Consider the following 53,464-nt stretch of genomic DNA (forward strand, 5'->3'; position numbering starts at 1 on the left):
CGGCCAGGAGGTTGGCCCAGGAATCGGCCGCCGTGTTGCCCACGGGGCTGACGCATCCCAGGCCGGTCACGACGACACGGCGACGGCTCATCGGTTTTTCAGGCCTTCTGGTTGGCCAACGCGTAGTCGATGGCTTTTTGAACCGTGGTGATCTTTTCGGCTTCTTCGTCGGGAATCTCGATACCGAATTCGTCTTCCAGCGCCATCACCAGCTCAACCGTGTCCAGCGAATCGGCGCCCAGGTCGGCCACGAAGGCCTTTTCGTTGGTGACCTGCCCCTCTTCCACACCGAGTTGTTCGGCAATGATTTTCTTCACACGTGCTTCGATATCGCTCATAGGTCCCTCTGAGGGTGGTTGAAATACAGGCCGCCATTTTAGCCGTGCCGGGGAGATGACCCCGGATGGCCCGCCGGGCGGCTGGCTCGACGCTAGGAATCCATGCAGTGCGCAGACTCAGGACATGAACATGCCGCCATTGACGTGCAATTCCTGCCCCGTGACATAGGCGGCCTGGGGGCTGGCGAGATAGGCCACCGCATGCGCGATGTCGGCCGGCTTGCCCAGGTGACCCAGTGGAATCTGTCCCAGCAGCGCTTTCTGCTGCTCTTCCGGCAAGGCAGCCGTCATGTCGGTTTCGATGAAGCCCGGAGCCACGCAGTTGACAGTGATGCTGCGACTGCCCAACTCGCGCGCCAGCGCGCGCGTCATGCCAGCCACTCCGGCCTTGGCGGCCGCGTAGTTGGCCTGCCCGGCGTTGCCCGAAGCACCCACCACACTGGTTATGCTGATGATGCGGCCATAGCGCTGCTTCATCATGGGGCGGATCACCGCCCGGCTCATGCGAAACACGGCTTTCAGGTTGGTGTCGAGCACCGCATCCCAGTCGTCGTCCTTCAGGCGCATGGCCAGCATGTCCCGCGTGATGCCGGCATTGTTCACCAGCACCTGCAGGCCGCCGTGGGTTTTCACGATCTCGTCGATCAGCGCCTCGGCCGCCAGCGCATCGTTCACATCGAGTTTCGCGCCCCGGCAACCGCTGCCAGCCCCTGGCGCCGTGGCGAGCGTCGCACCGATCCGGGCGGCCCCTTCGTCGCTGGTGGCGGTCCCGATCACGGTCAGACCACGGGTCGCCAGCTCCGAAGCGATGGCGGCGCCAATACCCCGCGAAGCGCCGGTGACCAAGGCCACCTGGCCAGCAAACTTGATTTCAGACATGGGGGCTTCTCCAAGCGTCAGGCCAGCAGGGCCCGGACTTCCGCGAGTGTGGCGGGGTCGAAAAGGGCCGCGCCGGTGAGGGATGGATCGACCCGCTTGACCATTGCGGTCAGTACCTTGCGCGGACCGCACTCAACCACGGTATCGATGCCGCGCACCTTGATCGCCCCCACGCACTCCACCCAGCGCACCGGCCCGAAGGCCTGACGGTACAGCGCGTCACGGATTCGATCGGGGTCGGACTCCACCGCGACATCGATGTTGTTGATCACCGGGATCAGCGGCAGCGCAAAGGGCGTCTCGGCGAGTCGTTCCTTGAGCTTCTCCGCAGCCGGCTTCATCAGACTCGAATGGAACGGCGCAGACACCGGCAACGGCAAAGTGCGTTTCGCGCCGCCTGCCTTGAGCACTTCGCAGGCCTTGTCGACGGCGGCCCTGCTGCCCGCGATCACCGTCTGCACCGGGTCATTGAAGTTCACGGCTTCCACCACTTCAGCGCTACCGGGTCCGAAGCTCGCCTGGGCTTCGCGGCAGCCGGCTTCCACGGCGTCGGCACCAAGACCCAGCACGGCAGCCATTGCGCCCGCACCCGAGGGCACTGCGTCCTGCATGGCCTGCGCCCGGAATCGCACCAACGGCACCGCTTGTGCCAGCGTCAGCGCACCGGCAGCCACCAGTGCGGAGTACTCACCCAGCGAATGCCCGGCCACCACCGAAGGCTGTGCGCCTCCTTCCGCGCACCAGACCCGCAATGCGGCGATGCCCGCGACCAGCATCACCGGCTGGGTATTGACGGTCATGGCCAGCACGTCGGCCGGGCCTTCATGGATCAGCCTGCCCAGGTCTTCGCCCATGGCATCCGAGGATTCCTTCAGCGTCTCCCGCACGGCCGGATGGTCGCCCCAGGCATCGAGCATGCCCACCGCCTGAGAACCCTGGCCCGGGAACACAAAAGCAAATTTCTTCATGAGATATTTCAATGCAGAGAGGAGAGCGAAACCGCTGTCCGTCAGAAATCAAGCAGCGCCGAACCCCAGGTGAATCCACCGCCCACGCCCTCCAGCATCAGCGTATCGCCCGGCTTCACCATGCCGCCCCGCACCGCGTGGTCCAGCGCCAGCGGGATCGAAGCGGCCGACGTGTTGCCATGCTGATCCACAGTGACCACCAGCTTGTCCAGTGGAAGTTTGAGCTTGCGCGCCGTGCTGTGCATGATGCGGATGTTGGCCTGGTGAGGGATCAGCCAGTCGATGTCCTCGGTGCTCCTGCCCGCCTTGGCCAGCACGGTGCGCGCCGTTTCCTCGAGCACGCCCACCGCCAGCTTGAACACCGCCTGACCATCCATCTTGAGCAAGGGGTCGCCCAGGATCCGGCCACCCGACACATGGCCCGGCACACACAGGATGCCCGTGTGCTTGCCATCGGCATGAATGTCCGTGGCCAGGATGCCGGGGACGTCCGAGGCTTCCAGCACCACCGCGCCAGCGCCATCGCCGAACAGCACACAGGTCGTGCGGTCGTTGAAGTCGAGCAGGCGGCTGAATATCTCGGTCCCCACCACCAGCGCCTTGCGCGCGCTGCCCGAACGGATGAGCGCGTCCGCCACGGTCAGCGCATAGATGAAGCCACTGCACACGGCCTGTACGTCGAACGCCGGGCATCCCGCGATCCCCAGCTTGTGCTGCAGGATGGACGCGGTGGAAGGAAACACCATGTCGGGCGTGGAGGTGGCGACGATGATCAGATCAATCTCACCTTTGGCGACACCGGCGGCGTCCATCGCCTGAAGACAGGCCTCGGCGGCCAGATCGCTGGCGTACACGCCATCAGCCACGAAGTGGCGCGCCCGGATACCGGTGCGCTCCACGATCCAGTCATCGCTGGTCTCCACACCACGAGGGGCCAGCATGGTCACCATGTCGGCGTTGGTCAGTCGCTGGGGAGGCAGGCTGCTGCCGGTGCCAGTGATGCGGGCGTAGCGTGTCATGCGGGACGACTCGGAATATTCAAATGGTCGGGATGCTCTTCAATTCGCTCGGCACGGACTCCGGCGAAATCAGTGGCCGGGCGTGGGCGATGCGTTCCCGCACGTTGTCCAGCAACTGATTGTGGGCCGCATCATAAGCCCGACCAAGTGCCTGCTCGAACGCAAAGGCGTCGGCCGATCCGTGGCTCTTGAACACCAGCCCCTGCAGGCCGAGCAGCGCAGCACCGTTGTAGCGCCGGTGATCAACCCGGTCTTTGAACGACTTTAGAACCGGATAAGCGACGATTGCACTCATTTTCCGCAAAAGGCTCCGGGAAAACTCCTCGCGGATGAAGCCGCTGATCATCGACGCCAGCCCCTCGCTGGCCTTGAGCGCCACATTGCCCACGAAACCGTCGCAGACCACGATATCGGTGGTTCCCCTGAAGATGTCGTTGCCCTCGATGTTGCCGATGAAGTTCAGATCGCCGGTGTTGGCGGCATTTCGGAGCAGAACGCCAGCCTGTTTGATGACTTCACTGCCCTTGATGACCTCTTCGCCCACGTTCAACAAGCCAACGCTGGGCTCCTTGCGCCCTGTGGAGGCCGCCACAAGCGCCGAACCCATGACGGCAAACTGCAGCAGGTGTTCGGCCGTGCAGTCGACGTTGGCGCCCAGGTCGAGCACGGTGGTGGCACCACCCCGAGCGTTGGGCAACTGGGTGGCGATGGCCGGGCGGTCGATGCCGTCCAGGGTCTTGAGGACGTAGCGGGCAATCGCCATCAGGGCACCTGTGTTGCCCGCCGACACCGCAGCCTGGGCCTCGCCCGCCTTGACCTGGTTGATGGCCACGCGCATCGAGGAATCCTTCTTGCGGCGCAACGCCACCTCCACCGGGTCGTCCATGGTGACGATCTCGCTGGCGGACACCACGCTGCAGCGCACGTTGTTGAGCACGTGGGGCCAAGCCTTGAGTTCCGCAGGCTTGCCCACAAGCAGCAAATGCGCCTGCGGGTGACTGGAGAGGAAGGCAGCACAAGCGGGCATGGTCACCGCCGGCCCGACATCGCCTCCCATGCAATCCACAGCGATGGTGATCATGGCAACAACATCCCGGATCGGGCGCTCAACGCACCCCAAGAATGAAAAAAGCCCGCATGCTGCATGCGGGCCAGTGTCTCAAAGGCCAACCGGGAACCCCGTTCGCGACACCGCGGCGAGGCCCGTGGCAACCCGCCATCAGGCTTCGGACTTGTTTTTCAGTACCTGGCGGCCCCGGTAAAAACCGTTCGGGCTGATGTGGTGGCGCAGGTGGGTCTCGCCGGTCGTCGGTTCGACGGCGATGCCGGGCACGTTCAGCGCGTTGTGCGAACGGTGCATTCCACGCTTGGAAGGGGATTTTTTGTTTTGCTGAACAGCCATGATGGGCTCCTGAAATCGGTAGGGTCAAACGGAATGGCACAAACGGAGCACTGTGGCCGCCCCGCTCAACCGGTCGTGCGCCTGACCAGAGCCGGTCAACAGACCGTGCAAATGGGTGCCAGCGCAAAGCCAAGCATTATAGCCCGAAGGCAGGCATCCCATGAAACGCGGCTTTTTCAGGATCCCCTGGCTTCACTTTTTCATCCGGGCCAGCTCGGCAAACGGGTTCTTCGGCGTCGAGATGGCATCGTCCGCCTCCTCACCGATGTCGCCCACCTGCATCCGGACCGGCATCGGGCAGACTTCGTGCATGGGCACAAGCGGCAGGGCCATCAGCAGTTCATCTTCCAGCACATCCAGCAGGTTGGGACGGGGCTCGAGGGCCAGCAGGTCTTCTTCACAGTCATCGTCCTGCGCCTCGGCAGCCGCCTCGTCGGTCACGAAGCGGAACCAGCGATCCACCACCAGGGGCAACTCCACAGGCCCAAGGCAACGCTGGCAGGTCAGGGACATGCGCACATCCGCCTGCAGGTGCAGCCAGACCGCCGACTCGTCGCCGCCAGCCCCCGGCCGCAACTCCCCCCGAGCGAGCCAGCGGACCGGCTCCGATGCGGCCGATGCGCCCGGCGCGCGCTCAGCATGCAGGCGCGCGAACGTCGAGAGCGGCTCCTCGGCTCGCAGACTCGCCCCGGCCTGGGCAAATGCTCGCATGTCCAGGCGCCGGGGATTCCAGGCGATCTTGGGGGCGTTTTTCATCCAGGGAGTGTAAAAGAATGCGGGGAGAATACCGGGATGACACCTGCCCCCGACACGTCTTCGCCCGCATCGTCGCGCGCCCTCATCCTTGGTTCCACATCGCGCTACCGACATGCACTGTTGTCGCGTCTAGGGGTGCCGTTCGAAGCCGTGGCGCCCAACGTGGATGAAACGCCGGGGCCGGGCGAAAAGCCGGCCGATCTTGCGCTGCGCCTGGCGCTCGCCAAAGCCCGTGACGTCGCGCGAGTCCACCCTCAAGCGGTGGTGATCGGCAGCGATCAGGTCGCCGACCTGCACGGAGAACCGCTGGGCAAGCCCGGCACCCACGAACGCGCCGTGGCCCAACTGCGGCGCATGCGGGGCCAGACCGTGGTGTTTCAAACCGCGCTCGCGGTGGTCTGCCTGGCCACCGGGTTCGAGCGCAGCGACATCGCCGCAGTGCGCGTGGTGTTTCGCGACCTGAGCGACGACGAAATCGAACACTATCTGCACGCCGAGCAACCGTATGACTGCGCCGGCAGCGCCAAGAGCGAGGGGCTGGGCATCGCTTTGCTGGAGCGCATCGACAACGACGACCCGACCGCGCTGGTGGGATTGCCTCTGATCCGCACCTGTCACATGATCCGCGCTGCGGGAGTGAAGATACTGTGAGCGCCCACTCCGAAAAGCACGGTGCCCTTTATGTGGTTCCCACACCGCTGGACTTCGGCATGGATCTGGAGACGCCGGCCTCGCCCGGGCAATGGCTGCCAGCCGAAACGCTTGCCACCGCCTGCCGCCTCACGCACTGGATCACGGAGAACGCCAAAAGCACGCGCGCCTTTCTCAAACGGGTGAATGGCATCGCACCACTGGCCGTGCCGCTTCAGGAGCAGCACATCACCGAGTTGCCGCGCGCGGCGCACAAGAAGGGCGACCACGCCCCCGAGACCGCCGGCGACGCCATCGCACGCGCACTGCTGGCACCCGCCCTGCTCGGCCACGACGTGGGCCTGGTGAGCGAGGCCGGCATGCCCGCCATCGCCGACCCGGGCAGCTCCATCGTGCGGGCCGCCCATGCCCTGGGCCTGCAGGTGATCCCCCTCACGGGCCCGGTCTCGCTGATGCTGGCGCTGTCCGCGAGCGGGCTCAATGGGCAGAACTTCGCCTTCGTCGGCTACGTGCCGCAGGAACCCGGCGAGCGGGCCCGTCGCCTGCGTGAACTGGAGGATCTGGCGCTCAAAACCGGGCAGACGCAGATGTTCATAGAAACCCCCTACCGCAACACCAGCTTGCTCCAGGCCCTGTTGCAGACGCTGCATCCCCACACCCGGCTGGCGGTGTGCGGCGCGCTCACGCTGCCGCAGCAGGCCAGCCGCAGCGCACTGGTGAGCGAATGGAAGCGGGATCAGCGCCTCAAGGAACGCCTGCCGCTGGACGCACCGTGCGTGTTCCTGCTCGGCAGGTGATCTCTGCCGGACGCATCAAAGCCCGAGGCGCTTGAGGTGGGCGCGCACCGAGCCACTGAGCTCGGCGTTGGCCAGGGCGAGGTCAATCGTGGCCTCCAGAAAACCTTCCTTGCTGCCGCAGTCGTAGCGTTGGCCCGCGTAGCGGTACGACTGCACCTTTTCCTTGCCGATGAGCGCGGCGATGCCATCGGTGAGCTGGATTTCTCCGCCGGCACCCCGCGGCTGGCGGCGGATGCTTTCGAACACGGCAGGCGTGAGCACATAGCGTCCCGCCACCGCGAGGGTGGACGGTGCCACGTCAGGCGCCGGCTTCTCCACCATGGCGAACACTTCGGCCAGCGCCTGCGACGCGCCATGCACGTCGACGACACCATAGCGGCGCGTTTCCGCGCGGGGCACATCCTGCACCGCGAGCACGGTACCAGGGCTCGATTCATAGGCCTGGACCATCTGCTGCAGCACGGTGGGACCCCCCTTCGCCTGGTTCTTGCCCATCATCAGGTCGTCGGCCAACAGCACTGCGAACGGCTCGTTTCCGACCAGACGCTCGGCGCAGAGCACCGCATGCCCCAGGCCCAGAGCCCGCGGCTGGCGCACGTAAACGCAATCCATGTCGTCGGGCTTGATGGAATGCACCAGCTCCAGCAGCGCGCTCTTGCCAGCGGCTTCGAGCTCCATCTCCAGTTCGTAGGCCGTGTCGAAGTGGTCTTCGATCGCGCGCTTGTGGCGGCCGGTTACAAAGATCATTTCGCGAATACCCGCCGCGTAGGCCTCCTCAACCGCGTACTGGATCAGCGGTTTGTCCACCACGGGCAGCATTTCCTTGGGAATGGCCTTGGTAGCGGGCAGAAAGCGGGTGCCCAGGCCACCCACAGGGAACACGGCTTTTCGAATCGTCGTCATGTGTGCACTATCTCCCGGACAGCGAAGGTGAAACAGCCCCCATGATAGCCATCACGCTGCCTGCACACCGAGCCGCTACACTGGTTCGCGTTACCCGCGCAGCCGGCGCGGCGAGCCTTCACCGTCACACTGCATATGAGCATCACCCCCGTCATTCTTTGCGGCGGCTCCGGCACCCGCCTGTGGCCACTGAGCCGTCAGAGTTTCCCGAAGCAGTTCGTTCCCCTGGTGGGCGACAAGAGCCTGCTGCAACTGACCCTGGCCCGACTGGCCTGGTGCGACAACCCGGTGATCTGCGTGGCGTCAGAGGACCACCGCTTTCTGGTGGCTGATGCCATCGAGGCGGAAAAGATCTCCGGCCAGGTGCTGCTGGAACCCGCCGCGCGCAATACCGCAGCGGCCATGGCGCTGGCAGCCTTGCTGGCCCGGTCGGCCGACGATGCCGACCCGCTGCTGCTGTTCTGCCCGTCCGACCACCACATCCCCGATGCCGCAGCGTTCGCCCGCACCGTGCAGCAGGGCGTGCCAGCCGCCGAGGCCGGCGCCATCGTCACTTTCGGCGTGGTGCCCAGCTTCCCCAGCAGCGCCTATGGCTACATCCAGCAAGGCGATGACCGCGCCGACGGCAGCCGCACGGTGGCCCGCTTCATCGAGAAACCCGCGCCCGACGCCGCGCAAGCCTTGCTGTTGCAGGGCAACGTGCTGTGGAACGCCGGCATCTTCCTCACCCGTGCCAGCACCTTGATCGCTGCGCTCGCCCGGCACGCCCCCGACATCCTGCAAGCCTGCGAGACGGCCATGGCCCAGCCCCGGCAAGACACCGTGGGGCAGATCCGTTTCGTACGCCCAGAAGCCGATCCCTTTCTCGCATGTCGTCCCCAAAGCATCGACTACGCCGTGATGGAGCCGCACGATGACGTGGCCGTGGTCCCATTCCAGGGCCAGTGGAGCGACGTGGGCAGCTGGAACGCGGTAGCCGAACTGAGCCCCGCCGACGGCGACGGCAACCGCGTCACCGGGCAGGGGCATGTGCTGAACGCGCGCAACACCTTCATCCACGCGCCCGGTCGCGCCGTGGTGGCGCTGGGCACGCAGGACCTGCTGATCATCGACACGCCCGACGCCTTGCTGGTAGCCCAGCGCGACCACGCCGAACAGGTCAAGGACGTAGTAGCTCTGCTATCGCAACGCAAGATCCCGCAGGCGGCCATGCACCGCCGCGTGGCCCGTCCCTGGGGCTGGTACGACAGCGTCGACGTGGGTGAACGTTTCCAGGTCAAGCGCATCGGCGTGAAGCCCGGCGCATCGCTCAGCCTGCAGAAGCACCACCACCGCGCCGAGCACTGGATCATCGTCAAAGGCACAGCCGAGATCACCCGCGGCAAGGAGGTCTACCTGCTGTCGGAGAACCAGTCGACCTACATTCCCATTGGCGAGGTGCATCGGCTGCACAACCCGGGCAAGATGGCGCTGGAGATGATCGAGGTGCAGTCGGGCAGCTACCTGGGCGAAGACGACATTGTGCGGCTGGAGGACGTCTACGGTCGTCACTCCGACGCCACCGACAAGAAGTGACGGTGACATCCATGAAGATCCTGCTCACCGGCGGCGCGGGCTACATCGGCAGCCACACGGCCATCGGTCTGATCGAGGCTGGCTTCGAGCCCGTGGTGCTGGACAACTTCGCCAACAGCCACCCGGTGGTGCTGGATCGCCTGGCACACATCACCGGCCACACTCTGCCGTTGGAGCGGGGCGACGTGCTGGATACACCCTGGCTGGAAGACGTATTGCGCCGCCACCGCCCGGTCGGGGTGGTGCATTTCGCTGGCGACAAGGCCGTCGGCGAAAGCGTGGCGCAGCCACTGAAGTACTTCCACAACAACATCGGCGGCGCGGTCAGCCTGCTGCGTGCGATGGAAACCGTGCATGCGGAAGACGCCTACGCCGCACCCACACTGGTGTTCTCGAGCAGCGCCACGGTGTACGGCGACCCGGCCTCCGTGCCGATCACCGAGGACTTTCCTCGCAGCCACACCAACCCCTACGGCCACAGCAAGCTGGTCATCGAGGACATGCTCAGCGCCTTGTGCCTGGCCCGCCCGGCCTGGCGCGTGGGCACGTTGCGCTACTTCAACCCGGTGGGCGCGCACCCGAGCGGCCTGATTGGTGAGGACCCGGCCGGCATTCCCAACAACCTCATGCCCTACGTGGCCCAGGTGGCGGTGGGCCAGCGCGAGCACCTCAACGTGTACGGCAACGACTACCCCACGCCCGACGGCACCGGCGTGCGCGACTACATTCATGTGCAGGATCTGGCCGCCGGCCATGTGGCTGCGCTCAAGGCGCTGCTGGGACGGGGCGAGCGATTCACGGTGAACCTGGGCACGGGCCGCGGCTACAGCGTGCTCGACGTGGTGCGCGCGTTCGAGAAGGCCAGTGGCCGCCCCGTGCCCTACAGGATCGCGCCGCGTCGTGCGGGCGACGTGGCCCAGTGCTGGGCCGACCCGGCGCGTGCCCGGCAATTGCTGGGCTGGCAGGCGCGGCACACGCTGGACGAAATGTGCGCTGACGCCTGGCGCTGGCAGAGCGGCAACCCGTCGGGCTACCGCAGCTGAACACCCGCGGCGCGTGCCGCGAGAAAGATGCCTTCACCCACGCTGGCGCCAAAGCGCTTGGCCAGGCGCAGACCGACGTTCTCGCGCTGCGTGTAGTCCACGATTTCTTCGGCCTTGACGATTTCACGCGCCACGTAGTCGAGGTTGCCCAGACCATCGGCCAGGCCCAGCTTGACCGCCTGCTGGCCGTTCCACACCAGGCCGCTGAAGGTGTCGCCGTTGTCCTTCAGGCGATCACCTCGGCCCTTTTTCACCACCTCGATGAACTGGGCATGGATCTCGCCCAGCATCTGCTGCATGTAAGCACGCTGACTCTCGTCCAGGGGGCTGAACGGGTCGAGCATGCCCTTGTTGGCCCCTGCGGTCATGAGGCGGCGCTCGATGCCGAGTTTGTCCATCAGGCCGGTGAAGCCGAACCCGTCCATGAGTACGCCGATGCTGCCCACCAGGCTGGCCTTGTCCACGTAGATGTCGTCGGCAGCCGCAGCGATGTAGTAAGCCGCCGAGGCACAGGTCTCCTCGACCACCGCATAGACCTTCTTGTTGTGCAGGCCCTTGAGCCGCGTGATCTCGTCGTTGATGATGCCGGCCTGCACCGGGCTGCCGCCGGGCGAGTTGATCAGCAACACCACCGCCTGCGCACCGTCGTCTTCAAACGCCGAGCGCAACGACGCCACCACGTATTCGGCACTGGCCTCGGCGCCACTCGCGATCTCGCCCTTGACGTCGACCACGGCCGTGTGCGGCGTGCTCACGGCCGTGGACGTGTTACTGGTATAGACAAACCAGATGATCGCGCCCAGGATCGCCAGCCACACCAGTCGGGTGAACATCTTCCAGCGGCGCGCGGCCTGCTGCTCACGGATCGTGGCGAACACGAGCTTTTCGAGCGTCGCTCGCTCCCAGGCCACCTCCTGGGTGCGGTCACTGGCAGTATGGGCGGAAGGGCCGGGAAAGTCGTCGTTCATGATCGGTCGCTCTCAGAATTCAGGGGGTTTGAGGTGGTATTGTGACCGCCAGTGCACCACCCCGTCGTGCTCGACCAGTTCGATCTTGACCAGCCCGCCACGGCATGGTCCGCCCTTGCAATCCCCGGTGTCCGGCTCATAGACAGCGCCATGCGTGGCACACAGCAACCAGCGGCCGCTGTCGTCGAAGAACTGGTCAGGCTGCCAGTCCATCTCCATCGCCACGTGGGCACAGCGGTTCAGGTAGGCGTGCGGTCGCCCCTCATAGCGGATGGCGAACGCACGGCAGGACTGGCCCGCATACACCACGTCGAACGACACCGCCCGCCCGCCATCGAGCAGGTCCCCGCTGTTGCACAGTGCGTAGACCGGATCGTCGGCGGGAGCGCTCATCGCATCCTCAGGCGTTCTGAATCAGCCAGTCGTGCAGTTCGCGCACCGAGTGCGCCACGTGCAGCGGACTTAGCACCGCGAACGTGGCTGGTTCATGGGCGCCATAGCTCACGCCCACGCTCGCGCAACCGGCGTTCACCGCCATCTGCAGGTCGTGCGTGGTGTCGCCGATCATGAGCACACGATCAGGTTCCACACCGAATTCGCGCATGAGCTCATGCAGCATGCGCGGATTCGGCTTGCCAGCTGTCTCGTCGGCCGTGCGCGAGCCGTCGAATACGCCGTGCAACTCCACCGTGCGCAACACCTCGTTCAATCCGGCGCGGCTCTTGCCGGTGGCCACAGTCAACCAGTGGTGGCGGCTCTTGAGCTCCGCCAGCAGCGGCAACACCCCCTCGAACAGACTCAGGTCGTGCTGCTGCACGAGGTAGTGATGCCGGTAGCGCTGGACCAGCAGGGGGTATTTCTCGGGGGGCACATCCGGCGCAGCATGCGCCAGGGCCTGCATCAGGCCCATGCCGATCACGTAGCTGGCGGCTTCCCGCGTGGGCGGCGTACCGCCCACGTCCACCACCGCGGCCTGGATGCAGCGCGCGATCAGGGCGGTGGAATCGAACAGGGTGCCGTCCCAGTCGAAGGCGATGAGGTCGAACCGGCGCGGGCGCATGGATCAGGCCGTGGTGAGCGCCTGTGCATGATGGCGCAGGTGGTCTTCGATGAAGGACGCGATGAAGTAGTAACCATGGTCGTACCCATCGTGCCGGCGCAGTGTGAGCGACCGACCCGCCTCGGCGCAAGCCGCCTCGAACAGATGCGGGTGCAGTTGCGTCGCCAGGAAGTTGTCGGCCAGGCCCTGGTCGATCAGCAGATGGGGCGCCTTGTGTCCGGCCTTCACGAGCTCGGTGGCGTCATGTGCGGCCCAGGCGGCGCGGTCCGCCCCCAGGTAGCCGGTGAATGCCTTCTCGCCCCAGGGGCACTGCATGGGCGCGGCAATCGGTGCAAACGCGGAAACGCTCTGGAACAGGTCCGGGTGGCGCAGCGCCAGTGTGAGTGCACCATGCCCGCCCATGGAATGGCCGAAGATGCCCACGCGATCGGCCCTCGCGGGAAACGCCACCAGCACCAGGTCGCGCAACTCCCGGGTGATCCAGCTCTCCATTCGGAAGTGTTTCGCCCAGGGTGCCTCGGTGGCGTCGAGGTAGAAACCCGCGCCGTGGCCGAAGTCCCAGGCCGCGCTGGCCTCTGCAATGCCGGTGTCGCGCGGGCTGGTGTCGGGCGTGACCAGCATGAGGCCGAGCTCGGCAGCGATGCGCTGCGCGCCGGCCTTGATCGCAAAGGTCTCTTCAGTGCAGGTCAGTCCGGCAAGATAGAACAACACCGGCACCGGCCCCCGCGCGGCCTGCGGCGGCACGAACACACCGAACTTCATCGGCAGGCCGATCGCCTGCGAGGCATGCCGGTAAAAGCCCTGCACACCACCGAAGCAGCGGTGCTCGCTCAATGTCTCGATGGCAGCCGCCATCAGAACTCCACGACGCTGCGGATCGACTCGCCGCGCTTCATCAGCGCAAAGCCTTCGTTGATGTCGGCCAGCTTGAGCTTGTGGGTGATGAGGTCGTCGATGTTGATCTTGCCTTCCATGTACCAGTCCACGATTTTCGGCACATCCGTGCGGCCGCGCGCGCCGCCGAAGGCCGAGCCTTCCCACTTGCGGCCCGTAACGAGCTGGAACGGCCGCGTGCTGATCTCCGCGCCCGCCTCGGCAACACCAATGATGATGCTGCGGCCCCAGCCTTTGTGCGTGCACTCCAGCGCCTGGCGCATCACCTGGGTGTTGCCGATGCACTCGAACGAGTAGTCGGCGCCGCCGTCGGTGAGTTGCACGATGGCGTCGACGATGTTCTCGTGGTCCTTGGGGTTGAGGAAGTGCGTCATGCCGAACTTGCGGGCCATGGCCTCGCGCTCGGGGTTGAGGTCGACGCCGATGATCTTGTCAGCGCCGACCATCTTCGCGCCCTGGATCACGTTCAGGCCGATGCCACCCAGACCGAACACCACCACGTTGGCGCCGGCTTCCACCTTGGCGGTGAAGATCACCGCGCCAATGCCGGTGGTCACGCCGCAGCCGATGTAGCAGACCTTGTCGAACGGTGCGTCCTCGCGGATCTTCGCCAGCGAGATTTCGGCCGCGACGGTGTAGTTGCTGAAGGTGCTGGTGCCCATGTAGTGAAATATGGGCTTGCCGTCAAGACTGAAGCGGCTGGTGGCGTCGGGCATGAGTCCCTTGCCCTGCGTGCCGCGGATCAACTGGCACAGGTTGGTCTTGCGGCTCAGGCAGAACTTGCACTGGCGGCATTCGGGCGTGTACAGCGGAATGACGTGGTCACCCTTCTTCAGGCTGGTCACGCCCGGGCCCACATCCACCACGATGCCCGCGCCCTCGTGGCCCAGGATGGCCGGGAAGATGCCCTCGGGGTCGGCGCCCGAGAGCGTGTAGTAGTCGGTGTGGCAGATACCCGTGGCCTTGATCTCCACGAGCACTTCGCCGAACTTCGGCCCTTGCAGGTCCACGGTTTCGATCGTCAGGGGCTGGCCTGCTTTCCAGGCCACGGCGGCTTGTGTCTTCATGGTGTGCCTTGCTCGGAGGTTGTGAAATCGGTCATGAGGTTACCGCAGTTCACATACCCCCCGCACGCACCGCCATTGCTTCAATCGAGCTTGGCACCACCCTTGAACCACTGCCCGATCAGGGCGCGCTCTTCTTCCGTCAACCCGGTGGCGTTGTTCATCGGCATGAGGCGCGTCACCACCACCTGCTGGTAGACCGACTGCGCGTGCTGTCGGAGCGCTTCGGGTGTGTCCAGCCGCACGTTCTTGGACTGCAGCGCCTCGCCGTGACACATCACGCAGCGCTGCTCCAGCACCGGCTTGAGCTGCGCGTAGCTCACGGCATCGGGCACGGCCACCGCCTGCACCGGTGCGGGCCTGAGCCAGACGATCAGTGCCACCAGCACGACCACGCCGGCCGCGGCATACGGCCAGGGGTGCGGGTTGCGGCCGAGCTTGAAACCGTGGCGCATGACGAAGAACTGGCGGATGGCCGCGCCTGCGAACATCATGCCGATCAGGATCAGCCAGTTGTGCTCGTGCGCATAGGTGAAGCTGTAGTGGTTGCTCAGCATGGCGAACAGCACCGGCAGCGTGAAGTAGGTGTTGTGCACGCTGCGCTGCTTGCCGCGCTGCCCGTGGATCGGGTCCACCGGCCGTCCCGCCTTGAGGTCGGCCACCACGGTGCGCTGGCCCGGGATGATCCAGAAGAACACGTTTGCGCTCATGGCGGTGGCGATCATCGCGCCCACCAGCAGGAAGGCCGCGCGCCCGGCAAACAGCTGCGTGGCAAGCCAGGCCGCCACGCAGACCAGCACCAACACCAGCGCGCCGACCTTGGCATCGCCGTTTTTCTTCTGGCCCAGCGCGCGGCAGATCGCGTCGTAGAGCAGCCAGAACACCACCAGAAAGGCCAGTGCGGTGGTGATGGCGGCGGCGGGCGACCAGTCGAACACCTTGGGATCGATCAGGTAGACGCTCGGACTCCAGATGTAGGAGATGAGAAACAGCGCGAAGCCCGAGAGCCAGGTGGAATAGCTCTCCCAGTAGAACCAGTGCAGGTGGTCGGGCAGCTTCGGGGGCGAGACCGCGAACTTCACCGGGTGGTAGAAACCGCCGCCGTGCACGGCCCAGAGTTCGCCGCTGACACCGTCCTTCTTCAGTTGTTCGTCCTCGGGTGGTGTGAGGCTGCTGTCGAGAAACACGAAATAGAAGGAGGAGCCAATCCAGGCAATGGCGACGATCACGTGCAGCCAGCGCAGCAACAGGTTGGCCCAGTCGAGCAGATAAGTTTCCATGGCACCTCGAGGCAAGGTCAGGACTTGCGACTCACCACCGCGGGCGCTCTGAGTCGTCTGAGGGCCGCGATCGGGTGTCGTCAAGACACCTGCTCCGCTGCGACCGATCGGCCAAAGTGTATACAGTTTTTGAAAACATTCAAGCAGTCAAATACCGCTCTTTCGAGTCTCCATGCCAAGCAACAACTGCGCCACCACCGACGCCGCGATCACCGCAGGCTGCTTGCCGACAATGCCGGGCAGCCCGATCGGGCAGGTGATGCGCTGCAGCTCGTCGTCGCTGAAGCCGCGCTGGCGCAGGCGGCTGCGGAAGGTGGCCCACTTGGTGGCGCTGCCGATGAGGCCGATGAAGCCGAGGTCCACGCGTTCGCGCAGCCGCTGCAGGCAGGCAGCGACGATGTCCAGATCCTCGGCGTGCGAGAAGCTCATGATGAGCACGCACGATCCGGCGGCGAGATCGCGCACCGCCGCATGCACCGGGTCCGAATGTTCGGTGCGCACGTGCGCCGGCAGTTCGCGCGGAAACACCTCGTCGCGGCTGTCGATCCAGGTGACGTCGAAGGGCAGCGGCGCGAGCGCCTGCACCAGCGCGCGCCCCACGTGCCCGCCGCCGAACAGGGCCAGCGGCGTGTGTCCGGCATTCAGGCGCTCACGCAAGAGCGGTATGCGCGAAGCGTCAACGACTTCGAAGTGCAGCACGAGCGCGCCCCCGCAGCACTGCCCCAGGCTCGGGCCGAGAACGACCGCTTGCTCCCATGTGGTCGACGCGTCGGAAGGTCCGCGTGCCAGCGCATCGCGCGCGCGGCGCAGAGCGTCCCACTCCAGATGACCACCGCCGATCGTGCCGATCGCGCCGTCGGTCGCGGACGGGAAAACCGCCATCCACGCACCCGATTCGCGAGGCACTGAACCCCGCGTGGAACCGACTGTCACGAGCACGGCGCGCTCTGTCGCCAGACGCGCCAGAAAGGCTTCAAGCTCTGCAAACATCTGTGGCGTCGACGTCAAAGAATTTGTATGGATACGTAATCGCAGCCAAGGTCGACCAGTATCCGCCGTACTGTACCCACGCCCTGTCGAAAACGCCCATACACTCCATCCGCCTCGCCATATGGTCCACCCGAAGTCCACCGCCTGGCGCCCGTTCAGCTACACAGGTCTGCCCACATGAGACACATTGAACCCGCACCCAGCCCCGCCCAGCCCCGCGCCCCCTGGGGCTGGATGGGCGTCTGCACCGCCGCCCTGCTGGCCGCCTGCGCCGCGCCGCTGCCCCCTCCTCCTCCCCCACCGCCACCGCCACCGCCGGCCCCGGTGCCGGCACCGCCGCCACCGGTCAGCGTGCGTCCCACGCCCAAGCACGTGTCGCACGCCGTCTCGCCGATGGACTACCGCAAGGATGGTGCGCGCCACATTTACGGCAGCAACAGCCACCGCATCTACAAGGGCAAGATGCCCCCCCTGCTGCAGGGTGTGGGCGTCATGCGGCTCGACATCGACGAGCTCGGCAACATCCGGCAACTGAATTGGCTGCGCCCGCCCAGCCACGCCGGCAGCCGCGTGGAGATCGAGCGCACGGTGCGCGCCGCAGCCCCCTTCCCGGCGCCCGTGCGCATGGGCAGCGTGAGCTACACCGACACCTGGCTCTGGCATGAGAGCGGCCAGTTCCAGCTCGACACGCTCACCGAAGGCCAGCGCGACCGCTGAACAGGGCGTTCACCGAGCCCACCTGAAAGCCCGCCACCCGGCGGGCTTTTTTTCGCCCTCCCGTTCAACTGCCCCGGTAGGTCGAATAGCTCCAGGGGCTCACCAGCAGCGGCACGTGGTAATGCTGGTCCGCATGCGCCACGCCGAAATCAAGCGCCACGCGGCCGAGAAAGTTGGGCTCGGGCAGTACCACGCCCCGGGCGGCGAAGTAGCCCTTCACGTCGAACACCAGGCGATAGGTACCGGTCTTGAGGCTGGCGTGGTCGTACAACATGCCGTCGGGGTTGCGGCCGTCGGCATTGAGCGTGAAGCGCTTGACCAGCGCAGCCTGCTCGCCCTGCGTGGTGTACAGCTCCACCACCATGCCGGCTGCGGGGCAGCCGTGCATGGTGTCCAGAACGTGCGTGCTCAATCCCATGGCGTGTCCTTCCAGTGTTGATGGTCGACCGAAAGTGTATACACTTTTTGTTTTTCTGGATATGATGGCCGCATGGAAACCTCCAGCACCCTGCACATCGTCGAATCGCTCACGCGGGCGATCGTTGAGCACCGCCTGCACCCCGGCACCAAGCTGGCCGAGCAGAAACTGGCCGACCATTTCGGCGTCTCGCGAACCCTGGTGCGCCAGGCCTTGTTCCAGTTGTCGCAGAACCGGCTGATCCGGCTGGAGCCCGCGCGCGGCGCCTTTGTGGCCACGCCCTCGGTGCAGGAGGCCCAGCAGGTGTTCGCGGTGCGGCGCATGCTCGAAGTGGAGATGACGCGCACCTTCGTCAAGACCGTCACCAACGCCAAGATCAAGGCGTTGCGCGAGCACGTGGCGCAGGAAAAGCTGGCAGTGACCAACGAGGACGTGGCCGGGCGCACCGAACTGCTGGGCGACTTCCATGTGCGCATGGCCGAACTCATGGGCAACCAGGTGCTGGCCGAGCTGTTGCGCGAACTCATCTCGCGCTGCGCGCTGATCACCCTCATGTACCAGAGCAACCAGGCCGCCGAGCATTCCAGCGAAGAACACGCCGACATCGTCAAGGCGCTGGCTGCGCGCGACGAGGAGCTGGCGGTGCGCCTGATGAACGAGCACCTGCTGCACGTCGAGGAAAACCTGACCTTCGACCGCAAGGTCCCCACCAACGACATTTCCATGGCCCTGTCATGACCTTGTACGACTCCACCGCATCCTATCCCCGCGATCTGGCTGGCTATGGCCGCGACGTGCCGCACGCGCGCTGGCCAAACGGCGCGCGCATCGCCGTGCAGTTCGTGCTGAACTACGAAGAGGGTGGCGAGAACAGCGTGCTGCACGGCGACGACGCGTCCGAGCAGTTCCTCTCCGAGATGTTCAACCCGGCGGCCTTTCCCGCGCGGCACATCAGCATGGAGGGCATCTACGAATATGGCTCGCGCGCGGGTGTCTGGCGCATCCTGCGCGAGTTCGAGCGGCGCGGCCTGCCGCTCACCGTCTTCGGCGTGGCCACCGCCCTGCAGCGCAGCCCGGACGTGACCGCGGCCTTCCTGGAGCTGGGGTACGACATCGCCTGCCATGGCCTGAAATGGATCCACTACCAGAACGTGGACGAGGCCACCGAGCGCGCCCACATGGCGCAGGCGATGCAGATCATCGAGCACCTCACCGGCAGCCCGCCGCTGGGCTGGTACACCGGGCGCGACAGCCCGAACACGCGCCGCCTCGTGGTCGACCATGGCGGCTTCGAATACGACAGCGACTACTACGGCGACGACCTGCCCTTCTGGATGAAGGTGAGCAGAAGCGACGGCAGCGACACGCAGCAGCTCATCGTGCCCTACACGCTGGACTGCAACGACATGCGATTCGCGCTGCCGCAGGGTTATTCGCATGCCGACCCGTTCTTCCAGTACATGAAGGACACGTTCGATGCGCTTTACGCCGAAGGCGACCCCGACGGGCTGGACCGCCCGAAGATGATGAGCATCGGCATGCACTGCCGCCTGCTCGGCCGCCCCGGGCGCATCACTGCCCTGCAGCGCTTCCTCGACCATATCCAGCAACACGACAGGGTGTGGGTCGCGCGGCGCCTGGACATCGCGCGCCACTGGAAAGCCACACATCCCGCTTCCGCCGCCTGAGACCGCTGCCATGCCCATCACCCTGGACCAACTCAACCAAGCCCCGCTCGCCGAGGCCACGCAGATGCTCGACGGCCTGTACGAGCACTCGCCCTGGATCGCGGAGCAGGCGCTGGCACAGCGCCCATTCGCGTCGCTGGCCGCGCTGAAGCACGCCATGGTGACCGTGCTCGCGCAAGCCGGCGTGGACGCGCAGCTCGCACTGATCCGCGCCCACCCCGAACTCGCCGGCAAGGCGATGGTGAGCCAGTCGCTCACCGCCGAATCCACCCACGAACAGACGAAGGCCGGTCTCACGAACTGCACACCCGAGGAGTTCGCGCACATCCAGCGGCTCAACACGAACTACAACGCGAAGTTCGGCTTTCCGTTCATCCTCGCGGTGCGCGGCCCGCGCGGCACGGGTCTCGCCAAGCGCGAGATCATTGCGACGTTCGAGCGCCGCCTGGGCAACCCGGTGGACTTCGAGCGCGCCGAGTGCCTGCGCAACATCCACCGAATCGCCGAGATCCGCCTGAACGACAAGTTCGGCTTCGAGCCGGTGGTCGGCAACGAGGTCTGGGACTGGCACGAAGACCTGGCTCGCCACAGCGACCCCGGGTTCGCCGAACAGGGGCAGCTCACGGTGACGTACCTGACGGATGCGCACCGCGCCTGCGCCACCGATCTGGTAGCGCGCATGCGTGAGTGCGGATTCGATGAGGTGAACATCGATGCGGTGGGCAATGTGGTGGGCAGGTACTTCGGTGCCACGCCGCAGACCCCTGTCCTCCTCACCGGAAGCCACTACGACACCGTGCGCAACGGTGGAAAGTACGACGGCCGCCTGGGCATCTTCGTTCCCATGGCGTGTGTGAAACAGCTCCATGCAGCCCGCAGGCGCCTGCCGTTCGCCATCGAGGTCGTGGGCTTTGCCGAAGAAGAAGGCCAGCGCTACAAGGCCACCTTCCTCGGCTCGGGCGCGCTCACGGGCCACTTCAACCCGGCCTGGCTGGACCAGCAGGACGCCGAGGGCATGACCATGCGCGCGGCCATGCAGCACGCCGGCCTGCCCGCCGCGCTGGACGCCATCGGTGCGCTGCAGCGCGATCCGTCGCGCTACCTGGGCTTCGTCGAGGTGCACATCGAACAGGGCCCGGTGCTCAACGAGATGGACCTGCCCCTGGGCGTGGTCACCTCCATCAACGCCAGCGTGCGCTATCTGTGCGAGGCCATTGGCATGGCCAGCCACGCCGGCACCACGCCCATGGACCGGCGCCGTGACGCGGCCAGCGCCGTGGCCGAAATCGCGCTCTACGCCGAGCAGCGTGCCGGCGCCGACGGCGACTCGGTCGCCACCATCGGCATGCTGCAGGTGCCCGGAGGCTCTATCAACGTGGTACCCGGCCGCTGTCTGTTCTCGCTCGACCTGCGCGCACCCAGCGACGCGCAGCGCGATGCGCTGGAACGCGACATCCTCGCGCAGTTGCGCGCCATCTGCGAACGGCGCGGCATCGCCATCAGCACCGAGGAAACCATGCGCGCCGCCGCCGCCCCGAGTGCGCCCGCCTGGCAGTCGCGCTGGGAACGCGCCGTGAAGGCACTGGGCGTGCCGCTGCACCGCATGCCCAGTGGGGCCGGCCACGATGCCATGAAGCTGCACGAGGTGATGCCGCAGGCCATGCTTTTCGTGCGAGGCCTCAACAGCGGCATCAGCCACAACCCGCTGGAGTCCACCACCAGCGACGACATGGAACTCTGCGTGAACGCCTTCTCGCACCTGCTCGACCAACTCGCCACCGAACACCAGCCCTGAACCCCGATGACACACGAACAACAACTGGATGCCTGGATCGACGCCCACTTCGACGAGGAAGTGCGCTTCCTGCAGGAGCTCGTGCGCGTGCCCACCGACACGCCACCCGGCAACAACGCGCCGCACGCCGAACGTACCGCCGAGTTGCTGGCCACCATGGGCCTGCAGGCTGAGAAACATGCCGTGCCCGCGGCCGAGGTGCAGGCAGCCGGCTTGCAAAGCATCACCAACCTGATCGTGCGCCGGCCCTACGGCCCGGGCAGGACCATTGCGCTCAACGCGCACGGCGATGTGGTGCCACCCGGCGAAGGCTGGACGCACGACCCCTATGGCGGTGAGGTCGTGGACGGCAGGATCTACGGCCGCGCGACCGCGGTGAGCAAGTGCGACATCGCCAGCTTCAGCTTTGCCATCCGCGCGCTGGAATCCGTCAGCACTTCGCTGGGCGCGAAGCTCGCTGGTGGCGTGGAACTGCACGTGACCTACGACGAGGAATACGGTGGCGAGGTTGGCCCCGACTGGCTGCTGAACAAAGGCCTGACCCAACCCGACCTGATGATCGCCGCAGGCTTCAGCTACCAGGTGGTGGTGGCGCACAACGGCTGCCTGCAGCTGGAAGTGACGGTGCACGGCGACATGGCGCACGCCGCCATTCCCGACAGCGGCACCGACGCGCTGCAGGGCGCCACCCACATCCTCAACGCGCTGTACGCGCTCAACGCCGACTACCTCAAGGTCACGTCCAGCGTCGAAGGCATCACGCACCCCTACCTCAACGTCGGCCAGATCCATGGCGGCACCAACACCAACGTGATCCCGGGCAAGGTGGTGCTCAAGGTCGACCGTCGCATGATCCCCGAGGAAGACCCGGCCGAGGTGGAAGCCTCATTGCGCCGCACCATCGAGCAGGCGGCCGCCAGCTTCCAGCCGCCCCGTGGCGGCAAACAACTGAAGGTCGATGTGCGCCGCATCCTGCTCGCTCGCGCCATGAAGCCGCTGCCAGGCAACCAGCCGCTGGTGCAGGCGATCCAGAAGCACGGTCAGGCCGTGTTCGGTGAAGCCATTCCCGCCGTGGGCACGCCGCTCTACACCGATGTGCGCCTGTACGTCGAGCGCGGCATCCCCGGTGTGATCTACGGCGCGGGCCCGCGCACGGTGCGCGAATCGAACGCCAAACGCGCCGACGAGCACCTGGTGCTGGAAGACCTGCGGCGCGCCACCAAGGTGATCGCGCGCACGCTGTTCGACCTGCTGCAACCCGGCTGAATCCCCCTGCGGAATCACCCGTGAAACACCGCGCCCGCCGGGGCGCCCCAGGGCCGTGTGCGTGACACAATGAACACGCATACATGCCCCCTGGAGACAACATGACCCCTGCCGAACAAGCCCTGCGCGACGCCGCGTTCGAGTACCACCGCACACCGAACCGCGGCAAGATTTCCGTCACACCCACCAAGCCCCTGTCCAATCAGCGCGACCTCTCGCTGGCCTACTCACCCGGCGTGGCCTACCCCTGCCTGGCGATCGAGGCCGACCCCGCGATGGCGGCCGAGTACACCTCGCGCGGCAACCTCGTCGGCGTGGTCACCAACGGCACGGCCGTGCTCGGTCTGGGCGACATCGGACCGCTGGCGGCCAAGCCGGTGATGGAGGGCAAGGGCTGCCTGTTCAAGAAGTTCGCCGGCATCGACGTGTTCGACATCGAGCTCGACGAAAAGGACCCGGACAAGCTGGTCGAAATCATCGCCGCGCTCGAGCCCACACTGGGCGGCATCAACCTCGAAGACATCAAGGCGCCCGAGTGCTTCTACATCGAGAAGAAGCTGCGCGAACGCATGGGCATCCCGGTCTTCCACGACGACCAGCACGGCACAGCCATCATCTCGGCCGCCGCCTTGCTCAACGGCCTGGAGCTGGTGGGCAAGGACATCGCCTCGGTCAAGCTCGCGGTCAGCGGCGCGGGCGCGGCCGCCATCGCCTGCCTGGACGTGATGGTTGGCCTGGGCGTGAAGCGCGAGCATATCTACGTCTGCGACTCCAAGGGCGTGGTGTACGAGGGCCGCCCTGGTGGCTACGACGAATCCAAGTCGCGCTACGCGCAAAAGACCGACAAACGCACGCTGGCCGACGCGGTCAATGGCGCCGACGTGTTCCTGGGTTGCTCGGCGCCCGGTGTGCTCACCGCCGAGATGATGAAGACCATGGGCCCGAAACCCATCGTGCTCGCGCTGGCCAACCCCGAGCCCGAGATCCGGCCCGAACTGGCCAAGGCCGTGCGGCCTGACTGCATCATCGCCACCGGCCGCAGCGACTACCCGAACCAGGTCAACAACGTCCTTTGCTTCCCTTACATCTTCCGCGGCGCGCTCGACTGCGGCGCCACGCGCATCACCGAGGAAATGAAGCTGGCCTGCGTGCGCCAGATTGCCGACCTGGCCAAGAGCGAGACCAGCGACGAGGTCGCCAGCGCCTACGCGGGGCAGGACCTGAGCTTCGGCCCCGACTACCTGATCCCCAAACCCTTCGACTCGCGCCTCATCCTTCGCATCGCACCCGCCGTGGCGCAGGCTGCGGCGGACTCGGGCGTGGCCACACGCCCCATCGCCGACATGGACGCCTACCGCCAGCAGTTGGGCCGCTTCGTCTACCAGACCGGCATCCTGATGCAGCCGGTGTTCAACGCCGCCAAGGCACAGACGAAGAAGGCGCGCGTGGCCTATGCGGACGGCGAGGACGAGCGCGCGCTGCGCGCCGCGCAGATGGCGATCGACGACCAGGTCGCCCTGCCGATCCTGATCGGCCGCCCGGCCGTGATCGAGGCGCGCATCGCCAAGGCGGGCCTGCGCATGAAGCTCGGGCAGGACGTGCAGAACGTCAACCCCGAGGACGACCCGCGCTTTCGCCAGTACTGGGAGCACTACCACAAGCTCATGGGCCGCGATGGCGCAACCCCCGAGGTCGCCAAGGCCGCGGTGCGCCGCTCCAACACCATCATCGGTTCGCTCATGCTCTCGCTCGGCGACGCCGACGCGCTCATCTGCGGCCTGGTGGGCAGCTACATGACGCACCTGGAGCGCATCGACCACGTGCTGGGGCGCCGCGAAGGCGCCGGGCTGTATGCCGCCGTGAACGCACTCATGACACAGCGCGGCCCGATCTTCATCGCCGACACCTACGTCAACGAAGACCCGAGCGCCGAGGAACTGGCCGAGATCGCCTGGATGGCCGCGCAGGAAGTGCAGCGCTTCGGCCTGCCGCCGCAGGTGGCTTTTCTATCGCACTCGAGCTACGGGTCGAGCAAGCGCGCCTCGGCGCGCAAGATGGCGCGGGCGCGCGACCTGTTCGTGGCCGCGCACCCGGGCATCGAATGCGACGGTGAACTGCACGGCGACGCCGCGCTGCAGCCCGAGATCCGCCACGCCTACCTGGCCGAGACGACGCTCTCGGGCGCGGCCAACCTGCTGATCTGCCCCAACCTGGACGCGGCCAACATCCTCTACAACGTGATGAAGACCACCGCCAGCGGCGGCGTCACCGTGGGCCCGGTGCTCATGGGTTCGGCGGCTCCCGTGCACATCCTCACGCCGGCGGCCACGGTGCGGCGCGTACTCAACATGACGGCGCTGGCGGCGGCCAGCAGCGCCACCCGGAACTGAGCGCGCTCGAACCGCCCTGAGGGACGCTGCGGCGCCCCTTTTTCGTTTCTGACCCCGCCGTCTGGCTGTCCACCACCGGTCAGAAACCGGGTTTCCCCTAGCTGCCCATCATTCGTTCGTACACATAAACTGTATACACATTTGCATGCATTGAAGCCCGTTCACGCCCAAGGAGCCCTCCATGTCCACCCCCGTCCACCCGGTTGATGAAGTCCTGCCCGCCGGCAAGCTCACCGCCCTCGGCCTGCAACACGTGCTGGTGATGTACGCCGGCGCAGTCGCCGTGCCGCTCATCGTGGGCCGCGCGCTCAAGCTCAGCCCCGAGCAGGTGGCCATGCTGATCTCGGCCGACCTGTTCTGCTGTGGTCTGGTCACACTGATCCAGTCACTCGGCGCCACGCAATGGTTCGGGATCAAGCTGCCGGTGATGATGGGCGTGACGTTCGCCTCCGTGGCGCCCATGGTCGCCATGGCCAACAGCAACCCGGGTGTGCAGGGCGCGGGTCTGATCTTCGGCTCCATCATCGGCGCGGGCGTGGTCTCCATCGCCATCGCACCCGTCGTCAGCCGCATGCTGCGCTTCTTCCCGCCCGTGGTCACCGGCACCATCATCGCGGTGATCGGCATCAGCCTCATGCGCATCGGCATCAACTGGATCTTCGGCAACCCCTTCGGCCCGACCGCGCCCAGCATCCCCAACCCCGAACACCTGCAGTGGCTCGACACCGTGAAGCAGGCCTCAGCCAGCGGCGCGGTGCCCGAGATACCCAGGGGCATGGCCATCGTGGGCAGCGTGCCCAACCCGGCCTATGCCCAGGCGCCCCACATCGCCATCGCCGCCATCGTGCTGGCCGCGATCCTGCTCATCGCGAAGTACGCCCGGGGCTTCATCGCCAACATCTCGGTGCTGCTGGGCATCGTCATCGGTGGTGCCATCGCCACCGCGGCTGGCCTGATGCATTTCGACAAGGTCGGCAAGGCCCAGTGGTTCGATCTGGTGCTGCCGTTCGAGATCGCCGCGCCTGTCTTCGACCCCATCCTGATCCTGACCATGAGCCTGGTGATGATCGTGGTGATGATCGAATCCACCGGCATGTTCCTCGCGCTGGGCGACATGACCGAGCGCAAGGTCGACCAGAAATCACTCACCGCCGGGCTGCGCACCGACGGCCTGGGCACGCTCATCGGCGGCATCTTCAACACCTTCCCGTACACCAGCTTCTCCCAGAACGTCGGCCTGGTCGGCGTCACCGGCGTGAAGAGCCGCTTCGTCTGCGTGGCCGGCGGCCTCATCCTCATCGTGCTCGGTCTGCTGCCCAAGATGGCCGCGCTGGTCGAATCGCTGCCCACCTTCGTGCTCGGCGGCGCGGGCCTGGTGATGTTCGGCATGGTCGCGGCCACCGGCATCCGCATCCTGGCCGGTGTGGACTACAAGGGCAACCGCAACAACCTGTTCATCGTGGCGGTGTCGATCGGCTTCGGCATGATCCCGCTGGTCGCGCCGAACTTCAAGCAGTGGATGCCGCACGCCATCCACCCGCTGATCGAGTCCGGCATCCTGCTGGCCTCCATCAGCGCCGTGGTGCTCAACCTGTATTTCAACGGCAGCCGGGGTGACGCCACCGCGGCAATCCACGCGGCGAAGCAGGCCGACGCGCACTGAAGCGGCCGACCTGCCCCTCACGACAGGCCCCACCCCGGGGCCTTTTTTCATGCACCGAGCCACCCTGATCTGGTGCAAGCCCCGATGTGGTGCGCACCATTTAGGGTTAGCCTCGATGCCGCCTCAACCCCGTCCGGCGAAAATCTGTATACACATTCTGTGCTCAAAAGGCGCGCGGGCGCCCGATGTCCCTTGTGCGCGCGGTTGGCACCTTTATTGCTGACACTGCCGTACGCCCGGGTGACGACAGAGCCACTCCCTGCAACCCGCCTTTCCCAGGAGAAACCATGAACAAGCGCCATTTCATCAAGACCGCCGCCACGCTGGTCGCCGCAGCCGCCTTCGGCAGCAGCGCCCACGCACAGACGCCCATCAAGTTCCAGCTCGACTGGCGTTTCGAAGGTCCTGCCGCGCTGTTCCTGCAGCCTGCCGCCAAGGGTTACTTCAAGGCCGCCGGGCTGGACGTGACGATCGACTCCGGCAACGGCTCGGGCGGCACCGTCACGCGCGTGGCCTCAGGCAGCTACGACATGGGCTTTGCCGATCTCGCCGCCCTGATGGAATTCCACGCCAACAACCCGGACGCCCCGAACAAGCCGGTGGCCGTGATGATGGTCTACAACAACACGCCGGCCGCGGTGCTCGCGCTCAGGAAGAGCGGCATCACCAAGCCCGCCGACCTCAACGGCAAGAAGCTTGGCGCGCCGGTGTTCGACGCTGGACGCAAGGCCTACCCGATCTTCCAGAAGGCCAACAACATCACCACCGCCAACTGGACCTCGATGGACCCGCCGCTGCGCGAGACCATGCTGGTGCGCGGCGACATCGACGCCATCACCGGCTTCTCGTTCACCTCGCTGCTCAACCTGGAAGCGCGCGGCGTCAAGCCCGAGGACGTGGTCATCATGCCCTACGGTGACCACGGCGTGAAACTGTACGGCAACGTCATCATTGCCTCGCCGAAGATGATCAAGGAGAACCCGGCCGCCGTGAAAGCCTTCCTCACCGCATTCGCCAAGGGCGCCAAGGAAGTCATCGCCAACCCCGCTGCCAGCATCGAAACCGTGAAGGCGCGCGACGGCATCATCAACGTGCCGCTGGAGACCCGCCGCCTGGCCATGGCCATCGACTCCGTGATCGCCAGCCCGGACGCGCGCAAGGAAGGCTTCGGCCAGGTCAACCCGGGTCGCCTCTCGCTGATGGCCTCCCAGGTGTCCGATGCCTACGGCACCAAGACCCGCATCGATCCGGCCGCAGTCTGGAACGGTTCGATGCTGCCCGCCGCGGCCGACCTCAACATCCTGCCGCCGGCGAAGAAGTAAGCACCCCCAAAGGCCTCTGGCCCAGGCCAGCCTCCCTGCGGCGGCTGGCCTTTTTTTCAGGAAGACCCCATGCAAGACACCTCCAGCGAACAGCCCTTCGTCGATTTCGACCAGGTCTGGCTGGCCTACAACGACGACCTGCTGGCGAAGAACGTCTTCGCGGTGGAGGACATCAACCTGCAGGTGAAACATGGCGAGTTCATCGCCATCGTCGGCCCTTCGGGTTGCGGCAAGTCCACCTTCATGAAGCTCACCACCGGCCTGCGCATGCCCAGCATGGGCAAGATCCGCATCGACGGCCAGCCCGTCACCGGCCCGCTGAAAATCTCGGGCATGGCCTTCCAGGCGCCTTCCCTGCTGCCCTGGCGCACCACGCTGGACAACGTGCTGCTGCCACTGGAGATCGTCGAGCCGTACCGCAGCCAGTTCAAGGACCGCCGCAAGGAGTTCGAGGAACGCGCGAAGAAGCTGCTGGCCAGCGTAGGGCTGGGCGGTATGGAAAAGAAGTTTCCCTGGGAGCTTTCGGGCGGCATGCAACAGCGCGCCAGCATCTGCCGCGCGCTCATCCACGAACCCAAGATGCTGCTGCTCGACGAACCCTTCGGCGCGCTCGACGCCTTCACGCGCGAGGAACTGTGGTGCACGCTGCGCGACCTCTGGGAGGCGCAGCGCTTCAACGTCATCCTGGTCACGCACGACCTGCGCGAATCGGTCTTCCTGGCCGACACGGTCTACTGCATGAGCAAGAGCCCGGGGCGTTTCGTGGTGCAGCGCGAGATCCCGATACCGCGCACGCGCGAGCTGGAAGTGACCTACACCAAGGAGTTCTCCGACATCGTGCTCGAACTGCGTGGCCACATCGGTGCCATGCGCACCCCCGTCAACCAGTGAGCGCGCGAGGATATTCACCATGAAAACCAAACACATGGAACGCTGGTCGCCGCTGCTGCTGCTGCTGGCCATCGTCGTCATCTGGGAAGTCATCACCAGCGGCTTCGGTGTCTCCGAGTTCATCTTCCCCAGCCCTTCGCGCATCTGGGAACAGACGCTGGAGCACAAGGTCACCATCCTGGGTCACGCCTGGCGCACCTACTGGGTCACCATGGCGGGCTTCGGCATCGCCATCGTGGTGGGGGTGCTGCTGGGTTTCCTGATCGGCAGTTCGCGCCTGGCCTACGCGGCGGTCTACCCGCTGATGACGGCCTTCAACGCCCTGCCCAAGGCGGCCTTCGTGCCGATCCTGGTCGTGTGGTTCGGCATCGGCGTGGGCCCGGCCATCCTCACGGCCTTTCTGATCAGCTTCTTCCCCATCATGGTGAACATCGCCACCGGTCTGGCCACGCTGGAGCCCGAGCTGGAGGACGTGCTGCGCGTGCTCGGCGCCAAGCGCTGGGATGTGCTGATCAAGGTCGGCCTGCCGCGCTCCATGCCCTACTTCTTCGGCTCGCTCAAGGTGGCCATCACGCTGGCCTTCGTGGGCACCACGGTGTCCGAGATGACGGCGTCGAACGAGGGCATCGGCTACCTGTTGATCTCGGCCGGTTCGTCGATGCAGATGGGCCTGGCGTTCAGCGGCCTGCTGGTGGTGGGCGTGATGGCGATGGTGATGTACGAGCTGTTCAGTTTCATCGAGAAGCACACCACGGGCTGGGCGCACCGGGGCTCGCAGAACACATGAGCCCGGAGCAGGTGTCAAGACACTTGCGCCGCGCCAACGAGGTGGCGCGCCGTGCGGCGGGCATGGGCCGCCATCCCTTTGGTGCCTTGCTGGTAGCGCCCGACGGCGAGACGGTGCTGGCCGAGCAGGGCAACATCGATACGGTGAACCATGCGGAGTCAACGCTGGCGCGCACCGTGGCCGACAACTTTCCCGGCGAGTACCTCGCGCGCTGCACCCTGGTGACGACCTTCGAGCCGTGCGCGATGTGCACGGGCACGCTCTACTGGGCGAACATCGGGCGTGTGGTCTATGGCGCGAGTGAAGAGGCTTTGCTCGCGCTGACCGGCAACCACGACGAGAACCCGACGCTGTCCCTGCCTTGCCGCGAGGTGCTGGCACGTGGACAGAAAAACATCGAGGTCATCGGGCCCGTGCCCGAGCTGGAGGCCGAGATGCTGGAGCCACACCAGGGGTTCTGGGCTTCGCGCTGACGTGCCGGTCCACGTGGTGCTTCTTGCCTGCACCTCGCAGGCTCGCGGGCACAAGGCGCTCTGTTCCGCTCATGTCCCCCGGACCGGGCTACGCCCGGTCCTCCTCCTTGACTTCGCTACACAGAGCGCCTTGCACCCGCGAGCGAGTGGCGCGGTGGCCCACCCACGTAGCGAAAGCCAAAAGGTCATCGGTGGGCAGGGGGACGGCGCAGCGAAGTCAAGGAGGAGGGACGGCGCAGCCGGACCGGGGGACATGAGCGGAGCCGTCCCCCTGCACACCGATGACCGCTGCCGACGGAGAGGGAGGAACTACCGATGCACCTCCACCTCCCCGGCAGAAGACAACAAACCCATCAACTTGCGCCGGATCAGAATCCCCGGCCGGTCCGAGTCCATCGAGTACTCCACACCCCGGCGCCGCAGGTCCACCACCGCATCCGGGTCGGTCGACTCCAGGATGTCCTTGTCCTCCCGCGTGATTTCCTCGTCGAAGTCGATCAGCAGCTGCGCCGGACAATCTTCTTCCTTGTCGTTGCGGAACAACCACTGGCACAACTGCATGCGACCGTCATCGATCGGTGTGAACGCGTTGATGATGACGTGGCGCACCCCGCTGGGGTACTCGATGTCGAGGCGACGCGAGAACGGCTGGTAGTAGGCGTTGCGCATGTGACGCTGCGTGATGGGATCCTTCACACCACTGATGCGCTGGAATTTTTCCGGATTCACCGCATCGATCACCGTCTCGGCGTAGAAGCCTTCCTCGTTCTCCACCAACTCGTACCTGCTGGGCGCCGGCGAGGCGGCCACGCCGAAGGTGGCGCGGTGCACGAAGCTGAAATGTGAGTTGTCGAACGAATTTTCCAGCGCACGCACCGGGCTGGTGTTCCAGGTCTCGTAGAACTGGAAGATGGTGCGCCAACCTTCGGCCTGGAATTCCGGGATCACCGGGATGTCGGCCACCGGATCTTCCAGCGCCACCCAGGCGTAACCATGGCGCGCCACGCAGTGGTAGGCGGGCGTGCCGTAGTCCTTCGGGATCTCGCGCTCGGGCGGGTACTGCGGAATCTGGATCACGCGACCGCTGCGGTTGTAGACCCAGCCGTGGTAGCCACACTGGAGGTTGCCGTTCCTGCACCAGCCCTTGCTGAGCCGGGCCGTGCGGTGGCAGCAGCGGTCCTTCAGCGCGGCAGGTTCTCCGCTCTCGTCAAGAAAGAGAACGATGTTCTCACCAAGCAAGGTGAAGGGTTGGGGGCCATCGGCCAGCATCGTCAGTGGCATGACGGCGTGCCAGTAACGGCGGAAGACGGGCTGTTGGGTGACCAGCATGAAAGCGCTCCTGAGAGAAATGGCTTGAGGGAACTCAAGAGCAATTTCCTGTCCCGTGGCGCACGGGCTGAACGCTTCTACTCCGGGCAGGGATGCTAGCAAAAGACAGGCCACGGCGGAGCACCGATCTGGTGAGACCCGGCTGGCACAGCTCGTGCATGCGGGGCCGACGCAGAGTAGAAGCGTTCAGCGGGTGCCACGCCACCCGCCCGGAAATTGCTCTTGTACGTCCCCGTGGTCCTGTGGTCCACGGGGTTGCCACAAGTCCATGTCACCGGAGCCTTGCCATGCAACGCCGTCACTTCCTCGCTTCTTCCGCCGCCACCGTCTCGGCCCTCGCCGCACCCGCCGCCTGGAGCCAGTCCACGCCGAATCTCACCCCCATCAAGTTCACGCTCGACTTCCGCATCACCGGTCAGACCTCGCCCTTCTTCCTCGCCCAGAGCAAGGGCTACTACAAGGACGAAGGTCTGGACGTGAGCATCGACGTGGGGTCTGGTTCGGTCGCCTCCATCACGCGCATCGCCAGCGGCGTCTACCAGATGGGCCTGGGCGACATCAGTTCGCTCATCGAGTTCCAGGCCAAACAGCCCGGCACGCCTTTGGTGCAAGCCGTGTACCAGTACTACAACCGCGCACCGTTCGCGATCATTGGCCGCAAGGACCGTGGCATCACCAGCGACTTCCGCAGCCTCGAAGGCAAGAAGATCGCTGCCGCGGCCGTCGAGTCCACACGCCGCGCCTGGCCCATGGTGGCGCGCAAGCTGCGCGTGAAGGACGACTTCTTCCAGTGGTCGACCACCGACTTCGCCTCGCGCGACAACGTGGTGGTGCGAGGCGACGTGGACGGCGCCACCTACTTCCACGACTCCGCCGTTTCTCTGTTCGCGCGCATGAAGCTCGACGACCTCTCGGTGCTCGAGTACACCAGCGCGGGCGTGAACCTGTACGGCAACGCCATCCTCGCGAGCAACGCCATGACCACGCAGAACCCGGCCGCCGTGGCCGGCTTCCTGCGCGCCACCAACCGCGCCATCCACGAAAGCATGGCCGACCCGGCAGCGGCGATCGCCGCGACCAAGCTGCGCGAGCCCATCCTGAACGAAGCCGTGGAACTGGAGCGCTGGCGCATCACGCGCCAGTACATCGCCGCGGCCGATACGCGCAGGCACGGTCTGGGCGACGTGTTCAAGCGCACGCTGGAGCAGCAGGTGGACGAGGTGGTGGACGTGTTCGGCCTGAAGGTGCGGCCGGGTGTGGAAGGCGTGTTCAACCGTGCCATGCTGCCCGCGCAGCGCGATCGCATCATCCCGGCATGACGGTGGTGCACACGCTCAGCGAGCGCGACGGCACCTACCTGCGCCAGGCCATTGCCTGGTCGCGTGTGGCGCGCGACCGCGGCAACCGGCCGTTCGGTGCGGTGGTGATCGCCGACGACGGCCGTGTGCTCGCCGAAGCCTGGTGCAACACCGGCGAGACCGGCGACTGCACCGGCCACGCCGAGACCAACGCGGTGCGCCAGCTCAGCCCGGTGGTGGACCGCGAGACGCTCGCGCGCGCCACGTTGTACTCGTCCGCCGAGCCCTGCGTGATGTGCGCGGGCGCCATCTTCTGGAGCAACATCGGGCGCGTGGTGTTCGGCATCGACGCCGTGCGCCTGCGTGTGTTCCGTGGCGAACGCGCCGAACAGCGCGACGCCGAGCTCTCGTGCCGCGACGTGTTCAAGGCTTCACCGCATCCCATCGAATGCATCGGACCGGTGTTGGTCGACGAGGCCAGTGAACCGCATCGGGGTTTCTGGAAGGCCGCCTGAGCCTTCAGGTGCAGTTGAACGAGATCGCGATGCCCCCCGGCGTGGTCTGGCTTCCGATGGTCGCGCTGTTGGTCCACTGCAATTCCACCGCGTCGCCCGCATTGAAGCCCGCTGCACCCGATACGGTACAGCTGCGCGCCACGTCGTCGATCGTGCAGGAGAACGGACTGGCCAGCAGCCCCGCCACCGTGGGTGAGGGCCCCGGCGCGTGGAACAGTGTGAACTGGTGCGTCTGCCCCGCCTCGGGCACCCCCAGCGAGGCAACGTGTAGCGTGCCGGTGCCGCAGCTCTGCGGCAGCAACTGTGCATACCGTGAGTTCACGATGCTGGTTGAGGAGCCGCCCATCAGCGAGTAGGTGCCGGGGGCCTGCACATTGCCGCTGGACAAAGCCCAGCTGAATTCCATTGCCGCAGGTCCTGCGGGACCGGCGGGGCCCGTGGCACCGGTCGCACCCGTTGCACCTGTGGTACCCGTTGCACCGGTTGGGCCCGCCGGCCCCGTTGCCCCAGGCGCTCCAGTGGCCCCGGGGGCTCCATCCGCGCCCGGCGGGCCGACCAGCGAAATGGACGCCGTGGGCCAGACACCCGCGGTTTTCGGTCCGTACATCTCGCCGGTCTGGTCGTTGATGAAGTAGTCGCCATCCCGGCCCACGGCGGCGGTTGGTACCCCAGACCCGGCGTAAACGACGGGATGCTCGAACTCCGGCGCGCTGGGGGCGGGGCCATCGCCGCCACCGCAGGCACTCACGAGCGAGGCGGCCAGCACCACGAGCAGCCGCCGGCCTGCTGGCCAAGCGTGATGTGCGCGGCGGCTCATGCGGAACCTCGCGTGGGATAAAGCCCTTCCAGCGCAATCACGTAATGCACACCGACATACGGGTTGCGTATGCCCACCGGTGCACCACCGCCGGTGGCGGCCACGCCGACCTGCAGCGACAGCGGCAAGGGCGCCATGGTCTGGTTGGCCGCCCCCGGCGTGGCAAAGGCCTGCAAGGCGCCACCGTTGAGTGGTTCAAGCACCTCGGACGGAATCGCGCCGGCGGGGCTGCTGAGCGAGCCAATACCGGCGTAGCAGTTCTGTTGCGCGTGCGCGCCGGGCTGCACCGTCGCCGTGTGCGTGTGGGACGGCAGCTGGTTGGTGTTCAGGGTCACGGCTTCTGCGCCGCCACGCTGGCCCAGCTGCACCGGCTGCAAACCCGGGCCAGCGCCCGCACTGACCGGGCTGCGGCCTCGCAGATCAGGCAGCGCGAAGGTGGTGACACCATCGCCGCCGTAGGTCACACCGATCAGCGAATACAACGCGGGGTACTGCTCCCTGGGCAGGAGACTGCCGTCGCACAGGGCGAAGCCCTTGGGCGCGAACGGGAACGCGACCATCTGTATTTCCCCGACGAAGGGTTCCGAACTCATTTTTTCCTCCTGAATGGTTGTGACAAACGCCACAGCGGCGTGGCCGGCGCCGATGCTAGGAATCACTGAGACCCCTAGGAATACTGCAAAAGAACTAGTTTTTCGCACCTCTTACACTTTCGCCCATGTCCTGGCATGCCCGCCTCTCGCTCGACCTGAGGTCCGAGCACCAGAAAACCACCGCTCACTTCGAGCACGACGGACCGCTGCGCATCCTCAAGAGCCTCTACCCTGAAGGGCCCGCGATCTGCCACAACGTGATCGTTCACCCTCCCGGGGGACTGGTCGGCGGTGATCTGCTCGATGTGCACGTGCGAGCCGGCACCGGGGCGCACGGCCTGATCTCGACGCCGGGCGCCACGCGCTTCTACCGATCCGACGGTCCGCCCGCCACGCAGCAGGTGGCGCTGACGCTGGACGCTGGGGCAAGACTGGAATGGCTGCCGCTGGAGACCATTGCCTACCCGGGCTGCCTGGCGCACAACACCGTGCGCGCCACCCTGGCAGAAGATGCCGAGCTGATCGGCTGGGACGTGAGCGCGCTCGGCCTGCCAACCGCAGGACAGCCTTTCGACCGGGGCTGCCTGACGCAGCATCTGGAAATACCGGGCCTGTGGCTGGAGCGCTCGCGCCTGGACGCGGCCGACACGCGCCTGCTCGAATCCCCGCTCGGCCTGGCAGGCCATCGCTGCCTGGGCACGCTGTGGCTGGCCAGCGGCGCACCGCTGGCGCGCGAGCGGCGCGAGCGACTGCTTGAAGCCGTGCGAGCCGGCATCGACACGGAGGCGGCTGGCGGCGTGCAGGCTGGCGCCACCTGCCCGCACCCCCAGGTGCTGGTACTGCGGGCGGTGGCACCGCTGGTCGAACCGCTGATGGCGCTGTTCCAGCACACCTGGGCGGTGCTGCGCGCCCAGGCCTGGGGCCTTCCGGCCGAGCCCCCCCGCATCTGGCGCGTCTGAACAGCCGCCCGGGCGGAGCCGGAAAAGCGCCGGAATCGACCCGCACTTTGGCCTACCGGCGCGCTGGACGCGGCGCAGAATGGGGACAAGCCTCCGAGCGCCCGCGCTCGTCCGCCCGGCATCCCCGCATGTTCACGCCCCCCACCCCCACCTACCTCCACGATGCCCATGCCCTGGTCATCGAGGGCAATCTGCAGTCGAGATCGATCCTGGTCTCGCAGTTGCGCGAACTGGGTCTTGCCACGGTGGCGCAGTGCTCGCGTCTGACCGACGCCCGGCGCAAGCTCGAATCCCACAGCTTCGACGTGGTGCTCTGCGAGCAGAACTTCGAACGCGAATCCATGTCCGGCCAGGACCTGCTGGACGACCTGCGGCGCAACCAGCTGCTGCCCTTCCACACGGTGTTCGTCATGATCACCGCCGAGGCGACCTATGCACGCGTGGCCGAAGCCGCCGAATCGGCGCTGGACGCGTACCTGCTCAAGCCGCACACTGCCGCCCGGCTGGCCGACCGCATCGTGCAGGCGCGCGCGCGCAAGCTCGCGCTGCAGGACATCTTCAGCGCCATCGATGCGCAGGACTTCGAGCGCGCCGCCACGCTGTGTCAGGCGCGCTTCGAAGCGCGCCAGGCCTACTGGCTGTATGCCGCGCGCATCGGCGCGGAGCTGATGCTGCGCGGCGGCCGCGTCGCCGAGGCCCAGAAGCTGTACGAAGCCGTCATCGAGGCCAAGACGCTGCCCTGGGCGCGCCTGGGCGTGGCGCGTGCGCAGCTCGACAGCGGTCAGGCCGCCAAGGCCGTGACCACGCTGGAGAGCCTGATCCGTGACGACGACGCCTACGCCGACGCCTACGACGTGATGGGCCGCGCCCAGTTCGAGCTGGGCAACTTCCAGAATGCGCTGTCGACCTACCAGATGGCCACGCGGCTGACGCCCTCGTCCATCAGCCGCCTGCTCAAGACCGGCATGCTGGCCTACTACACCGGCGAGAAGAGCGAAGGAGTGGAGCTGCTCGACCGCGCCACCCGCCTCGGTCTGGACTCCAAGATGTTCGATGTCCAGGCGCTGCTGCTGCTGGCCTTCGCGCGGCTGGACAACAACGACCAGCGCGGCCTGCAGCGCGTCGTGGAACAGCTCACCCGCCTGCGCGACCGCAGCTCCGCACCGGCCCGGCCGCACCGCCTGCTGTCCATGGCCGAGAGCCTGCTCGCGCTGCAGCAGCAACACACGGCGCGGGCGCAGGACGACGTGCGACGCCTGGCCAATGACATCCTGTTGCCGGACTTCGACGTCGAGTCGGCCTGCAACCTGCTCATGCTGATGAGCAAGCTGGTCGCGCGCTCGCTGCCCCTGCCGGATGCCGAGGGCGCGGTCGACACCATGGCCCTGCGTTTCTGCACCAGCCGCGCAATGACCGAGCTGCTCGCCTGCGCCGCCTCCGGCGCCGCCGACCACGCCGAACGCATCCGCTCGGGCCACGCCCAGGTGCTCAAGATCACGCAGGAGGCCATGACACTGAGCCTCAAGGACAACCCGCAGGGCACGGTCGAGCAGCTGCTCGAGGCAGGCGAACGCACCGGCAACGCCAAGCTGATCGAGTCCGCACACCAGGTGCTGCAGCGCTACGCCGAACGCATGGATGCCTTCCCTGCGCTCCAGGAGCGCGCCGAGGCGCTGCGCGCGCACTACCACTCCACCGCGCCACTCACCCGCCTGGGCGAACGCACCAGCGGACAGAGCACGCCGGGCGGCATCTCGCTGCCGGCGGGCTACAAACGCGCCCAGGCCGAAACTTCAGCGGACGAAGACAGCGCCACCACCACCGACGGTGACGACAGCGAAGGCGCGCGGCAAGCGGCGGGTTGAAGCCGACGCCGCCTCAGATCGCCACCAGCTGGCGCACGCCCCGGGCCTGCATCTCGCTGCCCGGGCCGCTGGCGATGACCTCGCCGCGCTCCATCACCACGTAGCGGTCGGCCAGGGCCTCGGCGAAGTCGTAGTACTGCTCCACCAGCACGATGGCCATGTTGCCGCGGTCGGCCAGCATGCGGATGACCTTGCCGATGTCCTTGATGATGTTGGGCTGGATGCCTTCGGTGGGCTCGTCCAGGATCAGCAGCTTCGGGCCCGCCGCCAGCGCGCGCGCAATCGCCAACTGCTGCTGCTGTCCGCCCGACAGGTCACCCCCCCGACGGCCCAGCATCTGCCTGAGCACCGGGAACAACTCGAACAGCTCGGCCGGGATCGGCGTGCCACCCTTCTTCGTGGCCAGGCCCATGAGCAGGTTCTCCTGCACGGTGAGGCGACCGAAGATCTCGCGGCCCTGCGGCACGAAACCCACACCCATGCGGGCGCGCTCGTAGGGCGTGGTCTTGTGGATGGGCACGCCGTCGAGTTCGATGCTGCCGCTCTTGATCGGCACCAGGCCCATGAGCGACTTGAGCAGCGTGGTCTTGCCCACGCCGTTGCGGCCCAGCACCACCGTGACCTGGCCGAGCTCGGCCTGCAGGCTCACGTTGCGCAGGATGTGGCTGCCGCCGTAGTACTGGTTGATGTCTTTGGCTTGCAGCAGGCTCATCTGGATTCCTCCGGCGGTTTGGTTTGGCCGGGTCTCGCCCCGGCGGGCGAGTAACTTTCTTTGCTTCGCCAAAGAAAGTCACCAAAGAAAGGCGAGCCGAAGTCCGGGCCGCTTTGCGGTTCCTCGCGCTGCTCAGCCCGGCCACACTGCAGGGGGCGGGAGCGGGGACCTTTCCTCCGGTGACTTGGGTTGCTTGGCCCCTCACCCCAGCCCTCTCCCCAGAGGGGCGAGGGAGCAAGGCCCCGTCGCCTGCGAGGTAGTCCGATCCCGCCCCCGTCTCTGCCGTGTGGCCGGGCTGAGCAGCGCAGCGGCGTGGGGATCAGAAATTCGCATGTCCGAAGGCCGCGCAGCGGACAAGTTTGCGAATTTCCCCCACGACGCGAGCAGCGCAAGGAACCGCAAAGCGGCCCGGACTTCGGCTCGCCTTTTCTTTGCTTACTTTCTTTTGGCGAAGCAAAAGAAAGTGAGTCGGCCGCCGGGGCGAGACCCGGCCAAACCAAACAGCCGGAGAGAAAAAATTCAGCGCCCAAGATACACCTCGATCACCCGCTCATCCGCCTGCACCTGGTCCAGCGTGCCCTCGGCCAACACCGCGCCGTCGCACAGCACCGTGACCTTCTCGGAGATGGTGCGGATGAAGCTCATGTCGTGCTCGACCACCATCAGCGAATGTTTGCCCTTGAGCGTGAGGAACAGCTGCGCGGTGCGCTCGGTCTCCTCGTCGGTCATGCCGGCCACGGGTTCGTCGAGCAGCAGCAGCTTGGGGTCCTGCATCAGCAGCATGCCGATCTCCAGCCACTGCTTCTGCCCGTGGCTGAGGTTGCCGGCCAGGCGCGCGGGGCTGTCGGCCAGGTGGATGGTCTGCAGCACCTCGCCCAGGCGGTCCTTCTCCTCGCCGGTGAGGCGGAACACCATGGAGCGGCGCACGCGCTTGTCGGTGGCCAGCGCGAGCTCGAGGTTCTCGAACACGCTGAGGTGCTCGAACACCGTGGGCTTCTGGAACTTGCGGCCGATGCCCATGGCCGCGATTTCGGCTTCGCGGTAGCGCAGCAGGTCGATCGTGCTGCCGAAGAACACCTGGCCCGCGTCGGGCCGCGTCTTGCCGGTGATGATGTCCATCATCGTGGTCTTGCCCGCGCCGTTGGGGCCGATGATGCAGCGCAGCTCGCCGGGCGCGATGTCCAGGCTCAGCTTGTTGATCGCCTTGAAGCCGTCGAAGCTCACGCTCACGTCTTCCAGGTAGAGGATGCGGCCGTGCGCGGTGTCCACCTCGCCCGGCGTGTGCAGGCGGGAGAAACCGGCCTGCCGTCCACCGGACTCGGTGGCACCGGTGTGCCCGGCGGAGGCCACCCGTTCGTAGCGCTTCGCGCCGTCTTCCATCAGGTCGGGCGTCATGCCTTGTCCCCTTCCCTGGCCGGCCGCAGTTTCTTCACCAGCCCCACCACGCCCTGCGGCATGTACAAGGTGACGACGATGAACAGCGCACCCAGCACGTAGAGCCAGTACTCGGGAAAGGTCACGGTGAGCCAGCTCTTGGCGCCGTTGACGATGAAGGCGCCGATGATGGGGCCGATGAGCGTGGCACGACCGCCTACCGCGGCCCAGATCGCGATCTCGATGCTGTTGGCCGTGCTCATCTCGCCCGGGTTGATGATGCCGACCTGCGGCACGTACAGCGCGCCGGCCACGCCGCACATCACGGCCGAAATCGTCCAGATGGTGAGCTTGTAGGGCAGCGGGTTGTAGCCGCAGAACATCACGCGGCTCTCGGCGTCGCGCACCGCCTGCAGCACGCGGCCGAACTTGCTGTTCACCAGCCAGCGCGCGAACAGGTAGAAGCCCAGCAGCGTGAGGCCGGTCAGCACGAACAGCGTCATGCGCATGCCCTGCGTGGCGATCGGTAGATCCAGGATGCGCTTGAAGTCGGTGAAACCGTTGTTGCCGCCAAAGCCTGTCTCGTTGCGGAAGAACAGCAGCAGCGCGGCGAAGGTCAGGGCCTGCGTGATGATGGAGAAGTACACGCCCTTGATGCGCGAGCGGAATGCGAAGTAGCCGAACACGAAGGCCACCAGGCCGGGCACGAGCACGATCAGCAGCAGCGTGGCGATGAAGCTGTCCGACAGCGCCCAGTGCCAGGGCAGCTCCTTCCAGTCCAGGAACACCATGAAGTCGGGCAGCTCGCTCTTGTAGTTGCCGTCGGTGCCGATCTGGCGCATGAGGTACATGCCCATCACATAGCCGCCGAGCGCGAAGAACAGACCATGCCCCAGGCTCAGGATGCCCGTGTAGCCCCAGATCAGGTCCATGGCCAGCGCGCAGATGGCGTAACACATGATCTTGCCCAGCAGGCCGACCATGTAGTCGCTCAGGTGGAAGGCACTGCCTTCGGGCACGAACAGGTTGAGCATCGGCGCGACCGCGCAGACGACCAGCAGCGCGACCACGAACGCGCTCCAGCCGGTGCGGGTGAGCAGCGGGCCCGGCGCGGGCAGCACGACGGGGGTGGTGGGTGTGGTGCTCATGCCTCGCGACCTTTCATGGCGAAGATGCCCTGGGGCCGCTTCTGGATGAAGACGATGATGAAGACCAGCACCGCGATCTTGGCCAGCACGGCGCCGGCCCAGCCTTCGATGAACTTGTTGAGCAGCCCCAGGCCAAGCGCGGCGTACACCGTGCCCGCGAGCTGGCCCACGCCACCGAGCACCACGACCATGAACGAGTCCACGATGTAGTTCTGGCCGAGGTCGGGGCCGACGTTGCCGATCTGGCTCAGCGCGCAACCGGCCAGGCCGGCGATGCCCGAGCCCAGCGCGAAGGCGTAGGTGTCGATGCGCGCGGTGTTCACGCCCATGCAGGACGCGATCGGCCGGTTCTGCGTCACGCCGCGCACGAACAGGCCCAGGCGCGTCCTGCCGATCATGAGCGTGACGCCCAGCAGCACCGCCAGCGCGAAGCCGATGATGATGATGCGGTTCCAGGGCAGGTTGAGGTTGCCCAGCAGGGTGATGCCGCCGCTCATCCAAGAGGGGTTTTCCACGCCCACGTTCTGCGCGCCGAACAGGCTGCGCACCGCCTGCATCAGCACCAGGCTGATGCCCCAGGTGGCCAGCAGCGTCTCCAGCGGGCGGCCGTAGAGGAAGCGGATCACCGAGCGCTCCATGGCCGCGCCGACCAGCGCCGAGGCCATGAAGGCCACCGGCATGGCCACCAGCAGGTACCAGTCGAACCACTCGGGCAGCGAGGCGCGGAAAAAGGACTGCACCAGCCAGGTGGCATAGGCGCCGATCATGATCAGCTCGCCGTGCGCCATGTTGATCACGCCCATGAGGCCATAGGTGATGGCCAGACCCAGCGCGGCCAGCAGCAGGATGCTGCCCAGGCTGATGCCGGTGAAGGCCTGGGCCAGGGCGTTGCCCACGGCCAGCATGCGGTCGATGCCCTTGAGCGAATCCAGCAGCGCGGCCTTCACGCCGGCGTCGCTCTCCTGGTCGATCTGCTGCTGCAGCAGCGGCCGCACGATCGGGAGCTTCGCCTCGCCCAGCTTCTGCGCGGCCGACAGGCGCTGCGCCGGGTCCTCGCTGGCCAGCAGAACGGCAGCGCGCCCCAGTTCCAGGCTCTGGCGCGCCTGCGCATCCAGATCGCCGGCGAGCGCCTTGTCGATCAGCGGCAACTGGCTGGCGTCGGGCTCTTCAAACGCAGAGCGCTGCAGCGTGCGCGCGGCCTCGCGCTGGCGATCGGGCGGCGCGCCCAGCAGTTCCATGCCGGCCAGCGCGTTGTCCATGGCGCTGCGCAGGCGGTTGTTGATCATCACGTCGCCGGCGTCTTCCGGCAGCGTGGCCAGTGTCTCGCCGGTCACGGCGTCGACGGCGCCTTCGCCCTCGACGATGAGCACGCGCTCGCCCTGCAGGCGCACGGCCTCATTGGCCATGGCCCGGATCAGCGCAGTGGCACGCGCGTCGGGCTCGGCGGCCAGGCGGTTGATGGTCTCGATGCGGGTGTCCGTATCGCCATCGACCACGGCCAGGGCATCGGCGGCGGTGAGCGCGTGGGCAGCCTGCAGCCCCATCCACAGCGCAAACCCCAGCCCCAGGAACCGGAGCCAATGAAACTTCATGTGAATCCTTCTACGAAAAACCGCCCTCACCCCAACCCTCTCCCGGAGGGAGAGGGAGCAAGACACGCCACGAACGGGGTGCCCCTCGTCCAGAGACACCGAGGGTCCGGCTCCGCCGGCCCCAGGTGTCGCCCCCCTCCCGCCGCAGGCGAGAGAGGGGGGAGCCGCGAAGCGGCGCGGGGGGTGTTACTTCACCATCGCCACGTTCTTCTTGCCCTTGTTCTCGGGGATGTAGTCGCTCCACGGGTCGGCGACCACCGGGCCCGGCGTCTTCCAGACCACGTTGAACTGGCCGTCGGCCTTCACTTCACCGATGAACACCGGCTTGTGCAGGTGGTGATTTTCCTTGTCCATGGTGCTGGTGAAGCCACCCGGTGCCTTGAAGGTCTGGCCGGCCATGGCGGCGATGACCTTGTCGGTGTCGGTGGACTTGGCCTTGGCCACGGCCTGGGCCCACATGTTGATGCCGATGTAGGTGGCTTCCATCGGGTCGTTGGTCAGCGGCTTGTCCTTGTGGCCGGGGATGTTCTTGGCCTTGGCGTAGGCGCTCCACTTCTTCACGAACTCGGTATTGGCTGGGCTCTTGATGCTCATGAAGTAGTTCCAGGCCGCCAGATGGCCCACCAGCGGCTTGGTGTCGACACCGCGCAGCTCTTCCTCACCCACCGAGAAGGCCACCACAGGCACGTCCTTGGCCGAGAGGCCGGCGTTGCCGAGTTCCTTGTAGAACGGCACATTGGAGTCGCCGTTGATGGTGGAGACCACGGCCGTCTTCTTGCCGGCGGAGGCGAACTTCTTGATGTTGGCGATGATGGTCTGGTAGTCGGAGTGCCCGAAGGGGGTGTACTCCTCCATGATGTCGGCGTCGGCCACGCCCTTGCTCTTGAGGAAGGCGCGCAGGATCTTGTTGGTGGTGCGCGGGTACACGTAGTCGGTGCCCAGCAGCACCCAGCGCTTGGCCGAGCCGCCGTCCTTGCTCATCAGGTATTCCACCGCGGGAATGGCCTGCTGGTTGGGCGCGGCACCGGTGTAGAACACGTTCTTGCTCAGCTCTTCGCCTTCGTACTGCACCGGGTAGAACAGCAGGCCGTTGGCCTCCTCCACCACCGGCAGCATCGACTTGCGCGACACCGAGGTCCAGCAGCCGAAGATGACCGCGACCTTGTCCTGCGTGAGCAGCTGCTTGGTCTTCTCGGCGAACAGCGGCCAGTTGGAGGCCGGGTCCACCACCACGGGCTCGAGCTTCTTGCCCAGCACGCCGCCCTTGGCGTTGATTTCATCAATGGCCATCAGCACCGTGTCCTTGAGCACGGTCTCCGAAATGGCCATGGTGCCCGAGAGGCTGTGCAGCACGCCGACCTTGATGGTCTCCTGCGCGTGGGCGCTCAGGCCAGTGAAGCCGAGCGTGGCAACCGTGGCGGCGGCGGCCAGGGTCTTGAGGGTGAATCGACGGACGTTTCGGGTGTTCGACATGGCGCTTCTCCAGTGTTCCAGGTGGTCCCTTGTGAGGGGTGTTTGGCGCCGCCGGCTGCCCTCTTCGGACGTGGCTCAGCGGACGACTGGACTCTAGGGATCGCGCCGGTCGGCGTATGTACGCCGGGTGGCGTATGCCGCCGGTAAGCGCCCCCTCAGTCCCATTGGCGCATGTTTACGCACTTGTGCGGTTGAAGTCAGGACGATGGACTTTGGGCGGTCCCGCGCCCAAGCAAATCACATGAACTTACGCCGCCGGAAGGCCCGCACGTCTTGCGCGTCGAGCGTGAACCACTCGCCATTGGTTTGCTTGGCAGCGCATCGCCGATACCCGCAGGCTTCTATCCCTTCGGAGTCATCGGTCGCGATGGCGTGCACTACGTCTGGCTTCTCCGGTAGATCCAGAGATATCTGGCGATGCCGGCGAGGCACGGCGAACGTCCTCCCCAACTTGTAGTGCGTGCCGGGCCTCAGCATGTAAACATAGCCATCAGTGCCTGACGAGCCTTCCGCTGCAGTCTGCGGTGCGGCCTCCGATGAGTCCACTTGGTCCGGAAGAAGGTCCGCCACATCCTTCCACTTCGAGTGCATCAAGCAGCCCGCTCGAAGACGTGCGATGCGTGCGCCCTTACTGCCCATACGATCGAATAGGCCGTGACTTGGTACGGTGTCATTGGTCCTTCGCGCGATTCTGAGTTCGGCTGTCGTGAGGAATCGACCGCATGCGCGGGTCAGCTTTGCCATGGCCCGCAGCATGCCCTCATCAGAACGCGCCTCTTGCTTCCGATTCGATTCAAATCCCGCTTCTGCCAGAGCATCACTCCATCGGGCCCAGTGCCTTGCGCGCCAGTGGCCCTGACGAATGCCAGTAAGAGTCTCGAACAGATTGTGGCCTGGCACTATTCCGCCGCAGACTCAGTGCGCCCTCGGGGCCATCGCTCTTAGCCACATGCGTTCGACTTGTTCCGTCATATTGGTGGGCACCAGTTCAACACCTGGATGCGCATTGCCATAGACACGGAACAGTTCATCGGCAAACGCTTGTCCCACTTCCTTGATGTCAGAAAAATCAAGAATTACCATCCTGAATCGGTCAAAGCGAGCAATCAACCGTTTGGCCTGCGATCGTGACACCAACTGTTCGTCGCCATACTTGGCAAGTCTCATCGGCACGATGGTCTTTGAGAAATCGAAATCATCAGGCGCATTGGTGAACTGGGCATAGATGTCTGCCGCCGTGCGCGCACTGTCCAGCGAGATATTCATGAAAACTGCGGTGCCTTTTGGGAAAACACCCTTTTCCTCCGCGAGCAGGTCATGCTGTGAAACATCGTCGTGACTGAAGGTCAGTTCGTTCGCTGCTATCTCGAAATCATCAAACATCCTGGACGTGAAAAAGACGCCCTCGCCAGTGTGCTTGGATGGATCTGTTGTCAACTTGCCTTTCGAAAGCTCAAAGAGAGCCTGCCGCATATCGGCGAGGCCTAGCTCGCTCGTGATCTTCGCAAAAATACCCACTCCGTCGTCGGAGATGATGATTCGCAGATGCTTTTCATCTTGACTCATCCAGACAAAGACAGAATTCCCCCCGGAGTGGTCAATGGCGTTATTGACCATTTCTGTGAAGCCGTGACTCGCAATGTTTTGCACATTGCCAGAAAGGCTGAAATACGGCCTGAAGTCCCGCCCCCAGGCAACGTCTTCCTCCAGCCCAGCCAGTGAGTACAGGTGCGAAACCCGGCGTTTGTACCCAGGACTGAAAACGGGATGGGTGGACGGGCCGCTGCGAGCAATCCACCCCTCAGATTCCAGGCGCTGGATGTACTTGTTAGCCGCCACCCGGGAAATATTCAGGCGATCTGCGTAGTGCCGCGTCAGGTCGCGAGGGTGCGCAACTACATCCCGCGTGACGGTACGCACCAGTTCTTCGAATCGAGAAGGCTTGGCCATCGGTTTGTTGAAAACTTAAAGAGCCAAATTGTAAACTTATTGATTCCACGTTGTAAACTTAAAAGCCATGCCAACACGCGGTACTGGCTGCTTGCGTGGACCACCACGCGCCGGCAAATCACTGCCTCGAAGAACACTCCATCCCCTCAGCCCCCGTGCTGCGGCTGCAGCAACGGCACCCGGTTGATCGCCATCGCCGCCGCCGCTGTGCGCGTCTCCACGCCCAGCTTGGCGTAGATGCGCTCCAGGTGTTTCTTCACCGTGGCCGGGCTGGCGCCCAGGATGTCGCCGATGTCGCGGTTGATCTTGCCCTTGACCACCCAGTACAGCACCTCGGCCTCGCGCGCGGTCAGACCGAAGGCGCCGGCCAGGCCGGAGAGCACGCTGGCGTCCGAGGTTTCCTGCATCACGATCAGCCAGTCGCCGCCCTCGCCGTTGATCTCGTCGCCCACGCACTGGTGCAGGCGGAAGGTGAGGCGGCGCGGGCCGTTTTCCAGTGTGAGGCGCGGCGGCTCGCGCTGCGCGAGGGCTTCACCGAGGTGGCGGCGCAGCCACTGCAGCACGGCCGGTGGCGTGGCGGGGGCCTCGGTGCCACAGTGGTGGCGCAGCAGGTCGCGCGCTAGTGGCGTCTGCCACATCAGGCGGCCGTCGCGCTCGCGCACGGTGATGGTGGCGTAGCCGAAGGCGTCGAGCGCGTTGCGCGCCTGGCTGCGTTCGACTGCGCCCTGGCGCACGTGGCGCGCGGTGCGCAGGTGCACGCCCATGCGCGCCATCACCTCGCGCGGCTTGATCGGCTTGGTCACGTAGTCGGCGCCGCCGGCGTCGAGCGCGGCCACCAGGTGCTCGGTGTCGGTCAGGCCGGTCATGAAGATGATGGGGATGTGCGCGGTGGCCGGCTGCGCCTTGAGGCGGCGCGCCACCTCGAAGCCGTCGATGCCGGGCATCACCGCGTCGAGCAGCACCACATCGGGCAGGGCCTGGGTGGCGCGGCGCAGGGCGCTTTCGCCGTCCAGCGCGACCAGCACGGTGTAGCCGGCCTCGTCGAGCGCGTCGTGCAGCGGCGCGACGTTGTCGGGCACGTCGTCTACGATGAGCACGACCAGGGCGTCGGTCAGCACCAGCGCCGTGGCGCTTGGCAGGGGTTCAACCGGATGCGACATGGCTTTGCAGCAGCAGTTGCTGTTCGATGGCGTCAAAACGGAACTCGCGCGCCAGGGTGCGCAGGCCCTGCGCGAACGCGGCCTGCTCGGGGCGGCGCTGCACCCAGTCGTCGAGCCACTGCACGATGCCCTTGTAGTAGCCCAGGCGCACCAGTTCCAGCAGGGGTTCGAGTTCGGCGCGGCTGGCGGGCGTGGCCGGCGGACCGGGTGGCGCGGCCGCGTGCTCGGGTTGGGGCTCGGTCATCCACGACAGCGCGAGCTGCTGGCCGAGCCAGGCCAGCAGATCGTCGCGCCGCACGGGCTTGACGAAAAAATCCTGCGGCTTGTGGTCGAGGTCGTTGTCCAGGCCCTTGTCGAAGGCGTTGGCCGAGACGATGGCCAGCGGCACCGGCCCCCAGCCGCGCGCGCGCAGGCGCCGCAGTGTTTCCCAGCCGTCGATGCCGGGCATGGCCAGGTCCATGAAGATGGCGTGCGGCGCGCCCGGGTCACCGGGCTGCAGTTCGTCGAGCAGGGCCAGCGCATCCAGCCCGCTGGTGGCGAGCATGACCTCGAAGCCCAGCGGCGCGAGCCAGCGCGCGAGCAGCTCGCGGTCGGCCTCCTCGTTGTCCACCACCAGCACACGCCGGCGCGGGCCGCTGTAGCCCACGTGCTGCGGCTGCACCGCGGGCGCGGGCAGCTGCACGCCGTGCAGTTCGGGCAGGAACAGGCGCACGGTGAACACCGAGCCCTCGCCCGGCGTGCTGCGCACCGTCATCTCGCCGCCCATGAGGTCGGTGAGCATCTTGGCGATGGTCAGGCCCAGGCCGGTGCCGCTGGACGGCCCCTGCGCCCCGGCATCCCCCTGCCCGCGCGCGAAGGGTTCGAACACGCGTTCCAGGTCCTGCTGGCCCATGCCGGGGCCGGTGTCGTGCACCTCGAACTGCGCCATCTCGCGCGCGTGCGCCACACGCAGGCGCACCTCGCCGCTGCGGGTGAACTTGACCGCATTGCCCAGCAGGTTGATGAGGATCTGGCGCAGGCGCTTTTCGTCGGCGCGCACCGTGTCGGGCAGGCGGCTGCCGGTGTCGAAGACGAAGCGCAGGCCCTTGGCGGCCGCCTGCAGCTCGAACATGCTGGCCACCTCCTGCATGGCGCCGGCAAAGGCCATGGGCCGCACGTCCAGCGCGAGCTTGCCGGACTCGATGCGCGCGATGTCCAGCGTGCCCTCTATGAGCGAGAGCAGGTGCTCCCCGCCCCGATGGATCACGCGCACAGCCTGCGCGCGGTGCGGCGCCACGCCACTGTCTTCCTGCAGCAGTTGCGCATAGCCCAGGATGCTGTTGAGCGGTGTGCGCAGTTCGTGGCTGATGGTGCTGATGTAGCGCGTCTTGGCCTGGTTGGCCTGCTCGGCCGCGTGCCGCGCCTGCTGCAGGGCCTCGTCGGTGCGCTGGTGCGATTCGATTTCCTGCATCAGCAGGCGCGTCTGGCGGTTCGACTCTTCCTGCGCCACTTCGCGGCTCTTGTGCGCCAGCACCAGCCACCAGGCCACGGTGGCGGCGATCAGCAGCAACACCGCGTACACCCGCACGAAGCCCGAGCGCAGCGCGGCGTCCAGCAGCGAGGTGTTGGCCGCCACGCCCAGGCCCTGCTGCAGGCCTTCGACCTCCTGCCGGTACAGCAGGCCGAGCACGGCCGCGAGCACGGGCGCGACGATCATCATGAGCAGCAGGTAGTGCGCCAGGCCCGCTTCCAGGTACGGCCACACGCGGCGCGGCAGCACGCGCCGCAGCGCCGCCATCCACTGCTCGGACAGGCGCGCGTGCGGCTTGCAGAGATCGCCGCAGCGCGCGTCCAGCGTGCAGCACAGCGAACAGATGTGGCCCTGGTAGGCCGGGCAGTGCGCCATATCGGGCGCTTCGTACTCGCGCTCGCAGATCACACAGCGTTGCAACGAGAAAGGTGCTTTACCCCATCCCCCTCTGGGGGAGGGCGGGGGTGGGGGCTCGCATGCAGTAGCGTGGTCGACGCGCGGCCCCCATCCCATCCTTCCCCCACAGGGGGAAGGAGCAAGATCACAACTCCCCTCCGCCGACCGCGCAATGTAATACCGCCCCTTCGTCAACCACGCAATCGCCGGCGCCGCCAGCAGCGCTGTCACCATCGCGATCACCGCCGAAAACGCCTGCGCCATCGGGCCCAGCAGCCCCATGTGCGCAACGATGGACAGGGCCGAGGCCAGGCCCATGGCGCCCACGCCCACGGGATTGATGTCGTACAGGTAGGCGCGCTTGAACTCGATGCCCTTGGGGCTCCAGCCCAGTGGCTTGTTGATGACCAGGTCGGCCACCACGGCCATGATCCAGGCGATGGCGATGTTGGAGTACAGGCCCAGCACCTCGCCCAGGGCCTGGAACACGTTCATCTCCATCAGCATGAAGGCGATCAGCGTGTTGAACACCACCCACACCACGCGGCCCGGGTGGCTGTGCGTGATGCGCGAGAAGAAGTTGCTCCAGGCCAGCGAGCCGGCGTAGGCATTGGTGACGTTGATCTTGAGCTGCGAGACGACCACGAACAGCGCCGTGGCCGCCACCGCCCAGCCGTAGTCGGAGAACACGTACTCGTAGGCCGCCAGGTACATCTGGTTCGGGTCCACCGCGCGCTCGGTGGGCACCATGTGGGTGATGGCCAGGTAGGCCAGCAGCGCGCCGCCCAGCATCTTGACCACGCCCAGCACCACCCAGCCCGGCCCGCCGGCCAGCACACCGGCCCACCAGCGCAGCGCCTTGCCGGGTTCCTTCGCGGGCATGAAGCGCAGGTAGTCGGCCTGCTCGCCCATCTGCGTGATGAGCGCGATGCCCACCGTCAAAGCCGCACCAAACAGGTGCCAGTCAAACACCGTGCCTGCACCAGATTCGCCCCCATACCGCACCACGTTGGTGAAGGTTTCGGGTGACATCCAGGCCACCGCCCCGAAAGGCACCACCATCATCACGATCCATAGCGGCTGCGTCCAGACCTGGAAGCGGCTGATGACGGAAACGCCGTGGGTCACCAGCGGAATGACCACCAGCGCGCAGATGAGGTAACCCCAGGCGGGCGGGATGTCGAGCGCGAGCTCCAGCGCATAGGCCATCACCGCCGCCTCGAGCGCGAAGAAGATGAAGGTGAACGAAGCGTAGATCAGCGAGGTGATGGTCGAGCCGATGTAGCCGAAACCCGCCCCGCGCGTGAGCAGGTCCATGTCGACCCCGTGGCGCGCGGCGTAGACGCTGATGGGCAGGCCGGCCAGAAAGATGATCAGACCGGTGCAGAGAATGGCCAGCGCGGCGTTGACGAAGCCGTACTGCACCAGCAGCGTGGCGCCCACAGCCTCCAGGATCAGGAAGGACGCGGCGCCGAACGCGGTGTTGGCCACGCGCCATTCGCTCCACTTGCGAAAGCGCTGCGGCGTGTAGCGCAGGGCGTAGTCCTCCATGGTCTCGCTGCCCACCCAGCTGTTGTAGTCGCGGCGCACCTTGATGATGCGCTGCGGCGCGTCCTGGCCCGCCGCAGGAGCGGCCAGGGGGGCGGGGGGGAGGTCGGGCACGGCAGGGTTCACACGGCGATTTCGCAGCTTTCATGCCACGCTCCTCGGGCCGGCCCGGCGAGGGCACGGGAATTGCTGATTCACAGGCGGCTTGTATGCTCAGGCCCCACCCGACGATCACGCACCACCATGGAACTCACCCCCGTGTCCGGCCAGCTCCTGCGGCCGCACGCGCTATTTGAGCGAAGCGAACAATGGAACTGACCCCGCGTGAAAAAGACAAGCTGCTGATCTTCACCGCCGCCCTGCTGGCCGAGCGGCGCAAGGCGCGCGGCCTCAAGCTCAACTACCCCGAAGCGGTGGCGCTGATCAGCGCGGCCGTGATGGAGGGCGCGCGCGACGGCAGGACCGTGGCCCAGCTCATGAGCGAAGGCCGCAACGTGCTCACGCGCGCCGACGTGATGGACGGCATCGCCGAGATGATCCCGGACATCCAGGTGGAAGCGACCTTCCCCGACGGCACCAAGCTGGTCACGGTGCACCAGCCGATTGCCTGAACCTCCTCCACGAAAGTCTTCCCATGCGACCGTTCTCCACACTCCTCATCGCCGCCCTGTCCGCCACCTCCGCCCTGGCCCACGAAGGCCATGGTCTGTTCGGATCACACTGGCACGCCACCGACGCCCTGGGCTTCATCGGCGCAGCGGCTGTCATCGCCCTGGCCATCTGGTTCACCAGCGGTCGCAAGTGAGCACCTGCCCATGATCCCCGGCGAACTCCTCACCGACGCGGGCGAACACCCCCTCAACCCCGGCCGGCGCACGCTCACCCTGGTGGTGAAGAATGGCGCCGACCGCCCGATCCAGGTCGGCTCGCACTACCACTTCGCCGAGACCAACGGCGCACTCGACTTCGACCGCGCCGCCGCGCGCGGCATGCGGCTGAACATCGCCAGCGGCACCGCCGTGCGCTTCGAGCCCGGCCAGCAGCGCACCGTGGAGCTGGTGGACTACGCGGGCGATCGCGTCGTGTACGGGTTCCGCGGGCTCACGCAGAGCGCACTCTGAGGAACACACACCCATGGCAAGCATTCCCCGCAGCGCCTACGCCGACATGTTCGGCCCCACCGTGGGCGACCGCCTGCGCCTGGCGGACACCGGTCTGGTGATCGAGATCGAAAAGGACTTCACCCTGGCCGCGGGCGGCTATGGCGAAGAAGTGAAATTCGGTGGCGGCAAGACCATCCGCGACGGCATGGCGCAGAGCCAGCGCACGCGCGCCGAGGGCGCGGCGGACACGGTGATGACCAATGCGGTAATCATCGACCACGGTGGCATCGTCAAGGCCGACATCGGCTTGAAGGGCGGGCGCATCGTCGCCATCGGCAAGGCCGGCAACCCCGACACCATGCCCGGCGTGGACATCGTCATCGGCCCGGGTACCGAGGTGATCAGCTGCGAGGGCAGCATCGTCACCGCTGGCGGCATCGACAGCCACATCCACTTCATCTGCCCCCAGCAGGTGGACGAGGCGCTGACCTCGGGCATCACCACCATGCTCGGCGGCGGCACCGGCCCGGCCACCGGCACCTTCGCCACCACCTGCACGCCCGGCCCCTGGCACATCGAGCGCATGTTGCAGGCCGCAGACGGGCTGCCGATGAACCTGGGCTTCCTGGGCAAGGGCAACGCCAGCCTGCCCGCCGCGCTGCACGAGCAGGTGAACGCTGGCGTGATCGGCCTGAAGCTGCACGAAGATTGGGGCACCACGCCCAGCGCCATCAGCAACTGCCTGGACGTCGCCGAAGAAGCCGACGTGCAGGTCGCCATCCACAGCGACACGCTCAACGAATCGGGCTTCGTGGAGAACACCATCGCCGCCACCAAGGGCCGCAGCCTGTGCGCCTTCCACACCGAAGGCGCCGGCGGCGGCCACGCGCCCGACATCCTGCGCGTGGTCGGCGAGGCCAACTTCCTGCCCTCCTCCACCAACCCGACCATGCCCTACACGGTCAACACGCTGGACGAGCACGTGGACATGCTGATGGTGTGCCACCACCTCGACGCCGGCATCGCCGAAGACCTGGCCTTTGCCGAGAGCCGCATCCGCCGCGAAACGATCGCGGCCGAGGACATCCTGCACGACATGGGCGCCATCAGCATGATGAGCAGCGACAGCCAGGCCATGGGCCGCGTGGGCGAGGTCATCATCCGCACCTGGCAGACCGCCGACAAGATGAAGAGCCAGCGCGGCACGTTGCCGGAAGACAATGCGCGCAACGACAACTTCCGCGTCAAGCGCTACATCGCCAAGTACACGATCAACCCAGCCGTCGCGCACGGCATCTCGCACATCGTGGGTTCGCTCGAGGTCGGCAAATGGGCCGACCTGGTGGTGTGGAAGCCGGCCTTCTTCGGTGTGAAACCCGCGCTTGTGCTCAAGGGCGGCAGCATCGCGCTGGCCGCCATGGGCGACCCCAACGCCTCCATCCCCACGCCCCAGCCGGTGCACTACCGGCCCATGTTCGGCAGCTTCGGCGGTGCCATGGCGAAAAGCAGCCTCACCTTCGTCTCGCAGGCCGGCATGGCCGCGGGCGTGGGCGAGCGCTACGGCTTGCAAAAAACCCTGGTCGCCGTGCAGGGCTGCCGCGGCGTGACCAAGGCCAGCATGGTGCACAACGCGCTGCTGCCGAAGATGGAGATCGACCCCCAGACCTATGCCGTGCGCGCCGACGGCGTGCTTCTCACCTGCGAGCCGGCCACGAAGCTGCCGATGGCGCAGCGCTATTTCCTGTTCTGAGCGGCCCATGAACTCTGTCGCCACGTTCGACATCCAGCGGGACGACCTGAGCGACCCGCGCGTGGCCGCCTTCCTGGAAGAACACCTGCAGGACATGCGCCGCGTCTCGCCGCCCGGGAGCGTGCACGCGCTCGATCTGGACGGGCTGCGCCAGCCCGAGGTGAGCTTCTGGACGATGTGGCACGGCGACGGCGACACCCGGCTGCTGGTGGGCACCGGGGCGCTCAAGGCACTCGACGCCGGCCACGCCGAAGTCAAGTCCATGCGCGTGCACGCCGCGTGGCGCGGGCACGGCCTGTCCACGCGCCTGCTGGAACACCTCATGGCAGAAGCCCGGTCCACCGGCACGCAGCGCCTGAGCCTGGAGACCGGCTC

At 66.3% G+C, this 53,464-nt stretch carries 53 protein-coding genes (1 of these 53 cut by a window edge); 24 read left to right on the top strand and 29 right to left on the bottom strand.

Annotation, left to right across the window (positions count from 1 at the left end):
• The 8 genes from fabF to K5880_RS01375 all read right to left on the bottom strand — a co-directional run.
• Positions 1 to 91 carry the 5' portion of a beta-ketoacyl-ACP synthase II gene (gene fabF / locus K5880_RS01340; RefSeq protein ID WP_297647637.1) on the bottom strand. It extends 1,154 nt beyond the left edge of the window, so 91 of the gene's 1,245 nt are visible here — the first part of the coding sequence; its start codon is at positions 89 to 91; its stop codon lies off the left edge, out of view.
• Between the two features lie 7 nt (positions 92 to 98).
• On the bottom strand, positions 99 to 338 hold the full coding sequence (acpP, locus tag K5880_RS01345) for an acyl carrier protein (protein ID WP_066269448.1): 240 nt from the start codon (positions 336 to 338) through the stop codon (positions 99 to 101).
• A gap of 117 nt (positions 339 to 455) precedes the next feature.
• A complete protein-coding gene (gene fabG, locus K5880_RS01350) occupies positions 456 to 1,217 on the bottom strand; it encodes a 3-oxoacyl-ACP reductase FabG (RefSeq protein WP_297647640.1) in 762 nt (253 codons plus the stop codon).
• A gap of 17 nt (positions 1,218 to 1,234) precedes the next feature.
• Positions 1,235 to 2,185 (bottom strand): ACP S-malonyltransferase, encoded by a 951-nt coding sequence (gene fabD, locus K5880_RS01355; RefSeq protein WP_297647643.1) that lies wholly within the window; start codon positions 2,183 to 2,185, stop codon positions 1,235 to 1,237.
• Positions 2,186 to 2,226: 41 nt separating this feature from the next.
• Positions 2,227 to 3,204 carry a beta-ketoacyl-ACP synthase III gene (locus tag K5880_RS01360; protein ID WP_297647646.1) on the bottom strand — a complete coding sequence of 326 codons (978 nt, stop codon included), beginning with the start codon at positions 3,202 to 3,204 and terminating at the stop codon, positions 2,227 to 2,229.
• 19 nt (positions 3,205 to 3,223) lie between these two features.
• Positions 3,224 to 4,285, bottom strand: a complete 1,062-nt coding sequence (plsX, locus tag K5880_RS01365) for a phosphate acyltransferase PlsX (protein WP_297647649.1) — start codon at positions 4,283 to 4,285, stop codon at positions 3,224 to 3,226.
• A 138-nt stretch (positions 4,286 to 4,423) separates the two neighbouring features.
• Complete coding sequence (gene rpmF / locus K5880_RS01370; protein WP_005794249.1) at positions 4,424 to 4,606, bottom strand: 50S ribosomal protein L32; 183 nt, start codon at positions 4,604 to 4,606, stop codon at positions 4,424 to 4,426.
• 192 nt (positions 4,607 to 4,798) lie between these two features.
• Positions 4,799 to 5,362: a YceD family protein gene (locus K5880_RS01375; protein WP_297647652.1), complete on the bottom strand. Its 564-nt coding sequence runs from the start codon at positions 5,360 to 5,362 to the stop codon at positions 4,799 to 4,801.
• Positions 5,363 to 5,398: 36 nt separating this feature from the next.
• On the opposite strand from K5880_RS01375, the gene K5880_RS01380 reads away from it, so the two are divergent.
• Positions 5,399 to 6,013, top strand: coding sequence for a Maf family nucleotide pyrophosphatase (locus K5880_RS01380; protein WP_297647655.1), 615 nt, complete (start codon positions 5,399 to 5,401; stop codon positions 6,011 to 6,013).
• A gap of 59 nt (positions 6,014 to 6,072) precedes the next feature.
• Positions 6,073 to 6,810, top strand: coding sequence for an SAM-dependent methyltransferase (locus K5880_RS01385; RefSeq protein ID WP_297647808.1), 738 nt, complete (start codon positions 6,073 to 6,075; stop codon positions 6,808 to 6,810).
• Positions 6,811 to 6,825: 15 nt separating this feature from the next.
• On the opposite strand, the gene galU is transcribed toward K5880_RS01385, so the two are convergent.
• The gene (gene galU, locus K5880_RS01390) at positions 6,826 to 7,713 is read right to left on the bottom strand and encodes a UTP--glucose-1-phosphate uridylyltransferase GalU (RefSeq protein ID WP_297647658.1); all 888 of its coding nucleotides are present in this window, start codon (positions 7,711 to 7,713) and stop codon (positions 6,826 to 6,828) included.
• Between the two features lie 135 nt (positions 7,714 to 7,848).
• Between galU and K5880_RS01395 the strand changes: the two genes are divergently transcribed.
• Positions 7,849 to 9,288: a mannose-1-phosphate guanylyltransferase/mannose-6-phosphate isomerase gene (locus K5880_RS01395; protein ID WP_297647660.1), complete on the top strand. Its 1,440-nt coding sequence runs from the start codon at positions 7,849 to 7,851 to the stop codon at positions 9,286 to 9,288.
• A gap of 11 nt (positions 9,289 to 9,299) precedes the next feature.
• On the top strand, positions 9,300 to 10,331 hold the full coding sequence (galE, locus tag K5880_RS01400) for a UDP-glucose 4-epimerase GalE (protein WP_297647663.1): 1,032 nt from the start codon (positions 9,300 to 9,302) through the stop codon (positions 10,329 to 10,331).
• On the opposite strand, the gene K5880_RS01405 is transcribed toward galE, so the two are convergent.
• From K5880_RS01405 to xdhC, 7 genes are all read right to left on the bottom strand, one after another.
• Positions 10,319 to 11,299, bottom strand: coding sequence for a S49 family peptidase (locus K5880_RS01405; RefSeq protein WP_297647666.1), 981 nt, complete (start codon positions 11,297 to 11,299; stop codon positions 10,319 to 10,321). The genes galE and K5880_RS01405 overlap by 13 nt on opposite strands.
• Positions 11,300 to 11,311: 12 nt before the next feature.
• Positions 11,312 to 11,692 carry a Rieske 2Fe-2S domain-containing protein gene (locus K5880_RS01410; protein WP_297647669.1) on the bottom strand — a complete coding sequence of 127 codons (381 nt, stop codon included), beginning with the start codon at positions 11,690 to 11,692 and terminating at the stop codon, positions 11,312 to 11,314.
• A 7-nt stretch (positions 11,693 to 11,699) separates the two neighbouring features.
• Positions 11,700 to 12,359 carry an HAD-IA family hydrolase gene (locus tag K5880_RS01415; protein ID WP_297647672.1) on the bottom strand — a complete coding sequence of 220 codons (660 nt, stop codon included), beginning with the start codon at positions 12,357 to 12,359 and terminating at the stop codon, positions 11,700 to 11,702.
• A 3-nt stretch (positions 12,360 to 12,362) separates the two neighbouring features.
• Positions 12,363 to 13,214, bottom strand: a complete 852-nt coding sequence (gene fghA, locus K5880_RS01420) for an S-formylglutathione hydrolase (RefSeq protein WP_297647675.1) — start codon at positions 13,212 to 13,214, stop codon at positions 12,363 to 12,365.
• A complete protein-coding gene (locus K5880_RS01425; protein ID WP_297647678.1) occupies positions 13,214 to 14,320 on the bottom strand; it encodes an S-(hydroxymethyl)glutathione dehydrogenase/class III alcohol dehydrogenase in 1,107 nt (368 codons plus the stop codon). Before K5880_RS01425 ends, fghA begins: the two co-directional genes overlap by 1 nt.
• Positions 14,321 to 14,400: 80 nt before the next feature.
• Positions 14,401 to 15,597, bottom strand: a complete 1,197-nt coding sequence (locus K5880_RS01430; RefSeq protein WP_297647681.1) for a urate hydroxylase PuuD — start codon at positions 15,595 to 15,597, stop codon at positions 14,401 to 14,403.
• Between the two features lie 147 nt (positions 15,598 to 15,744).
• Positions 15,745 to 16,587: a xanthine dehydrogenase accessory protein XdhC gene (xdhC, locus tag K5880_RS01435; protein ID WP_297647810.1), complete on the bottom strand. Its 843-nt coding sequence runs from the start codon at positions 16,585 to 16,587 to the stop codon at positions 15,745 to 15,747.
• Positions 16,588 to 16,764: 177 nt separating this feature from the next.
• Between xdhC and K5880_RS01440 the strand changes: the two genes are divergently transcribed.
• Positions 16,765 to 17,304: a hypothetical protein gene (locus K5880_RS01440; RefSeq protein WP_297647684.1), complete on the top strand. Its 540-nt coding sequence runs from the start codon at positions 16,765 to 16,767 to the stop codon at positions 17,302 to 17,304.
• A 64-nt stretch (positions 17,305 to 17,368) separates the two neighbouring features.
• Here the strand turns inward: K5880_RS01440 and uraH are convergent, their stop codons facing one another.
• Entirely contained in the window at positions 17,369 to 17,722 is a 354-nt protein-coding gene (gene uraH / locus K5880_RS01445; RefSeq protein WP_297647687.1) for a hydroxyisourate hydrolase, read from the bottom strand.
• A 72-nt stretch (positions 17,723 to 17,794) separates the two neighbouring features.
• Here uraH and K5880_RS01450 point away from each other — a divergent pair, with 72 nt between their 5' ends.
• The 10 genes from K5880_RS01450 (at position 17,795) to K5880_RS01495 (ending at position 29,997) form a co-directional block, all read left to right on the top strand.
• Positions 17,795 to 18,460: a GntR family transcriptional regulator gene (locus K5880_RS01450; RefSeq protein WP_297647689.1), complete on the top strand. Its 666-nt coding sequence runs from the start codon at positions 17,795 to 17,797 to the stop codon at positions 18,458 to 18,460.
• The gene (gene puuE, locus K5880_RS01455) at positions 18,457 to 19,410 is read left to right on the top strand and encodes an allantoinase PuuE (protein WP_297647692.1); all 954 of its coding nucleotides are present in this window, start codon (positions 18,457 to 18,459) and stop codon (positions 19,408 to 19,410) included. Before K5880_RS01450 ends, puuE begins: the two co-directional genes overlap by 4 nt.
• A 10-nt stretch (positions 19,411 to 19,420) precedes the next feature.
• Positions 19,421 to 21,205: a 2-oxo-4-hydroxy-4-carboxy-5-ureidoimidazoline decarboxylase gene (gene uraD / locus K5880_RS01460; RefSeq protein WP_297647694.1), complete on the top strand. Its 1,785-nt coding sequence runs from the start codon at positions 19,421 to 19,423 to the stop codon at positions 21,203 to 21,205.
• Between the two features lie 6 nt (positions 21,206 to 21,211).
• Complete coding sequence (locus K5880_RS01465; protein WP_297647696.1) at positions 21,212 to 22,471, top strand: M20/M25/M40 family metallo-hydrolase; 1,260 nt, start codon at positions 21,212 to 21,214, stop codon at positions 22,469 to 22,471.
• Positions 22,472 to 22,572: 101 nt separating this feature from the next.
• Positions 22,573 to 24,861: an NADP-dependent malic enzyme gene (locus tag K5880_RS01470; RefSeq protein ID WP_297647699.1), complete on the top strand. Its 2,289-nt coding sequence runs from the start codon at positions 22,573 to 22,575 to the stop codon at positions 24,859 to 24,861.
• Positions 24,862 to 25,042: 181 nt separating this feature from the next.
• Positions 25,043 to 26,524 (top strand): nucleobase:cation symporter-2 family protein, encoded by a 1,482-nt coding sequence (locus tag K5880_RS01475; RefSeq protein WP_297647701.1) that lies wholly within the window; start codon positions 25,043 to 25,045, stop codon positions 26,522 to 26,524.
• Between the two features lie 287 nt (positions 26,525 to 26,811).
• Positions 26,812 to 27,846, top strand: coding sequence for an ABC transporter substrate-binding protein (locus K5880_RS01480; RefSeq protein WP_297647704.1), 1,035 nt, complete (start codon positions 26,812 to 26,814; stop codon positions 27,844 to 27,846).
• Positions 27,847 to 27,915: 69 nt separating this feature from the next.
• On the top strand, positions 27,916 to 28,737 hold the full coding sequence (locus tag K5880_RS01485) for an ABC transporter ATP-binding protein (protein WP_297647707.1): 822 nt from the start codon (positions 27,916 to 27,918) through the stop codon (positions 28,735 to 28,737).
• 19 nt (positions 28,738 to 28,756) lie between these two features.
• Positions 28,757 to 29,524 (top strand): ABC transporter permease, encoded by a 768-nt coding sequence (locus K5880_RS01490; protein WP_297647710.1) that lies wholly within the window; start codon positions 28,757 to 28,759, stop codon positions 29,522 to 29,524.
• The gene (locus K5880_RS01495; RefSeq protein WP_297647713.1) at positions 29,521 to 29,997 is read left to right on the top strand and encodes a nucleoside deaminase; all 477 of its coding nucleotides are present in this window, start codon (positions 29,521 to 29,523) and stop codon (positions 29,995 to 29,997) included. Before K5880_RS01490 ends, K5880_RS01495 begins: the two co-directional genes overlap by 4 nt.
• A gap of 309 nt (positions 29,998 to 30,306) precedes the next feature.
• Here K5880_RS01495 and K5880_RS01500 read toward each other — a convergent pair whose 3' ends face one another.
• The gene (locus tag K5880_RS01500) at positions 30,307 to 31,326 is read right to left on the bottom strand and encodes a Rieske 2Fe-2S domain-containing protein (protein ID WP_297647715.1); all 1,020 of its coding nucleotides are present in this window, start codon (positions 31,324 to 31,326) and stop codon (positions 30,307 to 30,309) included.
• A gap of 287 nt (positions 31,327 to 31,613) precedes the next feature.
• On the opposite strand from K5880_RS01500, the gene K5880_RS01505 reads away from it, so the two are divergent.
• Positions 31,614 to 32,645, top strand: coding sequence for an ABC transporter substrate-binding protein (locus tag K5880_RS01505; protein ID WP_297647718.1), 1,032 nt, complete (start codon positions 31,614 to 31,616; stop codon positions 32,643 to 32,645).
• Positions 32,642 to 33,139, top strand: coding sequence for a nucleoside deaminase (locus tag K5880_RS01510; RefSeq protein WP_297647720.1), 498 nt, complete (start codon positions 32,642 to 32,644; stop codon positions 33,137 to 33,139). The genes K5880_RS01505 and K5880_RS01510 overlap by 4 nt, the downstream gene beginning before the upstream one ends.
• 4 nt (positions 33,140 to 33,143) lie before the next feature.
• On the opposite strand, the gene K5880_RS01515 is transcribed toward K5880_RS01510, so the two are convergent.
• Positions 33,144 to 33,545: a hypothetical protein gene (locus K5880_RS01515; RefSeq protein ID WP_297647722.1), complete on the bottom strand. Its 402-nt coding sequence runs from the start codon at positions 33,543 to 33,545 to the stop codon at positions 33,144 to 33,146.
• Positions 33,546 to 33,952: 407 nt separating this feature from the next.
• Positions 33,953 to 34,549, bottom strand: coding sequence for a tail fiber protein (locus K5880_RS01520; protein WP_297647725.1), 597 nt, complete (start codon positions 34,547 to 34,549; stop codon positions 33,953 to 33,955).
• Between the two features lie 125 nt (positions 34,550 to 34,674).
• Here K5880_RS01520 and K5880_RS01525 point away from each other — a divergent pair, with 125 nt between their 5' ends.
• Both K5880_RS01525 and K5880_RS01530 read left to right on the top strand, forming a co-directional pair.
• Positions 34,675 to 35,508, top strand: coding sequence for an urease accessory protein UreD (locus K5880_RS01525; protein WP_297647728.1), 834 nt, complete (start codon positions 34,675 to 34,677; stop codon positions 35,506 to 35,508).
• A 128-nt stretch (positions 35,509 to 35,636) separates the two neighbouring features.
• Positions 35,637 to 37,373 (top strand): response regulator, encoded by a 1,737-nt coding sequence (locus tag K5880_RS01530; RefSeq protein ID WP_297647731.1) that lies wholly within the window; start codon positions 35,637 to 35,639, stop codon positions 37,371 to 37,373.
• A gap of 13 nt (positions 37,374 to 37,386) precedes the next feature.
• Here K5880_RS01530 and urtE read toward each other — a convergent pair whose 3' ends face one another.
• From urtE to K5880_RS01575, 9 genes are all read right to left on the bottom strand, one after another.
• Positions 37,387 to 38,079, bottom strand: coding sequence for an urea ABC transporter ATP-binding subunit UrtE (urtE, locus tag K5880_RS01535; RefSeq protein ID WP_297647812.1), 693 nt, complete (start codon positions 38,077 to 38,079; stop codon positions 37,387 to 37,389).
• Between the two features lie 525 nt (positions 38,080 to 38,604).
• The gene (gene urtD, locus K5880_RS01540) at positions 38,605 to 39,480 is read right to left on the bottom strand and encodes an urea ABC transporter ATP-binding protein UrtD (RefSeq protein WP_297647733.1); all 876 of its coding nucleotides are present in this window, start codon (positions 39,478 to 39,480) and stop codon (positions 38,605 to 38,607) included.
• Positions 39,477 to 40,607: an urea ABC transporter permease subunit UrtC gene (urtC, locus tag K5880_RS01545; protein WP_297647736.1), complete on the bottom strand. Its 1,131-nt coding sequence runs from the start codon at positions 40,605 to 40,607 to the stop codon at positions 39,477 to 39,479. Before urtC ends, urtD begins: the two co-directional genes overlap by 4 nt.
• A complete protein-coding gene (gene urtB, locus K5880_RS01550) occupies positions 40,604 to 42,151 on the bottom strand; it encodes an urea ABC transporter permease subunit UrtB (protein ID WP_297647815.1) in 1,548 nt (515 codons plus the stop codon). The genes urtC and urtB overlap by 4 nt, the downstream gene beginning before the upstream one ends.
• 234 nt (positions 42,152 to 42,385) lie before the next feature.
• A complete protein-coding gene (gene urtA / locus K5880_RS01555; RefSeq protein WP_297647738.1) occupies positions 42,386 to 43,672 on the bottom strand; it encodes an urea ABC transporter substrate-binding protein in 1,287 nt (428 codons plus the stop codon).
• 237 nt (positions 43,673 to 43,909) lie between these two features.
• A complete protein-coding gene (locus tag K5880_RS01560) occupies positions 43,910 to 44,416 on the bottom strand; it encodes a GIY-YIG nuclease family protein (RefSeq protein WP_297647740.1) in 507 nt (168 codons plus the stop codon).
• A gap of 171 nt (positions 44,417 to 44,587) precedes the next feature.
• The gene (locus K5880_RS01565; RefSeq protein ID WP_297647742.1) at positions 44,588 to 45,622 is read right to left on the bottom strand and encodes a DUF4325 domain-containing protein; all 1,035 of its coding nucleotides are present in this window, start codon (positions 45,620 to 45,622) and stop codon (positions 44,588 to 44,590) included.
• A 146-nt stretch (positions 45,623 to 45,768) separates the two neighbouring features.
• Positions 45,769 to 46,782, bottom strand: a complete 1,014-nt coding sequence (locus tag K5880_RS01570; RefSeq protein WP_297647744.1) for a response regulator transcription factor — start codon at positions 46,780 to 46,782, stop codon at positions 45,769 to 45,771.
• On the bottom strand, positions 46,766 to 50,350 hold the full coding sequence (locus K5880_RS01575) for an ATP-binding protein (protein WP_297647746.1): 3,585 nt from the start codon (positions 50,348 to 50,350) through the stop codon (positions 46,766 to 46,768). The genes K5880_RS01570 and K5880_RS01575 overlap by 17 nt, the downstream gene beginning before the upstream one ends.
• Before the next feature lie 194 nt (positions 50,351 to 50,544).
• Here K5880_RS01575 and K5880_RS01580 point away from each other — a divergent pair, with 194 nt between their 5' ends.
• The 5 genes from K5880_RS01580 to K5880_RS01600 form a co-directional block, all read left to right on the top strand.
• Positions 50,545 to 50,847 (top strand): urease subunit gamma, encoded by a 303-nt coding sequence (locus K5880_RS01580; protein WP_297647749.1) that lies wholly within the window; start codon positions 50,545 to 50,547, stop codon positions 50,845 to 50,847.
• Between the two features lie 23 nt (positions 50,848 to 50,870).
• On the top strand, positions 50,871 to 51,041 hold the full coding sequence (locus tag K5880_RS01585) for a hypothetical protein (RefSeq protein ID WP_297647752.1): 171 nt from the start codon (positions 50,871 to 50,873) through the stop codon (positions 51,039 to 51,041).
• 10 nt (positions 51,042 to 51,051) lie between these two features.
• Positions 51,052 to 51,357, top strand: a complete 306-nt coding sequence (locus K5880_RS01590) for an urease subunit beta (protein WP_297647756.1) — start codon at positions 51,052 to 51,054, stop codon at positions 51,355 to 51,357.
• 13 nt (positions 51,358 to 51,370) lie between these two features.
• On the top strand, positions 51,371 to 53,089 hold the full coding sequence (ureC, locus tag K5880_RS01595) for an urease subunit alpha (RefSeq protein ID WP_297647758.1): 1,719 nt from the start codon (positions 51,371 to 51,373) through the stop codon (positions 53,087 to 53,089).
• Between the two features lie 7 nt (positions 53,090 to 53,096).
• Positions 53,097 to 53,464, top strand: a 368-nt coding sequence (locus K5880_RS01600; protein ID WP_297647761.1) for a GNAT family N-acetyltransferase, incomplete at its 3' end; no start/stop codon positions are given.

The sequence above is a fragment of the Hydrogenophaga sp. genome (assembly GCF_025699295.1).
Classification (GTDB): domain Bacteria; phylum Pseudomonadota; class Gammaproteobacteria; order Burkholderiales; family Burkholderiaceae_C; genus Hydrogenophaga.

What these genes read in the sequence shown, in the direction of transcription:
- ureC (WP_297647758.1), top strand. Translation starts at nt 51,371, where the DNA reads ATGGCAAGCATTCCCCGCAGCGCCTACGCCGACATGTTCGGCCCCACC.
- uraH (WP_297647687.1), bottom strand. Translation starts at nt 17,722, where the DNA reads ATGGGATTGAGCACGCACGTTCTGGACACCATGCACGGCTGCCCCGCA.
- K5880_RS01450 (WP_297647689.1), top strand. Translation starts at nt 17,795, where the DNA reads ATGGAAACCTCCAGCACCCTGCACATCGTCGAATCGCTCACGCGGGCG.
- urtB (WP_297647815.1), bottom strand. Translation starts at nt 42,151, where the DNA reads ATGGGGCTGCAGGCTGCCCACGCGCTCACCGCCGCCGATGCCCTGGCC.
- K5880_RS01565 (WP_297647742.1), bottom strand. Translation starts at nt 45,622, where the DNA reads ATGGCCAAGCCTTCTCGATTCGAAGAACTGGTGCGTACCGTCACGCGG.
- K5880_RS01380 (WP_297647655.1), top strand. Translation starts at nt 5,399, where the DNA reads ATGACACCTGCCCCCGACACGTCTTCGCCCGCATCGTCGCGCGCCCTC.
- K5880_RS01560 (WP_297647740.1), bottom strand. Translation starts at nt 44,416, where the DNA reads ATGGCAAAGCTGACCCGCGCATGCGGTCGATTCCTCACGACAGCCGAA.
- K5880_RS01495 (WP_297647713.1), top strand. Translation starts at nt 29,521, where the DNA reads ATGAGCCCGGAGCAGGTGTCAAGACACTTGCGCCGCGCCAACGAGGTG.
- K5880_RS01465 (WP_297647696.1), top strand. Translation starts at nt 21,212, where the DNA reads ATGACACACGAACAACAACTGGATGCCTGGATCGACGCCCACTTCGAC.
- K5880_RS01375 (WP_297647652.1), bottom strand. Translation starts at nt 5,362, where the DNA reads ATGAAAAACGCCCCCAAGATCGCCTGGAATCCCCGGCGCCTGGACATG.
- K5880_RS01590 (WP_297647756.1), top strand. Translation starts at nt 51,052, where the DNA reads ATGATCCCCGGCGAACTCCTCACCGACGCGGGCGAACACCCCCTCAAC.
- K5880_RS01490 (WP_297647710.1), top strand. Translation starts at nt 28,757, where the DNA reads ATGAAAACCAAACACATGGAACGCTGGTCGCCGCTGCTGCTGCTGCTG.
- puuE (WP_297647692.1), top strand. Translation starts at nt 18,457, where the DNA reads ATGACCTTGTACGACTCCACCGCATCCTATCCCCGCGATCTGGCTGGC.
- galE (WP_297647663.1), top strand. Translation starts at nt 9,300, where the DNA reads ATGAAGATCCTGCTCACCGGCGGCGCGGGCTACATCGGCAGCCACACG.
- fabD (WP_297647643.1), bottom strand. Translation starts at nt 2,185, where the DNA reads ATGAAGAAATTTGCTTTTGTGTTCCCGGGCCAGGGTTCTCAGGCGGTG.
- K5880_RS01510 (WP_297647720.1), top strand. Translation starts at nt 32,642, where the DNA reads ATGACGGTGGTGCACACGCTCAGCGAGCGCGACGGCACCTACCTGCGC.
- plsX (WP_297647649.1), bottom strand. Translation starts at nt 4,285, where the DNA reads ATGATCACCATCGCTGTGGATTGCATGGGAGGCGATGTCGGGCCGGCG.
- K5880_RS01440 (WP_297647684.1), top strand. Translation starts at nt 16,765, where the DNA reads ATGAGACACATTGAACCCGCACCCAGCCCCGCCCAGCCCCGCGCCCCC.
- K5880_RS01470 (WP_297647699.1), top strand. Translation starts at nt 22,573, where the DNA reads ATGACCCCTGCCGAACAAGCCCTGCGCGACGCCGCGTTCGAGTACCAC.
- K5880_RS01415 (WP_297647672.1), bottom strand. Translation starts at nt 12,359, where the DNA reads ATGCGCCCGCGCCGGTTCGACCTCATCGCCTTCGACTGGGACGGCACC.
- urtA (WP_297647738.1), bottom strand. Translation starts at nt 43,672, where the DNA reads ATGTCGAACACCCGAAACGTCCGTCGATTCACCCTCAAGACCCTGGCC.
- K5880_RS01410 (WP_297647669.1), bottom strand. Translation starts at nt 11,692, where the DNA reads ATGAGCGCTCCCGCCGACGATCCGGTCTACGCACTGTGCAACAGCGGG.
- K5880_RS01585 (WP_297647752.1), top strand. Translation starts at nt 50,871, where the DNA reads ATGCGACCGTTCTCCACACTCCTCATCGCCGCCCTGTCCGCCACCTCC.
- K5880_RS01505 (WP_297647718.1), top strand. Translation starts at nt 31,614, where the DNA reads ATGCAACGCCGTCACTTCCTCGCTTCTTCCGCCGCCACCGTCTCGGCC.
- K5880_RS01425 (WP_297647678.1), bottom strand. Translation starts at nt 14,320, where the DNA reads ATGAAGACACAAGCCGCCGTGGCCTGGAAAGCAGGCCAGCCCCTGACG.
- urtD (WP_297647733.1), bottom strand. Translation starts at nt 39,480, where the DNA reads ATGACGCCCGACCTGATGGAAGACGGCGCGAAGCGCTACGAACGGGTG.
- K5880_RS01395 (WP_297647660.1), top strand. Translation starts at nt 7,849, where the DNA reads ATGAGCATCACCCCCGTCATTCTTTGCGGCGGCTCCGGCACCCGCCTG.
- K5880_RS01385 (WP_297647808.1), top strand. Translation starts at nt 6,073, where the DNA reads ATGGATCTGGAGACGCCGGCCTCGCCCGGGCAATGGCTGCCAGCCGAA.
- acpP (WP_066269448.1), bottom strand. Translation starts at nt 338, where the DNA reads ATGAGCGATATCGAAGCACGTGTGAAGAAAATCATTGCCGAACAACTC.
- K5880_RS01405 (WP_297647666.1), bottom strand. Translation starts at nt 11,299, where the DNA reads ATGAACGACGACTTTCCCGGCCCTTCCGCCCATACTGCCAGTGACCGC.
- uraD (WP_297647694.1), top strand. Translation starts at nt 19,421, where the DNA reads ATGCCCATCACCCTGGACCAACTCAACCAAGCCCCGCTCGCCGAGGCC.
- K5880_RS01570 (WP_297647744.1), bottom strand. Translation starts at nt 46,782, where the DNA reads ATGTCGCATCCGGTTGAACCCCTGCCAAGCGCCACGGCGCTGGTGCTG.
- K5880_RS01525 (WP_297647728.1), top strand. Translation starts at nt 34,675, where the DNA reads ATGTCCTGGCATGCCCGCCTCTCGCTCGACCTGAGGTCCGAGCACCAG.
- urtC (WP_297647736.1), bottom strand. Translation starts at nt 40,607, where the DNA reads ATGAGCACCACACCCACCACCCCCGTCGTGCTGCCCGCGCCGGGCCCG.
- K5880_RS01360 (WP_297647646.1), bottom strand. Translation starts at nt 3,204, where the DNA reads ATGACACGCTACGCCCGCATCACTGGCACCGGCAGCAGCCTGCCTCCC.
- rpmF (WP_005794249.1), bottom strand. Translation starts at nt 4,606, where the DNA reads ATGGCTGTTCAGCAAAACAAAAAATCCCCTTCCAAGCGTGGAATGCAC.
- K5880_RS01485 (WP_297647707.1), top strand. Translation starts at nt 27,916, where the DNA reads ATGCAAGACACCTCCAGCGAACAGCCCTTCGTCGATTTCGACCAGGTC.
- galU (WP_297647658.1), bottom strand. Translation starts at nt 7,713, where the DNA reads ATGACGACGATTCGAAAAGCCGTGTTCCCTGTGGGTGGCCTGGGCACC.
- K5880_RS01580 (WP_297647749.1), top strand. Translation starts at nt 50,545, where the DNA reads ATGGAACTGACCCCGCGTGAAAAAGACAAGCTGCTGATCTTCACCGCC.
- K5880_RS01430 (WP_297647681.1), bottom strand. Translation starts at nt 15,597, where the DNA reads ATGGAAACTTATCTGCTCGACTGGGCCAACCTGTTGCTGCGCTGGCTG.
- K5880_RS01480 (WP_297647704.1), top strand. Translation starts at nt 26,812, where the DNA reads ATGAACAAGCGCCATTTCATCAAGACCGCCGCCACGCTGGTCGCCGCA.
- K5880_RS01520 (WP_297647725.1), bottom strand. Translation starts at nt 34,549, where the DNA reads ATGAGTTCGGAACCCTTCGTCGGGGAAATACAGATGGTCGCGTTCCCG.
- fabG (WP_297647640.1), bottom strand. Translation starts at nt 1,217, where the DNA reads ATGTCTGAAATCAAGTTTGCTGGCCAGGTGGCCTTGGTCACCGGCGCT.
- K5880_RS01475 (WP_297647701.1), top strand. Translation starts at nt 25,043, where the DNA reads ATGTCCACCCCCGTCCACCCGGTTGATGAAGTCCTGCCCGCCGGCAAG.
- K5880_RS01500 (WP_297647715.1), bottom strand. Translation starts at nt 31,326, where the DNA reads ATGCTGGTCACCCAACAGCCCGTCTTCCGCCGTTACTGGCACGCCGTC.
- K5880_RS01515 (WP_297647722.1), bottom strand. Translation starts at nt 33,545, where the DNA reads ATGGAATTCAGCTGGGCTTTGTCCAGCGGCAATGTGCAGGCCCCCGGC.
- K5880_RS01530 (WP_297647731.1), top strand. Translation starts at nt 35,637, where the DNA reads ATGTTCACGCCCCCCACCCCCACCTACCTCCACGATGCCCATGCCCTG.
- fghA (WP_297647675.1), bottom strand. Translation starts at nt 13,214, where the DNA reads ATGGCGGCTGCCATCGAGACATTGAGCGAGCACCGCTGCTTCGGTGGT.
- xdhC (WP_297647810.1), bottom strand. Translation starts at nt 16,587, where the DNA reads ATGTTTGCAGAGCTTGAAGCCTTTCTGGCGCGTCTGGCGACAGAGCGC.